The organism is Pseudomonas sp. UBA6753 (assembly GCF_002453565.1).
Classification (GTDB): Bacteria; Pseudomonadota; Gammaproteobacteria; order Pseudomonadales; family Pseudomonadaceae; genus Aquipseudomonas; species Aquipseudomonas putida_Z.
This window is the reverse complement of record NZ_DKHD01000003.1, coordinates 57360-105361: the sequence shown is the minus strand read 5'-3', so window position 1 is coordinate 105361 and position 48002 is coordinate 57360. Positions and strand designations below refer to the sequence as shown.

General features: G+C 64.7%; 41 protein-coding genes (1 of these 41 only partly in view). 19 read left to right on the top strand and 22 right to left on the bottom strand.

What is annotated here, in order from left to right:
* Nucleotides 1-21 precede the first annotated feature (21 nt).
* A complete protein-coding gene (locus B2790_RS02200; protein ID WP_009683322.1) occupies nt 22-594 on the bottom strand; it encodes a xanthine phosphoribosyltransferase in 573 nt (190 codons plus the stop codon).
* Nucleotides 595-658: 64 nt separating this feature from the next.
* On the bottom strand, nt 659-2668 hold the full coding sequence (gene rep / locus B2790_RS02195) for a DNA helicase Rep (RefSeq protein ID WP_025341098.1): 2010 nt from the start codon (nt 2666-2668) through the stop codon (nt 659-661).
* 254 nt (nt 2669-2922) lie between these two features.
* Here rep and B2790_RS02190 point away from each other — a divergent pair, with 254 nt between their 5' ends.
* Nucleotides 2923-4590, top strand: coding sequence for a putative bifunctional diguanylate cyclase/phosphodiesterase (locus B2790_RS02190; protein ID WP_286918156.1), 1668 nt, complete (start codon nt 2923-2925; stop codon nt 4588-4590).
* Nucleotides 4591-4673: 83 nt separating this feature from the next.
* Here B2790_RS02190 and B2790_RS02185 read toward each other — a convergent pair whose 3' ends face one another.
* The gene (locus tag B2790_RS02185) at nt 4674-6062 is read right to left on the bottom strand and encodes a NorM family multidrug efflux MATE transporter (RefSeq protein WP_286918155.1); all 1389 of its coding nucleotides are present in this window, start codon (nt 6060-6062) and stop codon (nt 4674-4676) included.
* Nucleotides 6063-6218: 156 nt separating this feature from the next.
* Between B2790_RS02185 and B2790_RS02180 the strand changes: the two genes are divergently transcribed.
* Nucleotides 6219-7145: a LysR substrate-binding domain-containing protein gene (locus B2790_RS02180; RefSeq protein ID WP_013974772.1), complete on the top strand. Its 927-nt coding sequence runs from the start codon at nt 6219-6221 to the stop codon at nt 7143-7145.
* Between the two features lie 113 nt (nt 7146-7258).
* On the opposite strand, the gene hglS is transcribed toward B2790_RS02180, so the two are convergent.
* Nucleotides 7259-8653 carry a 2-oxoadipate dioxygenase/decarboxylase HglS gene (hglS, locus tag B2790_RS02175; protein ID WP_286918154.1) on the bottom strand — a complete coding sequence of 465 codons (1395 nt, stop codon included), beginning with the start codon at nt 8651-8653 and terminating at the stop codon, nt 7259-7261.
* A gap of 184 nt (nt 8654-8837) precedes the next feature.
* On the bottom strand, nt 8838-9728 hold the full coding sequence (locus B2790_RS02170) for a LysR family transcriptional regulator (protein WP_137162658.1): 891 nt from the start codon (nt 9726-9728) through the stop codon (nt 8838-8840).
* A gap of 136 nt (nt 9729-9864) precedes the next feature.
* Here B2790_RS02170 and B2790_RS02165 point away from each other — a divergent pair, with 136 nt between their 5' ends.
* Together B2790_RS02165 and B2790_RS02160 are read left to right on the top strand one after the other, a co-directional pair.
* The gene (locus B2790_RS02165; RefSeq protein WP_003253547.1) at nt 9865-11355 is read left to right on the top strand and encodes an aldehyde dehydrogenase family protein; all 1491 of its coding nucleotides are present in this window, start codon (nt 9865-9867) and stop codon (nt 11353-11355) included.
* A 167-nt stretch (nt 11356-11522) separates the two neighbouring features.
* Nucleotides 11523-12809, top strand: coding sequence for an NAD(P)/FAD-dependent oxidoreductase (locus B2790_RS02160; protein ID WP_013974769.1), 1287 nt, complete (start codon nt 11523-11525; stop codon nt 12807-12809).
* Nucleotides 12810-12902: 93 nt separating this feature from the next.
* Here B2790_RS02160 and B2790_RS02155 read toward each other — a convergent pair whose 3' ends face one another.
* Nucleotides 12903-14330, bottom strand: coding sequence for a mechanosensitive ion channel family protein (locus B2790_RS02155; protein ID WP_286918153.1), 1428 nt, complete (start codon nt 14328-14330; stop codon nt 12903-12905).
* Nucleotides 14331-14651: 321 nt separating this feature from the next.
* Here B2790_RS02155 and ycaC (B2790_RS02150) point away from each other — a divergent pair, with 321 nt between their 5' ends.
* From ycaC (B2790_RS02150) to B2790_RS02135, 4 genes are all read left to right on the top strand, one after another.
* Nucleotides 14652-15281 (top strand): isochorismate family cysteine hydrolase YcaC, encoded by a 630-nt coding sequence (gene ycaC / locus B2790_RS02150; protein ID WP_085691498.1) that lies wholly within the window; start codon nt 14652-14654, stop codon nt 15279-15281.
* A gap of 114 nt (nt 15282-15395) precedes the next feature.
* Nucleotides 15396-15704 (top strand): hypothetical protein, encoded by a 309-nt coding sequence (locus tag B2790_RS02145; protein WP_085664283.1) that lies wholly within the window; start codon nt 15396-15398, stop codon nt 15702-15704.
* 39 nt (nt 15705-15743) lie between these two features.
* A complete protein-coding gene (locus tag B2790_RS02140; RefSeq protein WP_286918152.1) occupies nt 15744-16562 on the top strand; it encodes an alpha/beta fold hydrolase in 819 nt (272 codons plus the stop codon).
* 378 nt (nt 16563-16940) lie between these two features.
* Entirely contained in the window at nt 16941-18782 is a 1842-nt protein-coding gene (locus B2790_RS02135; RefSeq protein ID WP_015272310.1) for an amidohydrolase, read from the top strand.
* Nucleotides 18783-18949: 167 nt separating this feature from the next.
* Here the strand turns inward: B2790_RS02135 and B2790_RS02130 are convergent, their stop codons facing one another.
* The 3 genes from B2790_RS02130 to B2790_RS02120 form a co-directional block, all read right to left on the bottom strand.
* A complete protein-coding gene (locus B2790_RS02130; RefSeq protein WP_137162655.1) occupies nt 18950-20548 on the bottom strand; it encodes an MFS transporter in 1599 nt (532 codons plus the stop codon).
* 1 nt (nt 20549) lies between these two features.
* Nucleotides 20550-21812, bottom strand: coding sequence for an OprD family porin (locus B2790_RS02125; RefSeq protein WP_274078274.1), 1263 nt, complete (start codon nt 21810-21812; stop codon nt 20550-20552).
* A gap of 203 nt (nt 21813-22015) precedes the next feature.
* Nucleotides 22016-22927 carry a LysR substrate-binding domain-containing protein gene (locus tag B2790_RS02120; RefSeq protein ID WP_075046740.1) on the bottom strand — a complete coding sequence of 304 codons (912 nt, stop codon included), beginning with the start codon at nt 22925-22927 and terminating at the stop codon, nt 22016-22018.
* A gap of 280 nt (nt 22928-23207) precedes the next feature.
* On the opposite strand from B2790_RS02120, the gene ycaC (B2790_RS02115) reads away from it, so the two are divergent.
* Entirely contained in the window at nt 23208-23837 is a 630-nt protein-coding gene (gene ycaC, locus B2790_RS02115) for an isochorismate family cysteine hydrolase YcaC (protein WP_013974760.1), read from the top strand.
* 176 nt (nt 23838-24013) lie between these two features.
* Here ycaC (B2790_RS02115) and B2790_RS02110 read toward each other — a convergent pair whose 3' ends face one another.
* From B2790_RS02110 to B2790_RS02100, 3 genes are all read right to left on the bottom strand, one after another.
* The gene (locus tag B2790_RS02110; RefSeq protein ID WP_015272306.1) at nt 24014-24307 is read right to left on the bottom strand and encodes a hypothetical protein; all 294 of its coding nucleotides are present in this window, start codon (nt 24305-24307) and stop codon (nt 24014-24016) included.
* A 510-nt stretch (nt 24308-24817) separates the two neighbouring features.
* Nucleotides 24818-26605, bottom strand: a complete 1788-nt coding sequence (locus B2790_RS02105; RefSeq protein WP_286918151.1) for a monovalent cation:proton antiporter-2 (CPA2) family protein — start codon at nt 26603-26605, stop codon at nt 24818-24820.
* Between the two features lie 237 nt (nt 26606-26842).
* Nucleotides 26843-27820, bottom strand: a complete 978-nt coding sequence (locus tag B2790_RS02100) for a GlxA family transcriptional regulator (RefSeq protein WP_025341082.1) — start codon at nt 27818-27820, stop codon at nt 26843-26845.
* Between the two features lie 180 nt (nt 27821-28000).
* Here B2790_RS02100 and B2790_RS02095 point away from each other — a divergent pair, with 180 nt between their 5' ends.
* A complete protein-coding gene (locus B2790_RS02095; RefSeq protein ID WP_046613660.1) occupies nt 28001-28363 on the top strand; it encodes a helix-turn-helix domain-containing protein in 363 nt (120 codons plus the stop codon).
* Nucleotides 28364-28436: 73 nt separating this feature from the next.
* Nucleotides 28437-29063, top strand: coding sequence for an isochorismate family cysteine hydrolase YcaC (gene ycaC, locus B2790_RS02090; protein WP_286918150.1), 627 nt, complete (start codon nt 28437-28439; stop codon nt 29061-29063).
* 116 nt (nt 29064-29179) lie between these two features.
* On the opposite strand, the gene B2790_RS02085 is transcribed toward ycaC (B2790_RS02090), so the two are convergent.
* Nucleotides 29180-34228, bottom strand: coding sequence for a trifunctional serine/threonine-protein kinase/ATP-binding protein/sensor histidine kinase (locus tag B2790_RS02085; protein WP_286918149.1), 5049 nt, complete (start codon nt 34226-34228; stop codon nt 29180-29182).
* A gap of 239 nt (nt 34229-34467) precedes the next feature.
* Between B2790_RS02085 and B2790_RS02080 the strand changes: the two genes are divergently transcribed.
* Together B2790_RS02080 and B2790_RS02075 are read left to right on the top strand one after the other, a co-directional pair.
* Nucleotides 34468-35460, top strand: a complete 993-nt coding sequence (locus tag B2790_RS02080) for a response regulator (protein ID WP_085615914.1) — start codon at nt 34468-34470, stop codon at nt 35458-35460.
* Nucleotides 35457-35825: a response regulator transcription factor gene (locus B2790_RS02075; protein ID WP_286918148.1), complete on the top strand. Its 369-nt coding sequence runs from the start codon at nt 35457-35459 to the stop codon at nt 35823-35825. The genes B2790_RS02080 and B2790_RS02075 overlap by 4 nt, the downstream gene beginning before the upstream one ends.
* Nucleotides 35826-36047: 222 nt before the next feature.
* On the opposite strand, the gene B2790_RS02070 is transcribed toward B2790_RS02075, so the two are convergent.
* Nucleotides 36048-37538, bottom strand: coding sequence for a YifB family Mg chelatase-like AAA ATPase (locus B2790_RS02070; RefSeq protein WP_085592358.1), 1491 nt, complete (start codon nt 37536-37538; stop codon nt 36048-36050).
* A 139-nt stretch (nt 37539-37677) separates the two neighbouring features.
* Complete coding sequence (locus B2790_RS02065; protein ID WP_025341076.1) at nt 37678-37944, bottom strand: accessory factor UbiK family protein; 267 nt, start codon at nt 37942-37944, stop codon at nt 37678-37680.
* Between the two features lie 520 nt (nt 37945-38464).
* Between B2790_RS02065 and glnK the strand changes: the two genes are divergently transcribed.
* The 3 genes from glnK (at nt 38465) to sutA (ending at nt 40940) form a co-directional block, all read left to right on the top strand.
* Nucleotides 38465-38803 (top strand): P-II family nitrogen regulator, encoded by a 339-nt coding sequence (gene glnK / locus B2790_RS02060; RefSeq protein WP_002555808.1) that lies wholly within the window; start codon nt 38465-38467, stop codon nt 38801-38803.
* Nucleotides 38804-38849: 46 nt separating this feature from the next.
* A complete protein-coding gene (locus B2790_RS02055) occupies nt 38850-40181 on the top strand; it encodes an ammonium transporter (protein ID WP_025341075.1) in 1332 nt (443 codons plus the stop codon).
* A 429-nt stretch (nt 40182-40610) separates the two neighbouring features.
* Nucleotides 40611-40940 carry a transcriptional regulator SutA gene (gene sutA, locus B2790_RS02050; protein ID WP_013974748.1) on the top strand — a complete coding sequence of 110 codons (330 nt, stop codon included), beginning with the start codon at nt 40611-40613 and terminating at the stop codon, nt 40938-40940.
* 179 nt (nt 40941-41119) lie between these two features.
* Here sutA and B2790_RS02045 read toward each other — a convergent pair whose 3' ends face one another.
* Genes B2790_RS02045 through lptM form a run of 6 tightly spaced genes read right to left on the bottom strand, consistent with a single transcriptional unit; the run spans nt 41120 to nt 45739 of the window.
* Nucleotides 41120-41815, bottom strand: a complete 696-nt coding sequence (locus B2790_RS02045) for an HAD family hydrolase (RefSeq protein ID WP_013974747.1) — start codon at nt 41813-41815, stop codon at nt 41120-41122.
* Nucleotides 41812-42711: a tyrosine recombinase XerC gene (gene xerC, locus B2790_RS02040; protein ID WP_286918147.1), complete on the bottom strand. Its 900-nt coding sequence runs from the start codon at nt 42709-42711 to the stop codon at nt 41812-41814. Before xerC ends, B2790_RS02045 begins: the two co-directional genes overlap by 4 nt.
* Entirely contained in the window at nt 42711-43421 is a 711-nt protein-coding gene (locus B2790_RS02035) for a DUF484 family protein (RefSeq protein WP_015272252.1), read from the bottom strand. The genes xerC and B2790_RS02035 overlap by 1 nt, the downstream gene beginning before the upstream one ends.
* A gap of 13 nt (nt 43422-43434) precedes the next feature.
* A complete protein-coding gene (gene dapF, locus B2790_RS02030; protein ID WP_025341072.1) occupies nt 43435-44265 on the bottom strand; it encodes a diaminopimelate epimerase in 831 nt (276 codons plus the stop codon).
* Nucleotides 44266-44269: 4 nt separating this feature from the next.
* Nucleotides 44270-45517 carry a diaminopimelate decarboxylase gene (gene lysA, locus B2790_RS02025; RefSeq protein WP_013974743.1) on the bottom strand — a complete coding sequence of 416 codons (1248 nt, stop codon included), beginning with the start codon at nt 45515-45517 and terminating at the stop codon, nt 44270-44272.
* A gap of 9 nt (nt 45518-45526) precedes the next feature.
* Nucleotides 45527-45739 (bottom strand): LPS translocon maturation chaperone LptM, encoded by a 213-nt coding sequence (gene lptM / locus B2790_RS02020; RefSeq protein ID WP_052970498.1) that lies wholly within the window; start codon nt 45737-45739, stop codon nt 45527-45529.
* Nucleotides 45740-46076: 337 nt separating this feature from the next.
* On the opposite strand from lptM, the gene cyaY reads away from it, so the two are divergent.
* The 3 genes from cyaY to rnk all read left to right on the top strand — a co-directional run bounded on the left by cyaY (nt 46077) and on the right by rnk (nt 47192).
* A complete protein-coding gene (gene cyaY / locus B2790_RS02015) occupies nt 46077-46409 on the top strand; it encodes an iron donor protein CyaY (protein WP_004575827.1) in 333 nt (110 codons plus the stop codon).
* 1 nt (nt 46410) lies between these two features.
* Nucleotides 46411-46635, top strand: coding sequence for a DUF1289 domain-containing protein (locus B2790_RS02010; RefSeq protein WP_013974742.1), 225 nt, complete (start codon nt 46411-46413; stop codon nt 46633-46635).
* Between the two features lie 146 nt (nt 46636-46781).
* Complete coding sequence (gene rnk, locus B2790_RS02005; RefSeq protein ID WP_025341069.1) at nt 46782-47192, top strand: nucleoside diphosphate kinase regulator; 411 nt, start codon at nt 46782-46784, stop codon at nt 47190-47192.
* Nucleotides 47193-47335: 143 nt separating this feature from the next.
* Here rnk and B2790_RS02000 read toward each other — a convergent pair whose 3' ends face one another.
* Nucleotides 47336-48002 carry the final stretch of a class I adenylate cyclase gene (locus tag B2790_RS02000; protein ID WP_286918145.1) on the bottom strand. Its footprint extends 2183 nt past the window's final position, so the window shows 667 of its 2850 coding nt (coding positions 2184-2850); its start codon lies beyond the right edge, outside the window; it ends in the stop codon at nt 47336-47338.

Sequence of the window (48002 nt, the reverse complement as noted above, 5' to 3'; positions counted from 1 at the left end):
CCCGCGAAGCAGGCGCCGCGATTACTCGATGAAGGTAACCACACCACCTTCCAGCGACTTCACCCGGGCCAGCGACTCGACGCGATAGCCCTGGCTGTCCAGCTCGGCACGGCCGCCCTGGAACGACTTTTCGATCACGATACCCAGGCCGGCCACGGTGGCGCCGGCCTGCTTGATGATCGAGATCAGGGCCTGCGACGCCTTGCCGTTGGCCAGGAAGTCGTCGATCACCAGCACGCGGTCGCTGCTGTTGAGGTGACGCGGCGAGATGGCCACGGTGTTCTCGGTCTGCTTGGTGAAGGAATACACCGAGGCGGTCAGCAGGTTCTCGGTCAGGGTCAGCGACTGGTGCTTGCGGGCGAAGATCACCGGCACGCCCAGCTTCAGGCCAGTCATCACCGCCGGGGCAATGCCCGAGGCTTCGATGGTGACGATCTTGGTCACGCCCGCGTCGGCGAACAGGCGGGCGAACTCGTCACCGATCAGCTGCATCAGCGCCGGATCGATCTGGTGGTTGAGAAACGCGTCGACTTTGAGAACCTGGTCGGAAAGCACGATGCCTTCTTCGCGAATCTTCTGATGCAGTGCTTCCACTTTGTTTTCCTCGATGTAGCAAAGGTGGCCGCAAATAGCGGCAAAGTTAAAGAGTAATGGTTGATCAGCGTTTGAGCATTGCCCGGATATCGGCCAGGGCATTGTTGCCCCGTGCGGCCTTTACCTCGACCGGCGCATCGTCCAGGCCTTCCCAGGCCAGGTCGTCCGGTGGCAGTTCGTCGAGGAACCGGCTGGGCGTGCAGTCGATGATTTCACCGTACTGCTTGCGCTTGGCGGCGAAGGTGAAGGCCAGGGTCTGGCGCGCGCGGGTGATGCCCACGTAGGCCAGGCGGCGTTCCTCTTCGATGGTGTCGGCCTCGATGCTGGAGCGGTGCGGGAGGATTTCCTCTTCCATGCCCATGATGAACACGTAGGGGAATTCCAGGCCCTTGGAGGCATGCAGGGTCATCATCTGCACACCTTCGGCGTTCTCTTCCTCTTCCTGCTGGCGCTCGAGCATGTCGCGCAGCACCAGCTTGCCGATGGCGTCTTCGATGGTCATGTCACCCTCTTCGTCCTTCTCGAGGGTGTTCTTCAGCGCTTCGACCAGGAACCAGACGTTGCTGATGCGGAACTCGGCAGCCTTGTCGCTGGCGGTCTGCTGGCGGATCCAGTTCTCGTAGTCGATATCGCGGATCATCTCGTGCAGCGCGGCAATCGGGTCTTCCAGGGCAACCTTGTGGCGCACCCCGTCCAGCCAATGCTTGAAGCGCTGCAAGCGCTCGGTATAGCGGGCGTCCAGATGCTCGCCCAGGCCAAGCTCCTCGCTGGCGGCGTACATCGAAATACCGCGCTCGGTGGCGTAATTGCCGAGCTTTTCCAGGGTGGTGGAGCCGATTTCGCGGCGCGGTACGTTGATCACCCGCAGGTAGGCGTTGTCATCGTCCGGGTTCACCAGCAGGCGCAGGTAGGCCATCAGGTCCTTGACCTCCTGGCGGCCGAAGAAGCTGTTGCCGCCCGACAGGCGATACGGCACCTGGTGGTGCTGCAGCTTCAGTTCGATCAGCTTGGCCTGGTAGTTGCCGCGGTAGAGGATGGCAAAGTCGCTGTACGGGCGGTTGGTGCGCAGGTGCAGGGTGAGGATTTCCATGGCCACGCGTTCGGCCTCGGCTTCCTCGTTCTTGCAGCGGATGACGCGGATCTCGTCGCCCACGCCCATCTCGCTCCACAGCTGCTTCTCGAACGCGTGCGGGTTGTTTGCGATCAGCACGTTGGCGCAGCGCAGGATGCGGCTGGTGGAGCGGTAGTTCTGCTCCAGCATCACCACTTTCAGGGAGGGGTAGTCCTCCTTGAGCAGCATCAGGTTTTCCGGCCGGGCGCCACGCCAGGCGTAGATCGACTGGTCGTCGTCGCCTACCACGGTGAACTGGTTGCGCATGCCGATCAGCATCTTCACCAGCAGGTACTGGCTGGCGTTGGTGTCCTGGTATTCGTCCACCAGCAGGTAGCGCACGCGGTTCTGCCAACGCTCCAGCACATCGGGGTGTTCCTGGAACAGCTTGACCGGCAGCAGGATCAGGTCGTCGAAGTCCACCGCGTTGAACGCCTTGAGCGTGCGCTGGTAGTGGGTGTAGACGATGGCTGCGGTCTGCTCGCGCGGGTTGCGCGCCTTCTCCAGGGCTTCGGCGGGCAGGATCAGGTCGTTCTTCCAGGCACCGATCATGTTCTTGATCTCGTCGATGCCGTCGTCGCCGGAGTATTCCTTCTGCATGATGTCCGACAGCAACGCCTTGATGTCGGACTCGTCGAAGATCGAGAAACCCGGCTTGTAGCCCAGGCGCTCGTGCTCCCTGCGGATGATGTTCAGGCCCAGGTTGTGGAACGTGCACACCGTCAGGCCACGGCCTTCCCCCGGGCGCAGCAGGGTGCCGACCCGCTCCTTCATCTCGCGCGCGGCCTTGTTGGTGAAGGTCATCGCCACGATGTACTGGGCACGGATGCCGCAGTTCTGGATGAGGTGGGCAATCTTGCGCGTGATCACGCTGGTCTTGCCCGAGCCTGCACCGGCGAGCACCAAAAGAGGGCCGCCGACATAGTCACGGGCTTCCTGCTGCCGGGGATTGAGTCGGGACATGCTAGAAACCGGGGGTCGCCAGAAAATAGCCGCGCATTCTAACAGGCATGGGGCGTTTGTGGCGCGACCGTCTGACGTCTGAGTCAAATATGTAAACGGGATTTGCCGGCTGGCGCAGTTTCGCGCAGGATGCACGACAAAATACGTCGGGATGCTACACCGGTAAAAACATGTATTAAATTGAAAATCATTTTCATTAATGCAGTAGCATACCTGGCAGTTTCCGTTGCACCGTGAAGCCCTAAGGAGCCCGCTTGTCCACGCCTGTCGAACCATTGCGTTTGCTGCTGTTGGCCGATGAGCCGGAATGGGGTGCGCTGCTACGCGAGTGCACGCCCGCACTGGGTGGCAGCGCCGTACTGCTGACGGCGCCGAACTGGGAGTCGGTCGACAGCCTGTTCAACCAGGACCGTCAGGCTATCGTGCTGGCAACCCCGGCCCTGCAGCCCGCGCCCGGGCGCTGCGAGTTGCCGACCATCCTGCTGCTCGACCACGAGCCCCAGGTAGCGCCTACCGCTGTCAGCGACTGGCTGGTGCGTGACCAGCTCAATGTCGACACATTGCGCCGCTCGTTGCGCCATGTGCGCGAGCGCGGCGTGCTGGTGGCCACCCTGCAGCGCCTGGCCGAGCAGGACCCGCTGACCGGCATCGCCAACCGCCAGGGTTTCCAGGCCTTGCTGACCGCGCGGCTGGCCGAGAACGACGGCCGTGGCCTTGCCCTCGGCCACCTGGACCTGGACAACTTCCGCCACGTCAACGACGCGCTCGGCCACCAGAGTGGCGACCGCCTGATCCTGCAGGTGGTGGCGCGCCTGAAACAGCAACTGGAGGCGGGTGACCAGCTGGCGCGCCTGGGCAGCGACGAGTTCGCCCTGCTGATCGACACCCGACGCGACCCCAATCGTGCCGAATCGATTGCCGAGCGGATTGTCGAGGCGTTGGCCGAACCCTACTGGATCGACGGCGAAAGCCTGCTGCTGGGCTGCAGCCTGGGCCTGGCCCATGCCCGCGCCCAGGGTGGTGCCGACCCGCTGATGTGGCACGCGCACATCGCCATGCGCCAGGCCAAGGGCAGCCAGGGTTGCACTTTCCATGTGTTCAACGAACGCATCAACCGCAACGCCCGCAGCCTTGCCGACCTGGAAAGCGAACTGCGCCGCGCCCTGCGCCGGGACGAGCTGGAGCTGCATTACCAGCCGCGGTTGAACCTGGCCGACGGGCGCATCGTCGGCCTCGAGGCGCTGGTGCGCTGGCGGCATGCCGAGCGCGGCCTGTTGCCGCCCAGCGAGTTCGTGCCGCTGGCCGAGCAGAGCGGCCTGATCGTGCCGCTGGGCTACTGGGTGATTTCCCGTGCCCTGCGCGACATGCAGGCGCTGTGCGAGCGCGGCCTGGAGCCGCTGCACATGGCGGTCAACCTGAGCTTCCGCCAGTTCCAGGACAGCCAGTTGCTGGCGACCTTGAGCCGCCTGATTCTCGAACATGGCGTTGATGCCCGCTGGCTGGAGTTCGAACTGACCGAAACGGCGGTGATGCGCCGCAACGAACTGGTGCGCCAGACCATGGACGCCCTGGGGCGCCTGGGCGTGCGCTTTTCGCTCGATGATTTCGGTACCGGGTTCTCTTCGTTCGTGCACCTCAACAGCCTGCCGATCACCTTGCTCAAGGTGGACCGCAGCTTTGTCGCGGAAATGGAAATGCGCGAGGAGAACCGCAAGCTGGTGCACGCCATGATCAACCTGGCGCACAACCTCAACCTGGAGGTGGTGGCCGAAGGGGTGGAGAGCGAAGAGCAGATGGCGTTGCTGCGCGGGTTTGGCTGTGACCAGGTTCAAGGCTTCCTGGTCAGCAAGCCGCTGCCGGTGGGGGAGTTGATGGAGTTCTTGCTGCAGGCGGCCGGCTGCCAGTTGGAGGCTGCCCGTTAGGGCCCTTTCGCGGGCACGCCCGCTCCCACAGTGTCCGTGTCTGTACCTGTGGGAGCGGGCGTGCCCGCGAATAGGCCCTTGAGTCAGGCCGAGGCGGTAGCCTCTCGACTACCCCCTGTCTTGCCCAAAAGCCGCTTCATCCGCCACTCAAAGCCAAAGGTCAGTGCCACCGCCGCACACGCCAGCCCCAACGCCAGCCCCCACCACACCCCGACCGCGCCACCGCCCAGGGTAAAGGTGAACAGCCAGGCGCTCGGCGCCCCCACCAGCCAGTAGCACACCAGGCCGATCAGGAAGGTGGTCTTGGCATCCTTCAGCCCACGGATCGAGCCCATCGCGATCGTCTGCATGCCATCGAACAGCTCGAACCACGCAGCCACCATCAGCAACTGCACCGCCAGCTGGAAGATCGCCGCAAAAGCCGGGTCGTCACGGTCAATGAACAGCCCCACCAGCGCATCGGGCAGCAGCCAGAACAACGCGGCGAAGGCAAACATGATCATCGCCCCGAAGCCGATGCCCACCCGCCCGGCACTGCGCGCCGCCAGCAGGTTGCCGGCGCCGTAGTACAGCCCCACGCGCATGGTCACCGCATACGACAACCCGGTCGGCACCATGAACGCCGTGGAGACGATCTGCAGGGCGATCTGGTGCGCCGCCAGCTCTGTACTGCCCAGCACGCCCATGCACAGCGCGGCGAAGGCGAACAGGCCGACTTCCACCATGTAGGTGCCGCCAATCGGCAGGCCCAGCCGCCACAGCTCGCGCAGGGCCGGCAGCGAAGGGCGCGACAGGCCCTTGCGCAGTGGGTAGGCGGCATAGGCCGGGTGCCAGCGGATATACAGCGCCAAGGCAATGGCCATGCCCATCGACACCACCGCAGTGACCAGGCCGATGCCCATCAGGCCAAGCTTGGGCAGGCCGAACATGCCTTCGATCAACGCCACGTTGAACAGGTAGTTGAGCACCGTGCCGACCAGGCTGATGACCATCACCGGGGTCGAGCGGCCCAGCGCGCTGGTGAAGCCGCGCAAGGCCATGAAGGTCAGGTAGCCGGGCAGGGCCAGTGGCAGCAGGGTGAGGAATTCGGCGGCCGAGGCAACGTTCTCGGGCTTTTGCCCGAACAGCAGCAGTACCGGCTCAAGGTTCCACAGCACCAGCGCAGCGAACAGCGCCAGGCCCCAGGCCAGCCACAGGCCACCTTGCGCCAGGCGGGTGGCGCCCTCGATGTCGTTGGCGCCCTTGCGAATGGCCACCAGGGTACCGACCGCAGCGATCACGCCAAGGCAGAAGATCGACACGAACGAGTAGCTCGCCGCGCCCAGGCCGCCGCCAGCCAGGGCTTGCGGGCTGATGCGGGCCATCATCAGGGTATCGGTCAGCACCATCAGCATGTGCGCCAACTGCGAGGCGATCAGCGGCCCGGCCAGGCGCAGCAAAGCCTTGAGTTCTGTGGTGGGCGCGACGTGCATGGGGGCAGTCCTTTTCCTGGGGTGATCAACGAAGGGCGATTCTGAGGCTTTGGTCAACTTTGCACAAAAGGATAAAAGCGATCATTGGCATGAGTCTGACTCATGTATATATGCTTCCCGGTGATTCATATCACAGCCCCGTATGGCAGGTGCCTCATGTCCCGTCAGCTCCCCCCGCTGTATGCCCTGCGCGCATTCGAAGCCGCCGCGCGGCTAAGCTCCTTCACCCGTGCCGGCGAAGAGCTGTCGATTACCCAGAGCGCGGTCAGCCGACATATCCGCACGTTGGAGGAGCATTTTGCCTGCCGTCTGTTCGTGCGCAGCGGCCGCAGCCTGCAACTGACCGAAGCGGCGCGGGTGCTGCTGCCCGGTGTGCGCGAAGGCTTTGCCGCGCTGGAACGGGCTTGCGATACCTTGCGCGGTGAGGATGACATCCTGCGCATGAAGGCCCCCTCGACCCTGACCATGCGCTGGTTGCTGGCGCGCCTTAGCCGCTTTCGCCACTTGCAGCCTGGCAACGAAGTGCAGCTGACCAGCGCCTGGATGGATGTCGACCATGTGGACTTCAACCAGGAACCGTTCGATTGCGCGGTGTTGCTAAGCGACGGGGTGTTCCCGCCGGAATGGGAAGTGCGCAGGTTGTTCCCGGAGCTGCTGATCCCCGTGGGTGCGCCAGACCTGCTCGACGAGGAACCCTGGGACGAGCGTCGGCTGGCCTGCATCGAGCTGCTGCACCCCACGGTGGACAAGCGCGACTGGCGGGAATGGTTGGAGCGCATGGGGCTGAGTGACAAGGTTTCGCTCAAGGGCGGGCAGGTGTTCGACACCCTGGAGCTGGGCATGATTGCCGCGGCGCGTGGCTATGGCATATCCATGGGTGATTTGCTGATGGTGGCCGAAGATGTGGCGCAGGGGCGCTTGAGCCTGCCTTGGCCGACGGCGGTGCCCAGCGGGATGGATTATTACCTGGTGTGGCCGCGCACTCGGCCAGGGGGCGAGCGGTTGCGGCGTTTGAGCGCGTTTCTGGAAGAGGAGGTGGCGGCGATGGATTTGCCGGATGTGCAGATCCTGCCGGCCCTTTGATCGCCTGTACCGGCCTCTTCGCGGGCTTGCCCGCTCCCACAGGGTTATCGCATGCCTTGAAGCCTGCGCTGTACTTGTGGGAGCGGGCGAGCCCGCGAAGAGGCCGCAATGCCTTACATCGAGCCCAGGTTCAACGCCTGTGCACACGCCTGCAGCGACCGACGCTCGCTCTGCGCATACAGCGCCAGCTCATCCTGCACCTGCAGCCCCAGCGCCGCTTCGAACGCGTCGCGGTTGGCGTTGCTGCCGTACTCGGCCTGCGCATCGTCACCCAGGTTGGACTGGAAGATCCCCGCCGCGCTCACCGGCAGGAAGTCCTCGTACACCAACGCCTCGAAGTGCACATGGCCAGCCTCGATCAGCCCTTCCAGTGTGGTCGGGCGGCCGTCCTGGTCGCGCGCAGCCAGGCCTTTCTCGGTGGCGAAGTAGCGGAAGTAGGCCAGCCCTTGTTCACGCATCTGTGCCAGGTCATCCGGGAATTCGGCAAAGGCGTCCTTCAGCAACGCCATGTAGCGTTCGGCATTGGCCTCGGCCGGGGCGCCACCCAGGGCGGCGCGGGTGGCATCGAGCAGCTTGTCGTACAGCTGGCGACCTTTCGGCGTCAGCGCCGCGCCGCGTTGCTCGATTTCGCCGAAGCGCGCGGTATGGCTGCCTTCGCTGCCCTGCTGGTCGCTGAACGCGACCTTTTCCTGCAGGGCCTTGAAGCTGGTCTGGCGCAACAGGATCGGGTGGCGGCGGGTGGGCGGGCCTTCGACCACGGCCTTTGGCGGGATGCCCTTGGCCGGCATGCCAAGCTGGATTGCATCGATGTCCAGGGTGCGCGGGGTCAGGTGGTTGATGTGTGGGCCCTTGAAGGCCACCACATCGGCGATCAGGCGGTGCTGGTCGTGCAACTGCTGGTACTGCTCGGCAGTGACGGTGGCGTCATGGTGCCAGCGGAAGGTGTGCAGCGCTTCCTGCACGAACGCCTCGGCATCGGCGGCGTTCAGGCCACCATCGTGCTCGCATTGGGCGATCAGTTCGAGGGCACGGGCGGTGAAGATCTGGCGCTTGGCCAGGATGCTCTCTGCCAGCTCGCGCAGTTGCGGGTTGTCGATCAGCTCCAGGCGCAGCAGCGAGGTGAACACGCGGAACGGGCTGACGTGCAGCGACTGCTCGTGTACCGCGCGGAAGGCGGTGGAATGCACCGGCACACCGGCGGAACTGAGGTCGTAGTAGCCGACCGGCTGCATGCCCATGACCGCGAACAGTCGGGCGATGGTGGCCAGCTCTGCGGCGGTGCCCACACGGATGGCGCCGTGGCGCTCCTGATCCAGGCGCTCGATTTCGCCGGTCCAGCGCAGGGCCTCGGCAACCTCGGGTTGCTGGGCCATGACCTGCTGGTTGATTTCGCTCACCAGCTCCAGCAGCGTGCCGTACAGGGGCACTTCCTGTTTGTACATGAGCGACATGGCGGCAGAGAACTGCGCGCGGATGCTGTCGGGGCTGACGAAATCGTGGGCGGGCATCGCTAGCTTCCTGGTTGGGTTCGGACGCTTACATGAAAGCTGGGAATGCACTTTGCTCACAAGCGAAAAAAAGTGAGTGTGTCATTCCTTTTTTGATCGACCTCAAGGGCCCTTTCGCGGGCACCTCACAGGGTTCAGGCCTTGCGCGATACCTGTGGGAGCGGGCGTGCCCGCGAAGAGGCCCTCAAGCCGATAACTGCTCACGAATCCATTCCACCAACGCCCTTACCTTGGGCACCTCCGCCGCATGCTCGGCATACGCCAGGTAATGCGCCCCGGCACTGCGCATCGCATGGTTCCACGGCACCACCAAACTCCCCTCGGCCAGCTCCTTCGCCGCCAGGTAGCGCGGCACCAACGCCACCCCGCACCCGGCCTGCGCCGCGCTCAAGGCCATGTAGAAGGTATCGAAGCGCGGCCCGTGGTAGGCGCTGACGCTCTGCAAACCCAATTCCAGGAACCACTCGTGCCAGGCTTCTGGCCGCGACGTGCTCTGCAGCAGCACCAGTTCGGCCAGCTCCCCGGCATCGTTCAGTTCTCGCCCGGCCAGCAACTCCGGCGCGCACACCGGCACCACCTCCTCACCGAACAGCTCCACGCAGGTGGCCCCCGGCCAGGTGCCCTGGCCATAGAAGAACACCACGTCCGCCGAGCCCTGCAGCAGGGCGAACGGTTCCATCTCGTTGCGGATGTCCAGGTGGATGTTGCTGTGGCGCTTGCCAAAGCCCTTTAGGTGCGGGATCAACCAGCGCACGCCAAAACTCGGCTGAGTGGCTACCTTCAATATCTCGGTCTGCTCGCCGTAGGTGAGCACGTAGCGGCTGGACATATCCACCTGGGTGAGGATCTTGTTGACCTCGGCCAGGTACAGGCTGCCCGCCGGCGTCAGCTGCAGGCGGCGACGGATACGCAGGAACAGGTGGTGGCGCAGCATGTCTTCAAGCTGCGCCACCTGCTTGCTGACCGCGCTCTGGGTCAGGTGCAGCTCTTCGGCGGCACGGGTAAAGCTCAAATGGCGGGCTGCAGCTTCGAAGCACTGCAGGGCGGTCATGGAGGGCACCAGGCGTTTGGACATAGCGGTCTCTGCGGCTCAAATCATTACCTGACGGAATGATATGCGGAATAAAGGTCGTTTGTTGCACCGGTGTGATCGGATTAATACTGATCCACATCATTTTTCCACCCCATCACCCGATGTAGGAGATGCACAAATGGTTGCTGGACTGCTCGAGCGCCTTGGCGTTGCTGCCGAGGCTTACACCCAGGGCGACTACCCTGTTCACACGCCGATCGACGGCAGCCAGATCGCCTCGGTGAAACTGCTCGGCAAGGCCGAGACCATCGCCCGCATCGATCAGGCCCAGAGCGCCTTCGAAGCCTGGCGCAGCGTGCCGGCCCCGCGCCGTGGCGAGCTGGTGCGCCTGTTCGGCGAAGTGCTGCGTGAGCACAAGGCCGACCTCGGCGAGCTGGTTTCGATCGAAGCCGGCAAGATCACCCAGGAAGGCCTGGGCGAAGTGCAGGAAATGATCGACATCTGCGACTTCGCCGTTGGCCTGTCGCGCCAGCTGTACGGCCTGACCATCGCTTCCGAGCGCCCTGGCCACCACATGCGTGAAACCTGGCACCCGCTGGGCGTGGTCGGCGTGATCAGCGCCTTCAACTTCCCGGTCGCAGTCTGGGCCTGGAACACCGCCCTGGCCCTGGTCGCCGGTAACTCGGTGGTATGGAAACCGTCCGAGAAGACCCCGCTGACCGCCCTGGCCTGTCAGGCGCTGTTCGAAAAAGCCCTGAAAGCCTTCGGTGATGCCCCGGCTGGCCTGGCACAACTGGTGATCGGCGGCCGTGAAGCCGGCGAAGCCATGGTCGACGACCCGCGCGTACCGCTGGTCAGCGCCACCGGCAGCACCCGCATGGGGCGCGAAGTCGGCCCACGTGTGGCTGCCCGCTTCGGCCGCAGCATCCTCGAACTGGGCGGCAACAACGCCATGATCCTGGCCCCGAGCGCCGACCTCGACCTGGCCGTGCGTGGCATCCTGTTCTCCGCAGTCGGCACCGCCGGCCAGCGTTGCACCACCCTGCGCCGCCTGATCGTGCACCGTTCGATCAAGGACGAAGTGGTTGCCCGCGTCAAAGCCGCCTACGGCAAGGTGCGCATCGGTGACCCACGCAAGGACAACCTGGTGGGCCCGCTGATCGACAAGCAGTCGTTCGACGCCATGCAGGGCGCGCTGGCCAAGGCCCGCGACGAAGGTGGCCAGGTATTTGGTGGTGAGCGTCAGCTGGCCGACCAGTACCCGAACGCCTACTACGTATCGCCTGCCATCGCCGAAATGCCGGCGCAGAGCGACGTGGTGCGCCACGAAACCTTCGCCCCGATCCTGTACGTGCTGGCCTACGACGACTTCGAAGAGGCCCTGCGCCTGAACAACGAAGTGCCACAAGGCCTGTCGTCGTGCATCTTCACCACCGACATCCGTGAGGCCGAACGCTTCCAGAGCGCCTCGGGCAGCGACTGCGGCATCGCCAACGTCAACATCGGCACCAGCGGCGCCGAGATCGGCGGTGCGTTCGGTGGCGAGAAGGAGACTGGCGGTGGCCGTGAGTCCGGTTCGGATGCCTGGAAAGGCTACATGCGTCGCCAGACCAACACCGTGAACTACTCGCGCGAACTGCCGTTGGCGCAGGGTATCGTGTTCGACTGATGGGTTGATGCTGCATGGCCGGGGGCTCAGCCCCCGGTTCGCGGGCAAGCCCGCTCCCACAGGTACCCCACAGATTTCGAAACCTGTGTACCTCCTGTGGGAGCGGGCTTGCCCGCGAATGGGCCCTAACGCGGCCCCAAACAAGAACAAATTGCTGGAGCCGGGCCATGTCCGAACTGCGTCAAGAATGCTTGTGGGAATTCGTCAGCAAACCGACCGTCGCCGCCCAGGCCCTGGCCGGTGAGCACAAGGCCGATGTCTGCGTGATCGGTGGCGGCATTACCGGCCTGTCGGCGGCCATCCACCTGCTCGAACAGGGCAAGTCGGTGATCCTGCTGGAGGCCTGGAAGATCGGTCACGGTGGCTCCGGGCGCAACGTCGGCCTGGTCAACGCCGGCACCTGGATCCGCCCCGACGATGTCGAGGCCACCCTTGGCCTGCAGCAGGGCAGCCGCCTGAACAAGGTGCTCGGCGAAGCCCCGGCCGAAGTGTTCGCCATGATCGAACGCCTTGGCATCGACTGCCAGGCCCAGCACAAAGGCACGCTGCACATGGCGCACAACGCCACCGGTATCGCCGACCTCGAGGCCCGCCACGAACAATGGCGCCGCCGGGGTGCCGATGTGGAGCTGCTGACCGGCGCCCAATGCCAGGAATACTGCGGCACCGACAAGATTTCCGCCGCGCTGCTCGACCGCCGCGCCGGCACCATCAACCCCATGGGCTACACCCAGGGCCTGGCCGCAGCGGTGGCACGCCTGGGTGGCAAGCTGTTCCAGCAGTCTTCGGTCGAAGGCCTGGAGCGTGACGGCGATGCCTGGCGGGTGAAGACCGCACGTGGTTCGGTGCGCGCCGACAAGGTGGTGATTTCCACCGGCGCCTACACCGAAGGCGACTGGAGCAACCTGCAGAAGCAGTTTTTCCGCGGCTACTACTACCAGGTGGCATCCAAGCCGTTGCAGGGTGCTGCAGCCGACAAGGTGCTGCCACATGGCCAAGGCTCGTGGGACACCCGCACCGTGCTCAGCAGCATCCGTCGCGACGACCAGGGCCGCCTGCTGCTCGGCAGCCTGGGCCGGGTCGACAACAAGCCGGCCTGGTTCGTGCGCAGCTGGGCCGACCGCATCCAGAGCCACTATTACCCGGAGCTGGGCAAGGTCGAGTGGGAAATGCACTGGACCGGCTGCATCGACTTCACCCCAGACCACCTGATGCGGCTGTTCGAGCCGGCGCCGGGGCTGGTGGCGGTGACCGGGTACAACGGGCGGGGTAATACTACCGGGACCGTGATTGGCCGGGCGTTTGCCGAGTTCCTGCTGAAGGGGGAGGCGGGCAGCCTGCCGATTCCGTTTTCGCCGATGAAGGGCGTGAGTGCGCCCTCGCTGCGGACTGCGTTCTACGAGTCCGGGTTCTCGCTGTACCACGCGGGGCAATGCTTGAGAGTTGTGTTGTAAATACAGGCCTCTTCGCGGGCATGCCCGCTCCCACAGTGAGTGCTGTGGTGGACATGTGGGAGCGGGCGCGCCCGCGAAGAGGCCGGCACAGGCTTACTTGTGCAACCAGCTGAGAAAGCCGCCCTTCTTGATCGAAACCGGCTTCTGCAGCAACAACGACTCCCGGCTCTGCCGCCGAAACCGTTGCAACTTGCTCAAGGCCGTCTGTACATCGCCGCGTTGCACCAGGCAGCTCTTCACCTGTTCCTTGTCGATCCGATACAGCACGCAACCGGTCAGCGTGCGGAACTCGGCCAGCGATTCCTCTTCGTCGATGATTCCTTCGATCCCCAGCACCTCGCCCGGCCCCATGCGCCCGGCCTCGACCAGCTTGTCGCCATCGCGGATCGACGCCGAAACCACCCCGCTGCCAATCACCAGCAAATGATCGGAATGCTCGCCCACGCCCAGGATTACCTGGTCGGCCAGGTATTCCACCGCCGTCATGCGCTGGCTAAGCGCATCGCGCTCTTCCGCGCTCAGCGAGCGGAACACCCGCACCTCGTCCAGCACCTCGCGCTGGCGGCTGCGTGGTGGCATGGCCAGGTCGGTGTTCCACATCACCCCGCTGGCCTCCAGGTGCCGGTGGGCCAGGTCGAACAGCTGGTTGCGCGCGTCGCCCTTGGCGCCCGCGTCGGCCACGAAGCCACTGGCTTCGTACTCCACTGATTCCAGCGTCGAGGCTTTCACCGTCACCTTTGGTCCTGGTGTTGCAAGAATGGCACTGACGCCTTGCAAGGCCTTTTCCAGCGCATCGAACACCCGCTTGGGCCGCACCTTGGCCGGCACCACCACGCTGATCGACACCCCGTGCACATCGGCAGGGCGGCTGTGGTTGAGCAGCCGGGCCTTGGCCGCCACCGAGTTGGGGATTACCGCCAGGCTTCCGGTGCTGGTGAGCAGGCGGGTGGCACGCCAGTCGATTTCCAGCACCTTGCCTTCGGTGCTGTCGATGGAGATCGAGTCGCCAATCTGATACGGCCGTGTGGTGTTCAGGATGATCCCACTGAACACGTCGGCCAGTGTGCTCTGCAGCGCCAGGCCGATGACGATGGCCATTACCCCCGACGTGGCCAGCAGGCCCTTGACCGGCAACTGCAACACATAGCCTGCGGCAGCGACCACGGCAGCCAGGAAGATCAGCGCCCCCAGCACATCCTGCAGCAAACGCCCGCCATGGCTGCCGCGGGCCACCAGCAACAGGCCGAACACCACCGTCACCGTGCGTGCGCCGAACAGCCACCAGCCGATCGCCAGTACCGTGGCGATCAGGTTGCGCGAGACATCATCGGGCCAGGGTGGTGGTTGCATCGGGCTCATGCCGGCAGCCACCAGTACCGAGCTGAACAGCAGGAACAGCACCAGCCGCGCGCCGATGCGCCAGGCGCGTTGCTGGAGAGGGATCAGTTGCCAAAGCACGAGGTCGAGCAGGATCAGGGCGGTGCCGAGCAACAACGGGTATGACTGGATGAACGCCAGCATGGTGGTCTCGGGTGAGGGGAGGGCTGTGGGTAGTAATAGAGCAGGTTGGCCGGGCAGGCAATGACAGCCTGTGCCGACCTCTTCGCGGGCTTGCCCGCTCCCACAGAAGTTGTGCATGAGTTGATGGATGCGCGATCCCTGTGGGAGCGGGCAAGCCCGCGAAGAGGCCGGCAAATCCAGCATCAATCCATCGTTCATAAAACAGAACGCTAGATCCAAAAATCGCTATCTACCGCCCAAAAGGTCATGGTTTTAATCTTCTCCCATCAACGCGAAACACCCAACTTACTGAAAAGATCAAAACCCTTAGGAGCAACGACCATGACCAACTTCAAATACAACCGCCTGAACAAAGACGACGCCGCTGTCCTGCTGGTCGACCACCAGGCTGGCCTGCTGTCCCTGGTCCGCGACATCGAGCCGGACGCGTTCAAGAACAACGTATTGGCCCTGGCCGACCTGGCCAAGTTCTTCAACCTGCCGACCATCCTCACCACCAGCTTCGAACAAGGCCCGAACGGCCCGCTGGTACCAGAACTGAAAGCCCTGTTCCCGGACGCCCCCTACATCGCCCGCCCAGGCCAGATCAACGCCTGGGACAACGAGGACTTCGTCAAGGCGGTGAAGGCTACCGGCAAGAAGCAGCTGATCATCGCCGGCGTGGTGACCGAAGTGTGCGTAGCCTTCCCGGCGCTGTCGGCCCTGGAAGAAGAGTTCGAAGTGTTCGTGGTCACCGATGCCTCCGGCACCTTCAACGCCATGACCCGCGACGCCGCCCACGACCGCATGAGCCAGGCCGGCGCACAACTGATGACCTGGTTCGGCGTGGCCTGTGAGCTGCACCGCGACTGGCGCAACGATATCGAAGGCCTGGCCGCGCTGTGCTCCAACCACATCCCGGACTACCGCAACCTGATCACCAGCTACAACGCTTTCAACGCCAACAAGTAAGCCAGATGCGCGGGCACCGCCAACCGGTGCCCGCCAAGGCAGCACACCTGTCCAATCCAGCGCCCGTCCGCCGTTGCACAGTGGATGCGGGCAAGCTCATCCCAAGGAACGCCGATGAACACCGCACTCCAAGACAACCGCGAAGTGGTAACCGTATGCCTGCAACACCAGGTTCTTGATAGCACCCCGGGCACCACGGCAGCGCAACCGCCGCGCTGGAAGCAGGCGCTGCTGACCTACCTGGTGATCTGCCCGATGACCATGATCATTCCGCAACTGCTGGCACCGCTGTTCGCACGCTTCCCGCAGCTGGGCGGTGTGATTGCCGGCAACCTGATCGTCAATGTGTTCGTCATCCTGCCCGTGGTGTTCTACATCATGCCTTGGGTAACCCGCCGCTGCGCCAACTGGCTGCGTGGCTGAGCCAGGCCTTTACCTCGACATTTTCAAGGAGATACCGACATGAGCACGTTCGTTACCCGCGATGGCACTTCGATCTACTTCAAGGACTGGGGTAGCGGCAAACCTGTGCTGTTCAGCCACGGCTGGCCACTGGATGCCGACATGTGGGATTCGCAGATGGAATTCCTGGCCAGCCGCGGCTACCGCGCCATCGCCTTCGACCGCCGTGGTTTCGGCCGTTCGAGCCAGCCATGGAACGGCTACGACTACGACACCTTCGCCGATGATATCGCCCAGCTGATCGAACACCTCGACCTGCGCGACGTGACCTTGGTGGGCTTCTCGATGGGTGGCGGCGACGTCAGCCGCTACATCGCCCGCCACGGCAGCGAGCGGGTGGCCGGGCTGGTGCTGCTGGGCGCGGTGACGCCGGTGTTCGGCAAGCGTGACGACAACCCTGACGGTGTCGACCTGTCGGTGTTCGAGGGCATCCGCGCCGGCCTGCGTGCCGACCGGGCGCAGTTCATCGCCGATTTCGCCGCGCCGTTCTATGGCATCAACCATGGGCAGCAGGTGTCCCAGGGTGTGCAGACCCAGACCCTGAACATTGCGCTGATGGCATCGATCAAGGGCACCCTGGATTGCGTGACCGCGTTCTCCGAAACCGACTTCCGCCCGGATATGGCCAAGATCGATGTGCCAACCCTGGTGATCCACGGTGACGACGACCAGATCGTACCGTTCGAGAGCACCGGCAAGCAGGCGGCGGAGCTGATTCGCGGGGCTGAGCTGAAGGTGTACGCGGGGGCGCCGCACGGGTTTGCGGTGACTCATGCACAGCAACTCAACCAAGACTTGCTGGCGTTCCTTCAGAAGTAACTGTGCTGGGGCATTCGCGGGCGCGCCCGCTCCCACAGGGACACCACCGGCCTTGAAGACTGTGGTATCCCCTGTGGGAGCGGGCGTGCCCGCGAAGAGGCCAGCCCAGGCAGCACAAATGCTGAACAGGGCTAACCTTCAACCACCCACCGCACATCCATCCAAGCCTTGCCCCCACACCAACCGGCATGCTCCGCAGTTGCGCCTGCCCGCTGCCGCACCCAGACGGAGAACACCATGTCCCAGGACCGCAACGACAAGACCCGTCGCCAGTTCCTCGCCACCAGTACCGTGCTCGGTGCCGCCGGCGCGCTCTGGTCCGCATTGCCTTTTACCGGTTCCGCCGGTTCCGCTCACGCATCCACCCAAGGAGGTTCCATGACCGCCGATCTGATTCTGTTCAACGGCAAACTGCACACCGTTGATCGTGAAAAGCCCACCGCGACCGCTGTCGCCATCAAGGATGGCCGTTTCATCGCAGTGGGCAACGACGCCGAAGCCATGGCCCACAAGGGCGCCACCACGCAGATCATCGACCTCAAGCAGCGCACGGTCATCCCTGGCCTGAACGACTCGCACCTGCACCTGATCCGTGGTGGCCTGAACTACAACCTGGAACTGCGCTGGGAAGGCGTGCCTTCGGTGGCCGATGCCTTGCGCATGCTCAAGGACCAGGCTGCGCGTACGCCGACCCCGCAGTGGGTGCGCGTTGTCGGTGGCTGGAACGAGTTCCAGTTCGCCGAAAAACGCATGCCCACCCTGGAGGAAATCAACCAGGCCGCACCTGACACCCCGGTATTCCTGCTGCACCTGTATGACCGCGCACTGCTCAACCGCGCCGCGCTCAAGGCCGTCGGCTACACCAAGGACACGCCCAACCCGCCGGGCGGCGAGATCCAGCGTGACAAGTTCGGCAACCCGACCGGCATGCTCATCGCCCGCCCCAACGCGATGATCCTCTACGCCACCCTGGCCAAGGGGCCGAAGCTGCCGCTGGAATACCAGGTCAACTCCACCCGCCAGTTCATGCGCGAGCTCAACCGCCTGGGCTTGACCAGCGCCATCGATGCCGGTGGTGGCTACCAGAACTACCCGGACGACTATCAGGTGATCCAGGAGCTGGCCGACAACAACCAGCTGACCGTGCGCATTGCCTACAACCTGTTCACCCAGAAGCCCAAGGAAGAGCTGGACGACTTCCGCAAGTGGACGTCCAGCGTGAAGCTGCACAGCGGTACCGACTTCCTGCGCCACAATGGCGCCGGCGAGATGCTGGTGTTCTCCGCCGCCGACTTCGAGGACTTCCTCGAACCGCGCCCGGACCTGCCGCAAACCATGGAACAAGAGCTGGAGCCGGTGGTGCGCCACCTTGTCGAGCAGCGCTGGCCGTTCCGCCTGCATGCCACCTACAACGAATCGATCACGCGCATGCTCGACGTGTTCGAGAAGGTCAACCGCGATATCCCGTTCAATGGCCTGCCGTGGTTCTTCGACCACGCCGAAACCATCACCCCGCAGAACATCGAGCGTGTGCGTGCGCTGGGCGGCGGTATCGCCATCCAGGACCGCATGGCCTTCCAGGGTGAGTATTTCGTCGACCGCTACGGCGCCAAGGCTGCCGAGCAGACCCCGCCGATCAAGCGCATGCTCGACATGGGCGTGCCGGTGGGCGCCGGTACCGACGCCACCCGCGTGTCCAGCTACAACCCGTGGACCTCGCTGTACTGGCTAGTCAGCGGCAAGACCGTCGGTGGCATGGAGCTGTACCCGGAAGGCCTCAGCCGTGACACCGCGCTGCAGCTGTTCACCCAGGGCAGCGCCTGGTTCTCCAGCGAGCAGGGCAAGAAAGGCCAGATCAAGGTGGGCCAGCTGGCCGACCTGGCGGCGCTGTCGCTGGACTTCTTCAGTGTCGATGAAGAGGCGATCAAGGGCATCGAGTCGGTGCTGACCGTGGTCGACGGCAAGGTGGTGTATGGCGCGGCGGAATTCGACAAGCTCGGCCCGCCCCAGGTGCCGGTGCTGCCGGAGTGGTCGCCGGTGACCAAGGTGCCGGGCCACTGGCGCGTGGGCACGCCGTCGCTGGCAGCGGTGGCGCACCAGTGTGTCGGGCCTTGCGGGGTGCATGCGCACAGCCATGAGAAGGCACGGCATTCGAGTGTGCCGGTGAATGACTTCCAGGGCTTCTGGGGGGCGTTGGGTTGTTCGTGCTTTGCTTTCTAAGCTGAGCTGATGTGAAAAAGGGGGCCAGTTATTGGCCCCCTTTTTTGTTCCTTCTGTGCTGGCCCTATCGCCGGCAAGCCAGCTCCCACAGGTACTGCACAGCCCTCAGGACCTGTGGAGACCTTGTGGGAGCTGGCTTGCCGGCGATAGGGCCGGAGAGGCCAGCATCAATGGTGAGCCTTGTGCTCAGCTCCAGCCAACAGATGCCGAATCTTCACTTTCACCCCATCGGTCTGCAGCATCCGCACCCTGGCCTCGATCTTCAGCTCACCCCGGGTAACCCGGTGGTGATGCCTCAAATGCTCCAGCCACGATTCCTCGAAGAAGAACTCCAGCCACAACGCCGGGTCCGCACTGTCGCGCATCAACCCCCACGACAACGCGCCATTGCGCTTGCGCATCGCCTCCAGCTCCCGCGCTGCCTGCTGGAACGCCTCGGCCTTGGCCGGGTCGATGTGGTATTCCACGGTGACCATCACCGGCCCGCTTTCCTTGTCCATGTCGTCGCTCAGCAGTGGCACCGGCCAATGCAGTGACGGCGTCAGCTCCTCGGCTGCGGTTTCCGGCAGCGTCACCTTGCAGGTCAGCAGCGTGCCCAGTGCCAAGCCTCCTGCGGCCAGCAGCAGGCTCAAGGTGATCGTTGCATGGCTGGCCAGCGTGCCCCATAGCAACCCGCCACTGGCCATGGCACCAAAGAAGATCAGGATGTACACCGACAGCGCCCGCGCCCGCACCCAGGCCGGCACCGAGGTCTGCGCCGCCACCTGCAGGTTGGACAGCACGGCAATCCACGCCGCGCCGCTGAGCAGCATTGCCGGCAGCAGCACATAGAAGTTGCGCACCAGCGCCAGGGCCAGCAGGAACAGGGCATACAGCAGGCTGGCCAGCAGCACCAGGCGGTCGCGGCTGATGCGTTCGCGCAGGCGTGGCAGCAAGGTGGCGCCGGCCACCGCGCCAATGCCGATGGCCGCCAGCAGCAGGCCGAAATCGGCGGCGGTGCCCTGCATCTCGCCACGCACGATCAACGGCAGCAGCGAGGTGCCGGCGCTGGCGCAGAAAAAGAATGCCAAGGCGCGCAATATCACCGCCTGCAAGGGCTTGGCACTGCGCGCGAAACGCAGCCCGGTGCGCATGGCGCCGACGAAGCGCTCGGCCGGCAGCAGCGGCTCCTTCACCTCGCGCTTCCACAGGAACAGCACCAGAATCACCCCGGCGAACGAGATGGCATTCAGGGCGAAGGTCAGCCACGGGCCGACCATGCTCACCACCACGCCCGCCAAAGCCGGGCCGATGGCGCGCGACACATTGATACCGACACTGGAAAGCGCCACCGCGTTGGCCAGGTCGTCCTTGCCCACCAGCTCCGGTGTCAGCGCGCTCCAGGCCGGCATCATCAGTGCCGTGCCGATGCCCAGCGCCAGGGTAAGCACCAGCAGCAGGGTGACGTTCATCAGCCCGAGCAGGGTCAGGGCCGCCAGCACCACGGCCACCGAAGACATCCACAGTTGCACCAGCAACAGGTAGCGGCGCTTGTCGACAATATCCGCCGCCGCGCCGGCCGGCAGGGCGAGGAAGAACATCGGTAGCGAGCCGGCTACCTGGATCAGGGCCACATGCAACGGGCTGGCCGACAGTGTGGTCATCAGCCAGCCGGCGCCCACCTCGTGCATCCAGGTGCCGATGTTGGAAGCGATGGTGGCGATCCACAGCATGCGGAAGGTGGCGTTGCGCAATGGGCTCCAGGCGCCTGAAGGGGTCGTGCTCATGTCAGAAGCTGCCTTTGAGTGGGTATTCGATGATCAGGTAGATCCGGTCGATGTCATCGCCGGCCTGGGCCTGGTTGGCGCGGTGGCTGACGTGGGAAAACGACAGGCTCAGGTCCTTGGCGGCGCCCGACTGCACCACGTATTTCAGGTCGATGTCGCGCTCCCAGTGCTTGCCGCCGTCGCCGTACTGGCCCACATAGGCGCCGCCTGCCGGGGCATGGCTGCCGTCGATGCCACGGCCGCTGACGTAGCGGCCCATCAGGCTCAGGCCGGGGGCGCCGAGGGTGGCGAAGTCGAGGTCGTAGCGCAGTTGCCACGAGCGCTCGCCGGGGCCGTTGAAGTCGGCGTACTTGATCGAGTTGGCCAGGTAGATGGAGTCGCCGCCGACGAAGTCGAACGGGGTATCGCCCTCGACCTTCTGGTAGGCCAGGCTCAGCGCCTGGGCGCCGAAGCTGTACCTGGCCAGCAGGCTGTAGGCGAGGGTGTCGATTGCCCCGGCACTGGCATTTCCGGTGTCGCGGGTCTTGTACAGGTTGCCGTCCAGGCGCCAGTTGCCCTCGGCCAGGTTCAGGTTGAGGTAGGCCTGGCGCCAGGTGTCCTCCAGCTGGCCTGCGTACAGTGCGCCACCAAATGGCCCGTCGGGTGCGAACGCGGCGCCGGCCAGGCTGATGGCACGGTTGTCGGTGGTAGCGCCGTAGCCGCTGAAGTCATCATGGCTGGAGCTGTTGTCCTGGTTGTTGAAGGCGGTGAAGTGCCCGGCCTGCAGGCGCCAGTCGGGCAGGTCGGTGTTGTCCAGGAACCAGCCGGTGGCGTACTCCGGGTGCAGGCGTTTGTCGCTGGTGTCGAACACCGGGGTTTCCACGGTCATTTCGCCGTAGCGCAGCTGGGTGTTGCCCAGGCGCACCTTGAGTGCGGCGCCGGCGCTGGAGTAGTCGGACTCGGCGCGGCCATCGCTGTCGCGCGGAAGCAGGCCGGTGCCGGCATGGCCGCGGCCGCCGTCCAGCTTGAGGCCGAGAAAACCATGGGCATCGATGCCGACGCCGAGTGTGCCCTCGGTGAAGCTGGAGCGGATTTCGCCAATGAAGCCCTGGGCCCATTCCTGGCGGTAGTTCTGGCCACTGCCGGAGGGCGAGCGGAAGTCGCTGTGCAGGAAGTAGTTGCGGCTGAGCAGCGACCAGCCGGGCTCTTCGGCCTGGCTGAGCGCCGGGCACAGGGCGAGGGTGGCGAGCAGGGCGCGGCCTGGTCCGTGAGTGGCGCGGATCATGGGGGCTCCGGGAGGGATGATCCGGGAATGTGGAGGAAGGATAGGCCAGGGGTCTTGTATGTGTGTGCTCTGGCTGGGTTTGCCTGTGCCGGCCTCTTCGCGGGCTCGCCCGCTCCTACAGGTTTTGCACAGGGTTCAGAGCCTGTGGTGAACCTGTGGGAGCGGGCGAGCCCGCGAAGAGGCCGGTACAGCCAACCCAGAACTCAAGCCATGTCGCTGATCGCAAACTCCTCGGCCAGATGATCGATCAGCGCCCGCACCGACGGCAGCAACCCCCGCCGCGACGGGAAGATCGCATGCACGATGCCGCAACGCGGGTGCCATTCCGGCAACAACTCCACCAGCCGCCCCGCCGCCAGGTCTTCGCGCACCGCCACCCGCGGCAGGTGCGCAATACCCACCCCGGCCACCACGAAATGGCGCAGGGCGAACAGGTCGTCCGTCACCATGCGCGGTGTGTGCGGGATGACGATGCTGCGGCTGCTGTCCTCACCCTGGAACAGCTCCCATTGGTACTCACGCTGGGCGCTGCCCCAATGCAGGCTCGGCAGCGTGCCGAGCAGCTGCGGGTCGAAGCCCTTGGGCAACTGCTCCAGGTACTGCGGCTGGCCGACCAGGCACTGGGTACTGTTGCTCAGTACCTTCATCACCATGTCGGTGTTCTCCAGCGGTGGAAAGCGCACCCGCAGGGCGATGTCGAAACCCTCGTGCAGCAGGTCGACGCGGCGGTTGGTGCTCTCGATGAACAGCTCCACCTGCGGGTACTTGAGCATGTAGCGGGTCAGCATCGGCCCGACCCAGGAATTGAGCAGGGTGGTCGGGCAACTGATACGCACCAGGCCGCGCGGTTCGCTGCGGTTGCGCTCGATGATCTCCGCCGCGCCCTCGGCCTCCACGCGCATGGCCAGGCAGCGGTTGTAGTAGGCCTGGCCGATCTCGGTGAGCGAACAATGGCGGCTGGTGCGGTGCAGCAGACGCACGCCCAGGCGGTCTTCGAGATCGGCGATGCGCCGGCTTAGCTTCGACTTGGGCATGTCCAGCGCCCGGCCAGCCGGGGCGAAGCCGCCGTGCTCGACTACTTGGGTGAAGTAGTAGAGGGAGTTGAGGTCTTCCAATGATCGGTCTCCGGATTGTTGGCTGCCTGTACTGGCCTCTTCGCGGGCACGCCCGCTCCCACAGGGATCGCACAAGATTCAAAGCCAGTGCAGTAGCTGTGGGAGCGGGCATGCCCGCGAAGAGGCCAGTAACTCCAGCGCCAATCTATCGTTCATAAAACGGAACGCTAAAGCCAAATTCTGCTATCTACCGCCACAAAGGTGATGATTTTAATCTGTGCCCATCAACGCGAAACACCCCCGAATGCTGAAAAATTCATAACCCTTAGGAGCACAGACCATGAGCAAATTCACCTACAACCGCCTGAACAAAGACGACGCCGCTGTCCTGCTGGTCGACCACCAGGCTGGCCTGCTGTCCCTGGTCCGTGACATCGAGCCGGACAAGTTCAAGAACAACGTGCTGGCCCTGGCCGACCTGGCCAAGTTCTTCAACCTGCCGACCATCCTCACCACCAGCTTCGAGCAAGGCCCCAACGGCCCGCTGGTACCAGAGCTGAAAGCCCTGTTCCCGGACGCCCCGTACATCGCCCGCCCGGGCCAGATCAACGCTTGGGACAACGAAGATTTCGTCAAGGCGGTGAAGGCCACTGGCAAGAAGCAGCTGATCATTGCCGGCGTGGTGACTGAGGTCTGTGTAGCGTTCCCGGCGCTGTCGGCCCTGGAAGAGGAGTTCGAAGTGTTCGTGGTAACCGATGCTTCCGGCACCTTCAACGAAATGACCCGCGATGCTGCCCATGACCGCATGAGCCGCGCCGGCGCGCAAATGATGACCTGGTTCGGCGTGGCCTGTGAGCTGCACCGCGACTGGCGCAACGACATCGAAGGGCTGGCGGCGCTGTGCTCCAACCACATTCCGGATTATCGCAACCTGATTACCAGCTACAACGCGCTGACTGCGGGTAAGTAACAGCCCGTTAGTTGAATGCAAAAAGGCCGGCTCTCTCTATAGGGAGCCGGCCTTTTGTGTTTGCTGTGCCTGCCTCTTCGCGGGCTTGCCCGCTCCCACAGGATCACCACAGGCTCTGACGCAGTGCAGTACCTGTGGGAGCGGGCAAGCCCGCGAAGAGGCCGGAACAGACAACATCAATTCATGGGCTGCGACTCAATCCCATCCAGCAATGCCTCAACCAATCCTTCTGCCATTTCGAGCGCATTCAGGTTGCTCCAGAACAGGCTCTTGCCGGTTTCATCCAGGTGTTCCAGGGCTTTGTAGCCACAATCGTAGGCACCGCGCAGGTACTGGGCGACATGAACCAGGGCGTCGTGGGCAGAGACGCCCGGGTTTACTGTGAACAAAGGTGGATGGCCGGCATCGCAGCGGCTGAAAGCGCGCTCTTTGGTGTCGGGAAGAGGTGGATTGGGGACAATTTTTTTCATTGCAGTGACCTCACAAGGTTGTCCTGCAACCATCCGTTTCCACACGAAGGGTGGCAGTTGTACGCGGGGTGGAAAACCGGTCGGAGGCAACCCGGTAGGCCATACGGCCTCCCGCGCACAGCTGCCATTGAAGACAGCACCTCAGACCAGACGGGTTTCCACACCCGATCGCTGAACCGACAGCGACCCGGCAAGCCTAGAGAGCAGGCTTTCCCCGGACAATCAGACGGGCGTCGACACGGTGCGTAGGATAATTCGTCAGATGGTGTAGCTGAGTAGGAAATGGCTCGCAACGAAGTAGGATGCTGCTGATATTTTTGTGCACTGGGTCCGCTGCGCGGCCCTTCGCGGGCACGCCCGCTCCCACAGGAATAGCGCAAGCCTGGCAAGCGGTGCAGTACCTGTGGGAGCGGGCGTGCCCGCGAAGGGCCGTGCAGCGGACCCAGACAATCTCAAGCCAAAAATACAAAAGAGGGCCTGAGCCCTCTTCCTGAATCGATGCGCCAACCCTCAATCCGCATCCGAATCAAACAACCGCTCCAACTCCGCCCGGGCCTCCTTGGCCGTCTGCATCACCTTGGCCCGGTCATCACGCACCTGCCCCTGGGCCACCAGCACCTCCTCGTCATGCTGGGTAAACCGCGCAATCCGGTCCGCCGCCTGCGCGTCGCTCAACCCCAACCCCACCAATGCCCGGCGGGTCATCTCCAGGCTGGAGTAGAACGTCTCGCGAATTGGCTCGGCGCCGACATCCGCCAACTTGTGCACATGCTGGCGGTTACGCGCGCGGGCCAGCACTTTCAGGTGCGGGTACAGGCGTTTCACCCGTTCAGCCGTGTGAATGGCAGCTTCCGGGTCATCGATGGTGATGATGAAGTATTCCGCCTCGCCCACCTTGGCGGCATGCAGCACCTCGGGGCGCAGTGGGTCGCCGTAGAACACGGGTACCTGTTCGAACATGCGGGTCATCTCGATGGTGTCCACCGAGGTTTCCAAGGCAATGAACGGAATCTTCTGTGCCCGCAGGATGCGCGCGACGATCTGGCCCATGCGGCCCATGCCGACGATCACCACCCGTGGCGTGTCAGCCTGGATCTGCTTGTAATGCTCCGGCACCTCACGCGCCGGTTGCGGGCGCTTGAGGGCGTGGGCGCAGCCAATCATCAGCAGCGGGGTAATGGCCATCGACAGGGTGATGGTCATCAGCAGCAGGTCGTAGGTCTGGGTGTCGAACAAGCCTTGGTCCTTGCCCAGCTTGAACACCACGAAGGCAAATTCGCCACCGGCAGCCAGCACCATGCCCAGGCGCAGGGCGCTGGCGCTGTTCAGGCCACCGGCCAGGCGCCCGACGCCGATCAGCAGTACCAGCTTCACGGCCACCAGCAGCAGGGTCAGGCCCAGCACCACCAAAGGCATTTCCAGCAGCAGGCGCAGGTTGGCGCCCATGCCGACGCTGATGAAGAACAGCCCCAGCAGCAGGCCCTTGAACGGTTCGATCTGCGATTCCAGCTCGTGGCGGTATTCCGAGTCGGCCAGCAGCAGGCCGGCGAGGAAGGCACCCAGGGCCATGGAAATGCCGGCTTCTTCCATCAGCCAGGCCGTGCCGATCACAACCAGCAGCGCGGTGGCGGTGGACACTTCCGGCAGGCCGGTGCGGGCCACGGTGCGGAACACCGGGCGCAGCAGGTAGCGGCCACCGACGATGACCACGGCGATGCTGGCGAACACCTTCAGGCCATGCTCCAGGCTGTCGCCGTGGCTGGTGTCCGGGCCACTGGCGGCCAATAGCGGAACCAATGCGATCAGTGGGATGGCGGCGATGTCCTGGAACAGCAGGATGGCGAACGCCAGGCGGCCGTGCGGGGCGTTGAGCTGCTTGCTTTCGGCCAGGCTCTGCAGGCCAAGGGCGGTGGACGACAGCGCCAGGCCCAGACCGAGCACGATGGCCGCCGGTAGCGTCTGGCTGAAGCCGAACAGGGCGATGGCGCCGATCAGCGCACCGGTCAGCACCACCTGGGCGGTACCGACGCCGAATACGGACTTGCGCATCAGCCACAGGCGCTTGGGCGACAGCTCGAGGCCGATGATGAACAGCAGCAGGACCACGCCCAGCTCGGAAATGTGCGCCACGCTTTCGGTGTCGCGGATCAGGCCCAGCGCCTGCGGGCCGATGATCACGCCGGCGAGCAGGTAACCGAGCACGGCCCCCAGGTGCAGGCGCTTGGCCAGGGGGACGGCGAGGACCGCGGCGAGCAGGAAGATCACCGCGGTTTGCAGAAGGCTGCCTTCGTGTGGCATTGGCTCTTACTCCATGAGCTGCCGGGGCAGCGTTAGATCAGTTTGGCGGACAATTCTGGGGGTTGAGATGGAGTCAGACAATCTGCCATCGGGGAGAAACATTGTCCCGGTACAGGTGACAACCTGTGGTGGCCTCTTCGCGGGCACGCCCGCTCCCACAGGTACAACACTGCCCCTGAGGCCGGTGTTATCGCTGTGGGAGCGGGCGTGCCCGCGAAGAAGGCAGCGCAGATCTGACTATTCACCGCCACCAAACTGCGCCCGATACTGCGCCGGCGTCATGCCAATCCGCTCGCAGAACACCTTGCGCAAATGCCGGTCACTGCCAAACCCGCACTGCGCAGCCACTACCTTCAACGGCAGGTCGGTGCCTTCCAGCAGTTTGCGCGCGCGGTCGATGCGTGCGTTCTGCAGGTATTGCAGCGGCGTGATGCCCACCTCGCGTTGAAAGGTGCGGGCGAAGTTGCGCCCGCTCATGGCCACCAGGTCGGCCATCTTCTGCACGGTGAAGGCTTGCTCGATATGGTCGACGATATACGCCTGCACCCGGGCAATCGGCGAATCATCCCGCGGTACAGCCGCCAGCAGTGGCCCGTAGGGTGTTTGCCCACCCTGGCGATGGCGGGCGACCAGCAGCACCTTGGCCACTTCCAGGGCCAGCGCCTTGCCGTGGTCTTCGGCCACCACCGCCAGTGCCAGGTCGATGCCAGCGGTGATGCCGCCCGAGGTAATCAGGCAGCGGTCGATCACGTAGATCTGTTCGGTCTCGACCTTCGCCTCGGGGAACGCCTGTGCCAGGCGCTCCACGTAGTTCCAGTGGGTGGTGCAGCGATAGCCGTCCAGCAGCCCGGCCCGGCCCAGCAGGAATACCCCGGTGCAGATGGCACCAAAGCGTTTGGCCTGGCGCACGGCCTGGGGCAGCCAGCGCTCGATGCCTGGCAGGGCGATGTCATAGGCCCCCGGGCCGCCTGGCACCAGCAACAGGTCGACGGCTTCCGGCAAGTCCTCCAGGCGCAGGTCGGCTACCACTTTCAACCCGCAGGAGCCGCGCACCGCTGCCTGCCCTTCGGCCAGGGTCAGCAGCCGGTACTTCCGCTCGGCAGGAAGGAAGCGGTTAGCAATGGCAAACGCGTCCATGGGCCCGGTCACGTCCAGCAACAGCACATCATTGAACAGCACCATGGCCACGGTGCGGTGGGCGGGTTTTTCCTGCATGGCTCTTTTGCCTTGAATGCCGGCCGCCACTGGCGGCCTGAAGCTGAATACGAAACGCATCTTAAGGTATCGGTAAAACAGCCAGGGCCAGCAGCGCGCAATTAACAACAATTCAGGTTTGGCTCAGGACTTTGTCATGTGCCGGGGGCGAGACTTCCTGCATTGAACAGGAGAGTCGCCATGCACCCCGGGACGCCCCAAGCACCGCTGCAAACCCCCGGCGCACTGACGCCAGCACGGTTGCGCCGGGCCAAGGAACTGATGTTGCACAGCCCGTTGTCGATCATCGAAATCGCCGGGGTATGCAACCTCACCCGCAGCCACTTCTCCCGCGCATTCAAGGTCAACACCGGCCTCTCGCCCCAGGCCTGGCGCCTGCTGGCACGCATGGAAAAGGCCAAGCGCCTGCTCGCCACCGAGGCGCCGATCACCCACGTGAGCCTGGAATGCGGCTTTTGCGACCAGGCCCATTTCACCCGTGCCTTCAGCCGCCTGGTCGGCCAGCCGCCCAAGGCCTGGCGCCAGGCGCAGGCCCATCCTTAAGCCGAACCTATCCGCCGGTATAGCCCCTTGTGGACAGTGCCGGCCCGTTTTCCCAACCCAAGGAGTCACCCCGATGAGCCAACCCGATTACAAGCGCCTGAACAAAGACGACGCCGTGGTGCTGCTGGTCGACCACCAGACCGGCCTGATTTCGCTGGTGCAGGACTTCTCGCCCAACGAGTTCAAGAACAACGTGCTGGCCCTGGGCGACCTGGCCAAGTTCTTCGGCCTGCCGACCATTCTCACCACCAACTTCGAGCAAGGCCCGAACGGCCCGCTGGTGCCCGAGCTGAAAGAGATGTTCCCGGATGCGCCGTACATTGCCCGCCCTGGCCAGATCAACGCCTGGGACAACGAAGACTTCGTCAAGGCGATCAAGGCCACTGGCCGCAAGCAGTTGATCATCGCTGGCGTGGTGACCGATGTGTGTGTGGCGTTCCCGACCCTGTCGGCGCTGGCGGAAGGTTTTGAAGTGTTCGTGGTGACCGATGCTTCCGGCACCTTCAACGAAACCGTGCAGCAGGCGGCCTGGGTGCGCATGACCCAGGCGGGTGCACAGATGATGAACTGGTTCTCGGTGGCCTGTGAGCTGCACCGCGACTGGCGCAATGACATCGAAGGGTTGGGTAACCTGCTGTCGCAGCGCATTCCCAACTACCGCAACCTGATGAACAGCTATGCGGCCCTGAGCGCCCGTTGATGTAAGCCTGTACCGGCCCTTTCGCGGGCACGCCCGCTCCCACAGGGATAGCGCACAGCTTGAGAGCTGCACGGTTCCTGTGGGAGCGGGCGTGCCCGCGAAGAGGCCGGTACAGGCTAAGAATGATTCACAGGCAGAGTGAGGCGAATCCGACACCCCCCCAACTCCGACACCAGTGCCTGCAACTGCCCACCATGGGCCTGCACCACCGAGTTGCAGATCGCCAAGCCCATCCCCATGCCGCCGATCTTGGTGGTATGAAACGCATCGAACACCCGCTCGCGCTCATCCGCTGCAATCCCCGGCCCGTTGTCGTCCACGCAGATTTCCACCCCATCCCCGACCACCGCCGACGCAATCCGCAGCACCCCATCGCTGCGATACCCCGCCAACGCCTCCAGGCCATTGGTAATCAGGTTGAACACCAACTGCTGCAATTGCACCGGGTCAGCCATCACGCTCACCCCCGCCTGCAAGCGCATCTGTACGTCTACCGCGCCCTTGGCGGCATCGGCCGAGGTCAGGCGCACCACTTCGCGGATCAGTTCGTCCAGCTTCACTACCTTGAGCTGCATCGGCGACTGTTTGGCCAGCGAGCGCAGTGCACGCACGATGTTGGCGGCCCGTTCGCTGTCGTTGCGGATGTCTTCCAGGCCGGCAATGGCCTCTTCCAGGTCGGGCTTGGCGCGCTTCAGCCAGCGCAGGCTGGCAGCGGCGTTGGAGGCGATGCCCAGCAACGGCTGGCTGATCTCGTGGGCGATGGACGCGGACAGCTCGTTCATCACCTGCAGGTGCGCCGTGCGCGCCAACTCCGCGCGGGAGCGGCGCAACTCGGCCTCCATCTGGGCGCGGGTCTGGTTGTCTTCGGCCAGGCGTGTGTAGAACTTGGCGGTTTGCAGCGACACCGCTGCCTGCGAGGCGAGGATTTCCAGCATGGCCAGGCGCTGACTGCCGAACAGGTTCGGTACCAGGCGGTTTTCCAGGTACACCAGGCCGATAAGCACGCCCTGGATCACCAGCGGCAGGCACAGCACCGAACGGGCCTTGCGCGCCTGCAACTGCTGGCGGAAGGCCTCGGGGCAATCGCTCTGGGCATCGTTGAGCACCAGGGGCTTCTTGGTGCGCATGGTGGCGTTGATGATCGACAGCGGCGCCTGGGTCATGAACTTCTGGCAGTCGTCCATGCTCACGTGCAGGCCGGCGTCGTCGATGTAGGCGAGGGCCGCCATCTGGAATTCGGCACCGCTGACGATCAGTAGCGCACCGTGGTCGGCGCCGGAATGCTGGGTCAGCTGGCCCATCAGGGTTTCGATCAGGCCCTCGAGCAGCACTTCCTCGGACAGCGCCCGTGCTGCCTCGATGCCGGCTTCCAGGTCGAGCTTGGCCTGGTGGGGGGCGCGGTGGCTTTCTTGGATCGGCTGGGTGCGCAGGAACGGGTGCAAAGCCTCCAGCTGGTGCACCTTGCCGGTCGCGCCCCAGATATGGAAACAGTCGCGGGCGATGCGCAGGTGCAGGTTGGCGCCGGAGATCAGGCCGCTGGGGATGCATACCTCGGCCAGCTGTTCGTGGGCCAGCGCCTGCTCGTGGATGAAACCGGCGGCGGTGGCGGCGATCTGTGCCTGGTCGAAGCAGCGGATGGCGGCCAGGCCGTCGCCTTCGAGCTTGGCGATCACGCCTTCGATCAGCAACAGCTTGTTGCGGAAGGTGGCCGGGTTGAAGCCGGCCCAGCGGCTGAAGCGCTCCCGCAGGGCCTGCAGCTCGCGCAGCTTGTCGGCAAGGCTGCCAAAGGCCTCGGGGCTGCCCAGGGCCAGGCCGCGGAACAGGTGATAGTCGGCCAGGTTGATGTGCGCCGGTACCGCCCAGGTGTTGTCGCCGGCCAGTGCCAGGTTGCGCATGGCCTGCGGGATGTTGCCCAGGTAGAAGTCGCACATGCCGGCCATCAGGTACTGGAAGAACCGCGTGGTGGGCGATTTCGAGGCTGTGGCCGAGGCCGGGCAGGGCGTGCCGCTCAATTTGCCGACGAACGCTTGCTGGGCCTGCAGGATCTGCTCGATGTCGCGGTAACCGTAGCGACGCACGGTGGCCAGGCCTTGCGCCAGTTCCTCCACCACGTCCGGCAGGTAACGGCCCATGAACAGCGAATCGGAAACCAGGTGGTTGCAGGCATAGCAGCTCATTGCCAGGTCACCGCTCACGCGCCCTGAATCGACCGCATCCAGCGCGGTGCGGCGGGCGAACTCCATGGGCGAGGTCCAGGCGCTGACCTGGTCCAGGGCCAGCAGCGCGCTGGTCAAGTCAGCGTCGAAACCGTGCCGTTCTATAAGCTTGAGCGCAGCCAGGCAGCAAGCATGGCCATCATGGTAGGCGCCGAAGCGCTCGGCAATCATCACTCCGTACCAGGCCATGCCGTAGGTGCTGCCCGGGGCGACGCCGTGCAGCAGCGACAGCTCCATGAGCTTGGCCAGGTGCAGGAAGCAGATGTCGTCCTTTACGAAAAACGATGACGACAGGGTGGCCAGCAGGCTGATGGCAACCGTCACTTCCTCCGAATCGGTGCGCTGCAGCGACTCCAGGCAGTGGCGGCCTTTCTGTTCGACCAAGGCCTGTACATGGGCATGACTGGCCTCGACCTGTTGCCAGTCGACACCCCGCACCGTGCTTATACCTATCAAGTCCAGGCCGGATATGGCGCTGTCGATGGCCGCCTGATAGTCGCCGCGCAAGGTGTACAGCAGCGCCTGCAGGCGGCACACCCGCGCCTGGTCCAACGCCGAGCGAGCGCGCTGGCGGCATTCAGTGATGCGGGTCTCGGCCGCGATCATTCGCGACAGTTGCATGTCGCACTCGGTCGCCATGCAGGCGATGGCAAAGCCATGCGTGGCGCGGCTTTCCAGCGTTGCGCCCTGGTGCAGCAACTGCTCGGCTGTGTGCAGGTAGCCAGCTGTCTGTTCGAAAGCGCCGCCGTCGCGTGCGCGTGCTGCGGCTTCGCGTAAAAGCTGCAGGAACGCTTCGCAGTCATCTGCTGCAAACCCGCATGGGTTGGCGCGTTGCAGCTGGTTGGCAAGCTCGAACAGTGCCTCGTGCAGGCGCCCCGGCCAGGCCTGGTGCATGGCCAGGGCGATATGTGCATGCAGCTGGGCACGCTCGCGCGCGGGCGTGAGAGCGTACGCGGCTTCCATCACCCGCTCGTGAGCGAAGCCCAGGCCGTTCTGGCCCGATTGCAGGAAACCCGCGCCAATCAAGGCTTTCAACGGTTCGCCGGGCACTTGAGAGAGCACCTGCTGAAGCAGGCGTTCATCGCAGCGGCTGCCCGCCGCGCTGGCCACTCGCAGCAGGTCGCGCTGCGGCTCTGGCAGGCGCGCCAGGCGGTGGATCATCAGGTCGGCGACATTGTCGGAATAGCGGTGGCGGGCCACGGCCTTCAGGCACCATGACCAGCGCATGGCCTGGGTGTCGAAGGTGAACAGCTGGTCCTCGACCAGGGCCCGGAGAATCTGATTGATGAAGAACGGGTTGCCCGCCGTCTTGTCGTGCACCAGTTCGGCCACCTGCAATGCGTCCTCGGGGCCGACGTGGTAGCGCTCGCCGATCAGCTCGGTCACCGCGCCCACCGCGAGGGGCCGCAGGTTCAGCGTGGTGCTGCGCACCGCTGCGGGCAGGGCAAGGGGTGTACTGCTGGCTGGCGCATCATTGCGCCGGGCGAAGATCAGCAACAGGTTGCCGGGCGCGTGAGCCAGCAGTTGCGCCAGCAGTTGCTGGCTGGCGTCGTCTACCCACTGCAGGTCATCGAAGAACAGCACCAGCGGCTGGCCGGGGCGGCTGAGCACCTGCAGGAATTCGACGATCGCCCGCAGCTCCTTCTGCAGCGCCAGGCGCGTGGGCTTGGCCGGCAATTCGGGCAGGGGGCCGAGGACCAGTTGCAGGTCTGGCGCCAGCTTGCCAAGCAGCCGGCCGTGGCCTTTGATGCGGCGCAGGATCTCGCGGCGCAGGGTATCGAGGTCCTGGCTGTTCTTGGCCAGCAACTGGGTGGTCAGCGCGCCGAGAATTTCGACCCAGGGCGCGTAGGGCACGGCCTGGGCAACGCCGTTGCACTTGCCGGTGGCCCAGTAACCCTGGGCGTTGGCCTTGAGTGCTGCCTCGACCAGGCTCGACTTGCCCATGCCGGTAGCCCCATTGATGAACAGGGCCTGTGGCTTGCTGTCACGGCGCAGGGCCTTGAGCAGCAGGGCGATGGCCTTCTGCTCGGCGCAGCGGCCATACAGGCGTGCGCGGTCGGGCGTGACCGGGTCGGCACAGCCTGGTTCGAAGGCCTCCATGGACTTGCTGGCGGCCCACTGCCGCTGGCAATGGGCCAGGTCCACCGCCAGGGCGCGGGCACTCTGGTAGCGGGCGTCCGGCTCTTTGGCCAAGGCCTTGGCCAGGATCCGGCTGAGCGGTTGCGGCACATTGCCGTCCACTTCGCAGGCCGCTCGTGGCTGCACGCCGGCATGCAGCTGGCGCCAGTGCTGGGTGTCGCGTCCGGCTAGCGGCAATTCGCCCAGCAGTAGCTGGTAGAGGATCGCGCCAAGGGCATAGATGTCGGTGCGTCGGTCGCAGCTGCTGCCGTGCGGGCAGACCTGTTCCGGCGCCAGGTACGCCCAGTTGCCGAGCGCGGTGCCCTGTTCGCTGATCAACTCCGCCGGGTCGGCGCGAAAGCAGCCCAGCCGCACTCGCTGGTTGGAGTGCAGGCACACATGTTCGGGCTGCAGCGCGCCGTGCAGCACATTGCGTTCGTGGGCCTGGGCCAAGGCAGTGGCCGCGTTTACCGCAATCTCGAGAAACGGCGTCAGGGCTGCTGGGCCTTCTGCGATAAGGTCGGCGATGGAGCGGCCGGCCGGATACACCAGTAGCGGGCCTTCGGCCGAACGCACGAACGCCGAGGGGATCACCGCCCACTGCGGGTCGAGTTGCAGGCGGTAGTCACGTTCCAGGCGCTGGCAGGCGGCGGGGGCCTCGCGCGGGGCGCGCACGGCGATCCAGGCCTGGTGGGTGGCAGGGTCGCGCAGGCGGAAGTAGCTGAGCTCACCTTCCTGGCCCAGCGCGCTGATGTCGCACCGGTTCAGCCAGCCCTCGTCGACGGTCTGGTCGTAATCGATGGGCCTGTGGGCAAGGCGTTCATCGAGCATAAGGCACCCCTGCTAGCGACATCCTGACGCGCGAGTATACGCAGCGAGCCCAGCACGGATGCGGCCTGCAGCCTGCTTGGCAGGAACGGGCACGCTGTTGTCCGTTATCGTCCCCTGGGGGCTGGCGGGCTTTTGTATAGTCCCCAGGCCAACCTATCCCTCGGGATAATTGTCTGAAGGCGTACGCTGGCCTAGGCTGCCCGGGGCTGGGAAAACGCCCATGCCCGCGCGAGGAAGCCATGATCCGAATAGGTAATGCCCAGGTGTCGCTGGAGCGGCGCGAAGCCTTTGTTGATGGCAAGCCGATCCTGTTGGGCGGGCGTGCCTTCGAGGTGCTGGCGACGCTGATCAAGGCCAAGGGCCGGGTGGTCGGCAAGGACGAGCTGTTCAGCCAGGTGTGGGCCGGCACGGTGGTGGAGGACAACAACCTGCAGGTGCAGGTGTCCTTGCTGCGCAAGGCCTTTGGCGACCGTGGCCTGATCCAGACCGTGCCGCGCCGGGGCTACCGCCTGGCCGCCGAGATCAGCCTCGAGGTGCCTGGCGAGGCGTTGGGCAAATCGCCGCTGTGCGCCGTGGCTGACACTGTCGAGTTGTTCGATGAGCACTTGAACGTGCCGGTGCTGGTGGTGGATGACGACCCGTCGGTGCGTACGGCGTTAGGCCGCCTGCTGCGCTCGCAGGACATTCCGCATCATTTGTTCGCCAGTGCCGAGGCGTTGTTCGAGGCCCGCCTGGAAACCCCCTATGCCTGCCTGTTGCTGGACATGCACTTGCCCGATACCAGCGGCCTGGAGGTACAAGACGCGCTGCGCCGGCTGGCGCTGCCCTGGCCGATCGTGTTCATGACCGGCTTCGGCACCATCCCGATGACCGTCCAGGCCATGCGTGCCGGGGCCGTGGAGTTTTTGACCAAACCGTTCGACGAAGACCAGCTGCTGACACTGCTGCAGGCGGTGCGCACGCGTGCCGTGGCTGAAGGACGCAGGTGGCACCATGCGCGGCAGGTCGAGGAAAAGTACCAGCGCCTGACCCAGCGCGAGCGCCAGGTGTTCTCGCTGGTGGTCGGTGGCCTGTCGCACAAGCAGATCGCCAAGCAGATCGGCACCAGCGAGGTGACGACCAAGGTGCACAAGAAGAACATCATGAACAAGATGCAGTCCCGCTCGCTGCTGGAGCTGGTGGCCATGCACAACGTCATCGGGGCGCAGCCTGAGGGCCTGGGCGGCGCATGAGCAGAGCGGTGTGCATCGTCGACGACGATGCGTCGGTGCGCAAAAGCCTGGCCAACCTGCTGCGTTCGGCAGGTTTCGAGACCTTGTCTTTTGCTGCAGGGGACCTGTTCCTGGCCTCGGCATTGGCGCGGCAATCGGGGTGTGTGCTGCTCGACCTGAGGATGCCTGGAATGAGCGGGCTGGCGGTGCAGCGCGAACTGGCCCGGCTGGAGTGGCGTTTGCCGGTGATCTGCATGTCGGCGCATTGGGATGAAGGGGCGGTGCGGGCGGCGATGGCGCTTGGGGCGCTGGTCTGCCTGGGCAAGCCATTTTCTGAAGAGGTGCTGCTGAAGGTGGTTGAGGATGCTTTGGTGGGCAGCCAGTGAGGTATTCCTGTCCCGGCCCCTTCGCGGGCTCGCCCGCTCCCACAGGGACTGCACAGGCTTTGGGCCGACGTATTCGGTGTGGGAGAAACTGTCTTGTACTGCCTGTACTGGCCTCATCGCTGGCAAGCCAGGCTCCTACAGGGACTGCGCATGGCTTGAGGCCGATGCGGTCGGGGTGGGAGCTGGCTTGCCGGCGATGGGCTGCAAGGCAGCCCCGGCAATCTAACTGCTCCCCGGCCGGTACTGCAGGGCCTCGGCCAGATGCGCCCGGCCAATTGCCTGGCTACCTTCCAGATCCGCCAGCGTCCGCGCCACCTTCAGCAACCGGTGTGCCGCGCGCAATGACAGGGTCAGCCGTTCACATGCCCCCTCCAACCAGGCCTGGTCCGCCGCTGCCAACCCACAATGGCGGCGCAACCCCTCAAGGTCGAGAAACGCATTCGCACACCCTTGCCGCCGCTGTTGCAGTTCACGTGCCTCGGCTACCTTGGCCGCCACATCGGCACTGGTCTCGCCGCAGGGCTGGTTGTTCAGCGTGGTGCTCTCCCGGGCCACGGTCAGGTGCAGGTCGATACGGTCCAGCAATGGCCCGGACAGCTTGTTGCGATACCGCGCGATCTGCTCGGTACTGCAGCGGCAGCGGCCAGTGGGGTCGCCCAGGTAGCCGCAAGGGCAGGGGTTCATTGCCGCCACCAGTTGGAAACGTGCCGGGAAGCGCACCTTGTCGCGGGCCCGGGCAATCACGATCTCGCCCGACTCCAGCGGCTCGCGCAACACCTCCAGCACGCGCCGCTCGAATTCCGGCAATTCATCCAGAAACAGCACGCCATGGTGGGCCAGGGTGATTTCGCCCGGTTGCGGCCGGCTGCTGCCGCCGACCAGCGCCGGGCCGGAGGCGGAGTGGTGTGGATGGCGAAAAGGCCGCTGCGGCCAGCTGCTCAGTGGCGTATGGCCGCTGACCGACTGTATTGCCGCCACTTCCAGTGCCTCGTGCTCGTCCAGCGGTGGCAGCAGCCCCGGCAGGCGGCTGGCGAGCAAGGTCTTGCCGGTACCGGGAGGCCCGGTGAACAACAGGTTGTGCGCCCCGGCCGCCGCTAGCAGCAGTGCACGCTTGGCAGCCAGTTGGCCCTGCACCTCGCTCAGGTCCGGGTACGGGCGTTGCTGCAGGATCAGGCCGTTGGCCGCATACGGCGGCAACGGCACCTGGCCGTTCAGGTGGGCGACCAGCTCCAGCAGGTGCCCCACCGCATACACCACCAACCCGCCTGCCAGGCTGGCTTCCTCGGCGTTTTCCCGTGGCACCACCAGCGCCCGGCCTGCTTCGCGTGCCGCCAGTGCCGCGGGCAGCACGCCCTGCACCGGGCGCAACTTGCCAGATAGCGCCAGTTCGCCCAGGCATTCGACCTCGGCAAGGGTGGCCGTTGGTACCTGGCCATCGGCGGCGAGGATACCCAGGGCAATGGCCAGGTCATAGCGCCCGCCATCCTTGGGCAGGTCGGCGGGGGCGAGGTTCTGGGTGATGCGCCGCTGCGGATAGTTCAAACCGGAGTTGACGATGGCGCTGCGTACCCGGTCCTTGCTCTCTTTGACCGTGGTTTCCGGCAGACCGACCAGAGTGAGATGGGGCAAGCCGTTGGCCAGGTGGGTTTCGACGCTGACCGCCGGTGCCTGCACGCCCACCTGGGCGCGGCTGTGGACGAGGGCTAGGGACATGGACGCTCCGTTGTCGCTGAAAAGGGCCGCTTCCTGCGGCTTTGCAAGCATAGCCAGCGCGGCCCGGGCCGGAGCTACAAGTGTGCGTCGTGGTTTTTCAGGCTAGGACGTTACCCTGTATTTTCATGCCCTTGCGCATTCATTCATCCTGCGGGGCTGGATTCAGTCGTGCTTCCAGCTCGGCTACCTGTTTTTCCAGGGCTTCGAGGCGTGCGCGGGTGCGCGCCAGGACGACCATCTGGCTGTCGAATTCTTCGCGGCTGACCAGGTCCAGCTTGCTGAAGGCACCTTGCATCAGCACTTTGAACTGGCTTTCCAGTTCGGCGCGGGGCTGGGCGGTATCGCTGCTGAACAGGCGCGAGGCCTGGTCGCTCAGGGCATCGAGAAGGGCTTTGGGCGCGAGCATGGGGCTGTCCACTGATACTGGGAAATGGCCGGCAGTGTAGCACGGGCGAACCTGGCCCTTGATTGCACATTGGTCCCTTGTGGGAGCGGCCTTGTGTCGCGAAAGGGCTGCGCAGCAGCCCCGGGATATCGGTTGCGCAGCATGCATTGCCGGGGCCGCTGTGCGGCCCTTTCGCGACACAAGGCCGCTCCCACAAAAATCATTCGCCCTCGCCACGCAGTTGCACATTTTTCGAGCAATGCGCCAGGTCTGGATGCACCGAAATTGTGCATGTTGCGCATGCTGGCGACTGGCCAAGCCCGACTGATTCACATAACTCGCTGTTTTCCCGAGCTTTGACGGAACTGGCAAGGTTTCTGCAAAGACCACTGCGAGCCATGCACTGATGCAGTTCCTTGTGACCAGGCAGTGCGCACGCGGAGCCGGATGCCGACGACGCGTTACAAAGCCAAGCGCTGCGCTTAGACTTGAGACGGGTTTGTTTTCCTGGGGCAAGTCCACCAAATCGGGAGAGAGTTTCATGAAGCTAGTCACAGCCATCATCAAGCCGTTCAAGCTGGACGACGTGCGCGAGTCGCTGTCGGAAATCGGCGTGCAGGGCATCACCGTCACCGAAGTCAAAGGCTTCGGTCGGCAGAAGGGCCATACCGAGCTGTATCGCGGTGCTGAATACGTGGTCGATTTCCTGCCCAAGGTGAAGATCGATGTCGCCATCGATGACAAGGACCTTGATCGGGTAATCGAAGCCATCACCAAGGCAGCCAACACCGGCAAGATCGGTGACGGCAAGATTTTCGTGGTGAATCTGGAGCAGGCGATCCGTATCCGTACCGGCGAAACCGATACCGACGCGATCTAAGCAGCAACAAAGCCTCACCAAACCCAACGCCCCAGGAGAAAACAACATGACTCTGCGTAAGATCGCAGGGCTAGGAGCCCTATTGTCCCTCGTAATGCCCGGGCTTGCCCTGGCCGAGGAAGCTGCCCCAGCGCTGAACTCCGGCGACACCGCCTGGATGCTGACCGCAACGGCGCTGGTGCTGTTCATGACCATTCCGGGCCTGGCCCTGTTCTATGGCGGCATGGTGCGTTCCAAGAACGTGCTGTCGGTGATGATGCAGTGCTTTGCAATCACTGGCCTGATGAGCATTCTCTGGGTCGTCTACGGCTACAGCATGGCCTTCGATACCACTGGTATGGAAAAGGGCGTGCTCAACTTCAATTCCTTCGTCGGCGGCTTCTCCAAGGCGTTCCTCAGCGGCGTCACGCCCTCGAACCTGACCTCGGCTGCCGCGCTGTTCCCTGAAGCGGTATTCATCACCTTCCAGATGACCTTCGCCATCATTACCCCGGCGCTGATCGTCGGTGCCTTCGCCGAGCGCATGAAGTTCTCCGCGATGCTGGTGTTCATGGGCATCTGGTTCACCCTCGTCTACGCGCCGATCGCGCACATGGTCTGGAGCGGTGACGGTGCACTGATGTGGGACTGGGGCGTGCTGGACTTTGCCGGCGGCACCGTGGTGCACATCAACGCCGGTATCGCGGGCCTGGTCTGCTGCCTGGTGCTGGGCAAGCGCAAGGGCTACCCGACCACCCCGATGGCCCCGCACAACCTGGGCTACACCCTGATGGGCGCGGCCATGCTGTGGATCGGCTGGTTCGGCTTCAACGCAGGCTCTGCCGCTGCCGCCAACGGCACCGCCGGCATGGCCATGCTGGTGACCCAGATCGCCACCGCCGCCGCGGCCCTGGGCTGGATGTTCGCCGAGTGGATCGGCCACGGTAAGCCAAGCGCCCTGGGCATCGCTTCGGGCGTGGTCGCCGGCCTGGTCGCCATCACCCCGGCTGCCGGTACCGTAGGCCCGATGGGTGCCCTGGTGATCGGCCTGGTCTCGGGTGTGGTCTGCTACTTCTGCGCCACCAGCCTCAAGCGCAAGCTGGGCTATGACGACTCGCTGGACGCCTTCGGCGTGCACGGCATCGGCGGTATCATCGGCGCCATCCTCACCGGCGTGTTCGCGGCCCCGGCGCTGGGCGGCTTCGGTGCCGTCACCGACATCGGCATGCAGGTCTGGATCCAGGCCAAGGGCGTGATCTTCACCGTGGTCTACACCGCCATCGTCACCTACGTGATCCTCAAGGTGCTGGATGTGGTGATGGGCCTGCGGGTCAGCGAAGAAGAAGAGTCGGTCGGCCTCGACCTGGCTCAGCACAACGAGCGCGGCTACAACCTGTAACTGCGACGCGGTAAAAACTTGCCCGGCTTGCCGGGCATTTTTTTGCCAGATTTTTAGCATTTCCCGCACGGCAAACGGTTTATCCGACACGTTCGCGACGTAGGCGGAAATCTTACAAAACGCAGAGCATTCATGGTGCTTTGCTTTTTCTGCTGGCGCGCTAGAATGCGCGCCGAAGGGTGTTTGACGAGTAGTCCACACGCTTCGCCAGCCTTTGCTAGGCTTGCCAATAGCGTGTGGCCAGCAGGGGCTAAAGGATTTGTCAGGTCCTGCCAGGAGCAGGGCCTGCTGGGTGCCGCCTCCCATCAGGAGCGCCGACCCTAGGGCAGTGGCCTAACCCACGGCCAGTTGAATTTTCACTGGTGGCTGCCGGTCTACGGCTGCACTGGTCTATAACTAACCTGCTTTTCGCAAGTCATGAGGTAGAACATGAGCGACGACGATCTGGAAAATGATGACCTCGAAGTAGGCGACGAAGACGAGGGCGATGAAGGCCTCGAAGCGGCAGCTGATGACGGCGCCGAAGACGCTGGCGATGACGACAGCAGCCCGGCACCCGCTGCCAAGGGCAAATCCAAGGCCGCGGTCTCGGTAGACGAGATGCCGAGCATGGAAGCCAAGCAGAAGGAGCGTGACGCCCTGGCCAAGGCCATGGAAGAGTTCCTCGCTCGCGGCGGCAAGGTTCAGGAAGTCGAGGCCAACGTGGTCGCCGACCCGCCCAAGAAGCCGGACAACAAGTACGGCAGCCGCCCTATCTGAGTGGCTGATCGAAAAAAGCCCGCCGTCGCTGCGGGCTTTTTTGTGCCTGTCTGTTTTGTGTTGCCTGTACCGGCCTCTTCGCGGGCTCGCCCGCTCCCACTGGGATCGCGCAGAAGCTGAGAGGGCAGTAAACCTGTGGGAGCGGGCGTGCCCGCGAATGGGCCGCGAAGCGGCGCCTGTCAGCGCCAGCGCGCGAGGATGTCGGGTAACTGCGACAGGCGCTGGATCTCGGCGTCCGGCGCCTGTTCGCCTACCCACGCCTTGCCCTGGGGGTTGAACCACACCGCCCGCAGCCCGGCGCGCTGGGCGCCGGCAATGTCATCGCCCGGGTGGTCACCGATGTGCACCGCTGCGCTGGCCTCCACGTCACCGCGGCGCAGGGCTTCGAGGAACGGCGCCGGGTCCGGCTTGCCGATGCCGAGGTCTTCGGCACACAGGGCAAAGCGGAAATAGTCCGCCAGCCCGAGACGGCTTACGTCGGCATTGCCGTTGGTGACCACACCCAAGGTGTAGTGATGGCGCAGGATCTCCAGCACCGGCTGCACCTCCGGGAAAATCTCCACCTGGTGGCGGGCATGCAGGAATACTTCGAAACCTTCGTTGGCCAGCTCTTGCGCATGTTTTTCGCTGTAGCCGACTTCTTCCAAGGCATGAAACAGCACCCGTCGACGCAGGGCGCTGATACGGTGCTTCAGGCCGGGTTCGGCTTGTACCAGGCGCTCGCGAATGGCGAACAGGTGCTCCACCGGTACGCCGCCAAGGATCGGGGCGTTGGCTTCGAGCCAGTCGCGCAGCACGACTTCCGCGCTGGCAATCACCGGCGCGGTATCCCACAGGGTGTCGTCGAGGTCGAAGGTGATCAGCTTGATGCTCATGAGTCTGTGCCTTTGCTGCGTTTGGCCCGAGGGTGGGCGCTGTCGTACACCGCGGCCAGGTGCTGGAAGTCCAGGTGGGTATAGATCTGCGTGGTGCCGATGTCGGCATGGCCGAGCATCTCTTGCACTGCGCGCAGGTCCTGGGACGATTCCAGCACGTGGCTGGCGAAGGAATGGCGAAGCATGTGTGGGTGCAGGTGCTGGCCCAGCTCGCGCTCACCGGCCGCCTTAACGCGTTGCTGAACGGCCCGTGGGCTGATGCGGTTGCCCTGGCGGGTGATGAACACCGCGCGGTCGCGCGGGTTGCCGATGCCGCGCAGGCGGTACCAGGCCTGCAACGCTTCGCGGGCCTTGCGGCCGACCGGCAGCACGCGGGCCTTGCCGCCCTTGCCCAGCACCTGCACCAGGCCGGCGGCGAGGTCGAGGTGATCGAGGTCGAGGTTGGTCAGCTCGGACAGGCGCAGGCCCGACGAATAGAACAGTTCGAGGATGGCCTGGTCGCGACGGGCGATGAAGTCATCGTCGACACCGCCATCGAGCAGTTGCAGGGCGCGGTCGGTGTCCAGCACCTTGGGCAGCCGGCGTTCGCCCTTGGGCGGGCTCAGGCCGCTGGCCGGGTCGTGCTGGCACAGGCCTTCGCGGTTGAGATAGCGGTACAGGCCACGCACCGCCGACAGTAGCCGGGCCAGGCTGCGCGAGGATTGGCCGTGGTGGTGCTGGCGGGCGATCAGCTGGCGCAGCTGCTGGATCTGCAGTGCCTGCCAATCGGCAATGCCGTGCTCCTTGCAGTAGGCGACCACCTTGTCCAGGTCGCGACGGTAGCCCAGCAGGGTGTGCTCGGACACCTGGCGCTCGTTGCGCAGGTGTGCGCAATAAGCCTCCAGCTGGCGTTCCATCAGCGTACCGGGCGCAGCGTCTGGGTAACGCGTGGCACAACGCGGCCAAGCACCTCGGCAATGTAGCCAAGGAACAAGGTGCCGACGCTGCTCTTGTAATGTTGCGGGTCGCGGCTGCCGATCGCCAGCACCCCGTGCAGGCCCTGGTATTCCAGGGCAGCCACGGCGCTGGAGCCCACTTCCCGGCGCTGTTCTTCACCGAACAGGAAGGCCAGCTCGTGCTCGCGCAGGTTGCCGCTGACCGTCTTGCCGCCGCCCAGCAGGGCACCGATGGCCTGCTGCGCTTCGGCGTTGCTGACCCAGCGCCCGACCGGCGCGACGTTTTCACCGAACAGGATCAGGCTGACGAAGGGCACCTGGAATTCCTGGCGCAGGCTGTCTTCGACCGCCATCACCACTTCTTCCAGGCTGCCGGCGTCGAGCAGGTCGAGGATCAGCCGGCGGGTCTTGTCGAACAGCCGGTCGTTGTCGCGGGCCACGTCCATCAGTTGCGACAGGCGGTGGCGCATCTCGATGTTGCGGTCGCGCAGCAGCTTGAGCTGGCGCTCCACCAGCGACACGCTGTCGCCACGCTGGTGCGGGATGCGCTGTTCGATCAGCAGCTCGTCGTGCTCGGCGAAGAAGGTGGGGTGGGCGCGCAGGTAGGCGACCACCGCTTCGGCATCGAGCTCGGCGGACTGCTGGGGTACAACCTGGGGCTGATCGGTCATGGCGGTTACTCGCTTAGAGACGAACCTGTCCTTCGTAGACGCGTACGGCCGGGCCGGTCATCAGCACGGGCTTGCCGGGGCCGGCCCATTCGATGTGCAGGCGGCCACCGGGCAGGTCGAGGGATACTGGGGAGTCCATCCAGCCCTGGCTGATCGCCGCCACGGCGGCGGCGCAGGCGCCGGTGCCGCAGGCCTGGGTTTCGCCCGCACCACGTTCCCACACACGCAGGTTGGCGCGGTGGCGGTCGATGACCTGGAGGAAACCGGCATTCACCCGCTGCGGGAAGCGTGGGTGGTTCTCGATCTTCGGGCCCAGCTGGTGCACAGGGGCGGTACGCACGTCGTCGACACGCAACACGGCATGCGGGTTACCCATGGACAGGGCGGCAATCGAATGCACTTGGCCGTCGACTTCCAGTGGGTAGTTCAGCGCCTGCTCGTCGGCGACGAAGGGGATTTCGGCAGGGGTGAAGCGCGGTGGGCCCATGTCGACACTGATCTGGCCGTCGTTCTGCACGTCCAGCTCGATGATGCCGCTCTTGGTTTCCACGCGGATACGCTTTTTCGCGGTCAGGCGCTTGTCCAGCACGAAGCGGGCGAAGCAGCGCGCACCGTTGCCGCACTGCTCGACCTCGGAGCCGTCGGCATTGAAGATGCGGTAGCGGAAGTCCACTTCCGGGTTGTTCGGCGCCTCGACGATCAGCAACTGGTCGAAGCCGATGCCGGTGTGGCGGTCACCCCATTGCTTGGCGTGCTTGGGCTGGATGTGCGCGTGCTGGCTGACCAGGTCGAGGACCATGAAGTCGTTGCCCAGCCCATGCATCTTGGTAAAACGCAGCAGCATGGGCTTACTCCGGCAGCAGGCTTTCGCCAGCGTACAATTCGGCGATGGTCTCGCGGCGGCGTACTTCGAAGGCCTGGTCGCCGTCGACCAGGATTTCAGCGCAACGGCCACGGGTGTTGTAGTTGGAGCTCATGACAAAACCATAGGCGCCCGCGGACTGTACGGCCAGCAGGTCACCTTCGGCCAGGTTCAGCACGCGGTCCTTGCCGAGGAAGTCGCCAGTCTCGCAGATCGGGCCGACCAGGTCGTAGGCACGGCCTTCGCCTGCGCGTGGCTTGACCGCGCTGACACCCATCCAGGCCTGGTACAGGGCCGGGCGGATCAGGTCGTTCATCGCCGCATCGATGATGGCGAAGTCCTTGTGCTCGGTGTGCTTGAGGTATTCCACGCGGGTCAGCAGGACGCCGGCGTTGGCCACGATGTAGCGGCCCGGCTCGAACACCAGGGCCAGGTCGCGGTCGCCGACGCGCTCGCGGATCGCCTTGATGTAGTCGGCCACCAGCGGCGGCTCCTCATCGCGGTAACGCACGCCGACACCGCCACCCAGGTCCAGGTGGCGCAGGTGGATGCCGCACTCGGCCAGGCGGTCGACCAGCACCAGCAGGCGGTCGAGGGCATCGAGGAAAGGCTCGACGGTGGTCAGTTGCGAACCGATGTGGCAGTCGACACCGACCACTTCCAGGTTCGGCAGCTGCGCCGCGCGCACGTAGATGGCCTCGGCGTCGGCGATGGCGATGCCGAACTTGTTCTCTTTCAGGCCGGTGGAGATGTACGGGTGGGTGCCGGCGTCGACGTCCGGGTTGACCCGCAGCGAGACCGGGGCAACCTTGCCCATCTCGGCGGCCACCACCTGCAGGCGCTCCAGTTCGTCGGTGGATTCGACGTTGAAGCAGTGCACGCCGACTTCCAGGGCGCGGCGCATGTCGTCGCGGGTCTTGCCGACACCGGAGAACACCACGCGGTCGGCACGGCCGCCAGCGGCCAGCACGCGCTCCAGCTCACCGCCGGAGACGATGTCGAAGCCTGCGCCCAGGCGTGCCAGCACGTTCAGCACGCCGAGGTTGGAGTTGGCCTTGACGGCGAAACACACCAGGTGCTCGGTGCCTTGCAGGGCGTCGGCGTAGCTACGGTACTGGGCCTCGATGTGGGCGCGCGAATACACGTAGGTCGGGGTGCCATAGCGTTCGGCGATGGCCGACAGGCCCACGCCTTCCGCGAACAGCTCGCCGTCGCGGTAGTTGAAAGCGTTCATCTGGTTTCCTTACTGCGCTGGCGACTGCTCGGGCTCGAGCTCCGGTTCTGGCTGCTGCTCTTGTACCGGGGCCGGCTTGGCTTTTGGCTGGTGCTGGTGCGACTTGTGCGCTTTGCCGTTATCGCCGTCTTCTGGCAGATAGAGCGGGCCTTTCTGGCCGCAGGCCGAAACGAGGCAGGCAACAGCGACCAGCGCCGCGAGGGAGGAAATCAGGCGCTTCATGGGTGAAATCCTTAGAAATATGCAGTATTGCGCCCGAGTATACCGAGCGACCGACGGCTTGCCTATGCAAGGGCCGGCCCGCCTGGCGGGCTATTCTTACCGCCTGCAAGGGCCCTTTCGCAGTACCTGTGGGAGCGGGCTTGCCCGCGAACACCGGCAAAGCCGGTGCCACACACCGCGGCGTCTGCTTCGCGGCGGTTCGACGCATCGACATGCCCGCTCCCACAGGCTTTGAGTTAATGCCAGTGAAGGTAGCGGCTAAACCTTTGCATTCGGCGGCAAGCGCCCGTATCTTGCCGGGCTTGCCTGTAACGCAGCCAATTTCGAGGTTCCTGCAATGAGTTTGAGTGAAGCGCGTTTCCATGATCTGGTCGACGCGACCCAACAGGCCCTGGAAGACCTGTTCGACGAGAGCGGCCTGGACCTGGACATGGAGAACTCCGCTGGCGTCCTCACCGTCAAGTTCGAAGGCGGCGCCCAGCTGATCTTCAGCCGCCAGGAGCCGCTGCGCCAGCTGTGGCTGGCCGACCGTTCCGGCGGTTTCCACTTCGACTACGACGAAGACAGCGGCAAGTGGGTGTGCGAGAAGAGCGAGGAGCTGCTGGGCGAAATGCTCGAGCGCATCGTCTGGGAGCGGGCCGGCGAGAAGCTGGACTTTGACGAGATCTGACATGAGCAGCACCCAGGCCCGGCCGCCCAAGCCGCTCTACAGCAACGTCAGCCCCGCAGTACCGTCGCCCTGCATCAGCGTTTGCCGGCTGGACGAACAGCGGGTCTGCACGGGTTGCCACCGGCATGTCGAGCACATCCGCGAATGGCGTTCGGCCGATGACGAACGGCGCCGGCAGATCTGCCGCGAGGCCCAGGCCCTGCGCGACCAGGCTAAGGCACACTGATCGCAGGGGCTTGAGTATTTACCCGGCTGTGGTAACGTCGGGTTCTGCGTCGGTGACGCCAAAGCCTTCACAAACCCCGCCCTTGGGCGGGGTTTTGCTTTATCTGCACGATGAAAACCGCCTGTTCAAAGGAGTCTGACTGGATCATGAGCACCAAGCCTTCCCTCATCCTCACCCGATTGGACGTACAACGTCTGGAGCGTCTGATCGACAGCCTCGACGAGAGTACGCCGGGTGTGCTCGCCCTGCAGGACGAGCTGGACCGCGCCGAGCAGGTGGTCGGTCACGAGGAAGTCCCGGCTGGCGTGGTGACCATGAACTCGCGCGTGCACTGCCGTGAGGAAGCCAGCGGCAAGGACTACCACCTGACCCTGGTGTACCCGAAGGATGCCGGGCCGGAAGGCAAGGTCTCGATCCTGGCGCCGATCGGTTGCGCCTTGCTGGGGTTGTCGGTGGGCGCGCAGATCGACTGGCCGGCCCCGGGGGGCAAGACCCTCAAGCTGAAGCTGCTGGAAGTGGAATACCAGCCGGAAGCGGCGGGCGATTTCGACCTGTAAGGGCCAGGGGGCCGCTTTGCGGCCCATCGCCGGCAAGCCAGCTCCCACAGGGATAGCGCATGGCCTGAGGTCAATGCGATCGGGGTGGGAGCTGGCTTGTCGTGGCGACGAACCGCGTCGATGGGCTGCAAAGCAGCCCCTTGTCATTCAATTAGCACCTGCTCCAACCCCTCGTTCAAAGCCTGCTCCAGCTCCCGCTTGTAGCGCAGGTACAGCTGCGTCGACCCCAGCTGGTCATCCAGCAACTCGGACAAATCCAGGTCAGTGATGTAGCAGCGGTACTGTCCTGCACCACGTCGCTGCCCGAGGATTTGCCGGGCCGCTACCGCATACAGCTGTTCACCATGCTCCAGTTCGGAAAACTCCTGCTGGTCGCAATACAGCGTCACGTGCGCCGCACCCGCGACCCCGGCCTGGATGATCGCCTGCACCTCATAGTAAGGCTGGTCGCTACCCTCGAGCGGGGCCTGGCGCGGCTCGATGCTGCGCGCCTTGCCTGGCCCGGAAGGCAACAGTTGCGCGTAGTGGATGTCCAGTGAGGCCGCGCGCTGGCTGTCCAGCGGCAGCCGGGCATCACGGCGCATCACCACCGAACGCAGAAAGCGCTGCAGCGGCAATAGCAAGTGGGCTTCGTCGTGCAGGGGCAGGCGTTGCTGCCACAGGGCATTGTATTCATCCAGCACGTACAGCTCGGCCCAGCCACCCTGCAGGCGGTAGAACACCTGGATGCAGGCCGGCCGGCCCTGCTCCAGCACCAGGTGCAGGTCGTGGTCCTGCAGGGCGTTGGCATCCAGGTACAGCGGGCTGTAG

Coding starts and splice junctions, on each gene's coding strand:
- cyaY (WP_004575827.1), top strand. CDS start 46,077: ATGAGTTTGAGTGAAGCGCGTTTCCATGATCTGGTCGACGCGACCCAA.
- B2790_RS02180 (WP_013974772.1), top strand. CDS start 6,219: ATGTCCCGTCAGCTCCCCCCGCTGTATGCCCTGCGCGCATTCGAAGCC.
- rnk (WP_025341069.1), top strand. CDS start 46,782: ATGAGCACCAAGCCTTCCCTCATCCTCACCCGATTGGACGTACAACGT.
- ycaC (WP_286918150.1), top strand. CDS start 28,437: ATGAGCCAACCCGATTACAAGCGCCTGAACAAAGACGACGCCGTGGTG.
- B2790_RS02170 (WP_137162658.1), bottom strand. CDS start 9,728: ATGTCCAAACGCCTGGTGCCCTCCATGACCGCCCTGCAGTGCTTCGAA.
- B2790_RS02130 (WP_137162655.1), bottom strand. CDS start 20,548: ATGAGCACGACCCCTTCAGGCGCCTGGAGCCCATTGCGCAACGCCACC.
- B2790_RS02065 (WP_025341076.1), bottom strand. CDS start 37,944: ATGCTCGCGCCCAAAGCCCTTCTCGATGCCCTGAGCGACCAGGCCTCG.
- B2790_RS02185 (WP_286918155.1), bottom strand. CDS start 6,062: ATGCACGTCGCGCCCACCACAGAACTCAAGGCTTTGCTGCGCCTGGCC.
- dapF (WP_025341072.1), bottom strand. CDS start 44,265: ATGCTGCTGCGTTTTACCAAGATGCATGGGCTGGGCAACGACTTCATG.
- B2790_RS02070 (WP_085592358.1), bottom strand. CDS start 37,538: ATGTCCCTAGCCCTCGTCCACAGCCGCGCCCAGGTGGGCGTGCAGGCA.
- B2790_RS02155 (WP_286918153.1), bottom strand. CDS start 14,330: ATGCTGGCGTTCATCCAGTCATACCCGTTGTTGCTCGGCACCGCCCTG.
- sutA (WP_013974748.1), top strand. CDS start 40,611: ATGAGCGACGACGATCTGGAAAATGATGACCTCGAAGTAGGCGACGAA.
- B2790_RS02095 (WP_046613660.1), top strand. CDS start 28,001: ATGCACCCCGGGACGCCCCAAGCACCGCTGCAAACCCCCGGCGCACTG.
- B2790_RS02110 (WP_015272306.1), bottom strand. CDS start 24,307: ATGAAAAAAATTGTCCCCAATCCACCTCTTCCCGACACCAAAGAGCGC.
- lysA (WP_013974743.1), bottom strand. CDS start 45,517: ATGAACGCTTTCAACTACCGCGACGGCGAGCTGTTCGCGGAAGGCGTG.
- hglS (WP_286918154.1), bottom strand. CDS start 8,653: ATGCCCGCCCACGATTTCGTCAGCCCCGACAGCATCCGCGCGCAGTTC.
- xerC (WP_286918147.1), bottom strand. CDS start 42,711: ATGGAACGCCAGCTGGAGGCTTATTGCGCACACCTGCGCAACGAGCGC.
- B2790_RS02165 (WP_003253547.1), top strand. CDS start 9,865: ATGGTTGCTGGACTGCTCGAGCGCCTTGGCGTTGCTGCCGAGGCTTAC.
- B2790_RS02035 (WP_015272252.1), bottom strand. CDS start 43,421: ATGACCGATCAGCCCCAGGTTGTACCCCAGCAGTCCGCCGAGCTCGAT.
- ycaC (WP_013974760.1), top strand. CDS start 23,208: ATGAGCAAATTCACCTACAACCGCCTGAACAAAGACGACGCCGCTGTC.
- B2790_RS02075 (WP_286918148.1), top strand. CDS start 35,457: ATGAGCAGAGCGGTGTGCATCGTCGACGACGATGCGTCGGTGCGCAAA.
- ycaC (WP_085691498.1), top strand. CDS start 14,652: ATGACCAACTTCAAATACAACCGCCTGAACAAAGACGACGCCGCTGTC.
- B2790_RS02085 (WP_286918149.1), bottom strand. CDS start 34,228: ATGCTCGATGAACGCCTTGCCCACAGGCCCATCGATTACGACCAGACC.
- B2790_RS02140 (WP_286918152.1), top strand. CDS start 15,744: ATGAGCACGTTCGTTACCCGCGATGGCACTTCGATCTACTTCAAGGAC.
- B2790_RS02105 (WP_286918151.1), bottom strand. CDS start 26,605: ATGCCACACGAAGGCAGCCTTCTGCAAACCGCGGTGATCTTCCTGCTC.
- B2790_RS02010 (WP_013974742.1), top strand. CDS start 46,411: ATGAGCAGCACCCAGGCCCGGCCGCCCAAGCCGCTCTACAGCAACGTC.
- B2790_RS02100 (WP_025341082.1), bottom strand. CDS start 27,820: ATGCAGGAAAAACCCGCCCACCGCACCGTGGCCATGGTGCTGTTCAAT.
- rep (WP_025341098.1), bottom strand. CDS start 2,668: ATGTCCCGACTCAATCCCCGGCAGCAGGAAGCCCGTGACTATGTCGGC.
- B2790_RS02125 (WP_274078274.1), bottom strand. CDS start 21,812: ATGATCCGCGCCACTCACGGACCAGGCCGCGCCCTGCTCGCCACCCTC.
- lptM (WP_052970498.1), bottom strand. CDS start 45,739: ATGAAGCGCCTGATTTCCTCCCTCGCGGCGCTGGTCGCTGTTGCCTGC.
- B2790_RS02145 (WP_085664283.1), top strand. CDS start 15,396: ATGAACACCGCACTCCAAGACAACCGCGAAGTGGTAACCGTATGCCTG.
- B2790_RS02055 (WP_025341075.1), top strand. CDS start 38,850: ATGACTCTGCGTAAGATCGCAGGGCTAGGAGCCCTATTGTCCCTCGTA.
- B2790_RS02135 (WP_015272310.1), top strand. CDS start 16,941: ATGACCGCCGATCTGATTCTGTTCAACGGCAAACTGCACACCGTTGAT.
- B2790_RS02160 (WP_013974769.1), top strand. CDS start 11,523: ATGTCCGAACTGCGTCAAGAATGCTTGTGGGAATTCGTCAGCAAACCG.
- B2790_RS02045 (WP_013974747.1), bottom strand. CDS start 41,815: ATGAGCATCAAGCTGATCACCTTCGACCTCGACGACACCCTGTGGGAT.
- B2790_RS02080 (WP_085615914.1), top strand. CDS start 34,468: ATGATCCGAATAGGTAATGCCCAGGTGTCGCTGGAGCGGCGCGAAGCC.
- glnK (WP_002555808.1), top strand. CDS start 38,465: ATGAAGCTAGTCACAGCCATCATCAAGCCGTTCAAGCTGGACGACGTG.